This is a genomic window from Herpetosiphon llansteffanensis (assembly GCF_003205875.1).
In the GTDB taxonomy this organism is placed as follows: domain Bacteria; phylum Chloroflexota; class Chloroflexia; order Chloroflexales; family Herpetosiphonaceae; genus Herpetosiphon; species Herpetosiphon llansteffanensis.
This window is the reverse complement of sequence record NZ_PUBZ01000078.1, coordinates 57,672-115,342: the sequence shown is the minus strand read 5'-3', so window position 1 is coordinate 115,342 and position 57,671 is coordinate 57,672. Positions and strand designations below refer to the sequence as shown.

Below are 57,671 nucleotides of genomic sequence, written 5' to 3'. Positions count from 1 at the left end.
TAGGGAGGGGTTTGGAGGTGGTACCGACCTCGTTATCGATCCCGTTATCGATCCCGTTATCGATAACGGTCGCATTATAACAATCCAGATAGTTGCTGTCAAGCATACAGCTGAGGCAAAAGTACTAGCCTGATCTAGCTCTTCAGTGGGCGATCGAGTAAGCTTGAGCGACGAACGCAACCCATGCTGAGTTTCGACGTACATTATCAGTGGAGGACTACCCCGATGAAATGCCCAAATTGCTATAGTAGTGTTTCAAATAGTAGTGCTACCTGCCCACGCTGCGACTGGCCGTTACGCACGCCCCCAGCGTCGACCGCCTCTGCATCGTTTGGCCAATCGCCAACAGCCAACGCTTGGGGCCGCGATCAACAAAATGATGCTGATGTGTGGGAGCCAAGCATTCCAGCGTCAGCAGCCTGGGAGTCAAACGCGTCTGCTGATGCTGCTTGGAATCCAGAAAACCAAGTAAATACATGGGAGCAACCAGCTGCTGCGCCAGCAGCAAACTGGGATCAATCGCCAATGCAACGCGTAACCGCGCCACCAAACGCCACCATGCTGGGCAATGCCATGCCCACCACCGTGCCCTTGACTGGCGGCCAAAAAGCCAAATTGCTGTTTGGGGCGATCATTCCAATGATCATTATCACGGTGGGGATTTTCTATGTGGGCCGCGCACCGATGACTGGTGAATTAAGCTTTGTTTGGATTTTTATCGGGGTGCTAAGCTTGATTTTTGGTTGGCAAGCAATTACCAAATTAATCGATTTGTTTAGTGGGGTTGCTTTAGTTCAGGTTGATCGCTTAACCAAAACCCAAATTGTTAAAAATAAAAATAGTCGCACCTACTATGGCCATTTTGAACGGATTGGTCGCCTGAATATTGGCCGCCAACAGTACGATAACGCATTGCAGGGCGCAATTTATCAATTGACCTATAGCCCACGCAGTAAAAGCTTGTGGGCAATGCAACAAATTGGCTAACCAATAACAAACTATTGAAAGCAGCAGAGAGGAAGCGGTATGAAATGCCCGAAGTGTCAAACAACTGTTCCCGACCATAGTAGTTGTGTCGCATGTGGTTTTCCGTTTTATGCCCAGCTTGATGACGCTGCGGTTGCCCATGGAGCTGCCGATCCTGATGGCAAGAATATTCAATTGCCAAGCGGTCGCGTGCTCAGAATTCCCGAGGAGCACAATCTTGTGCCAACGATTACGCCATTGACCCGCGCCCAAAAGAACAAAAACCTTTTGATGGCATTTTTGTTTCTGGTGCTGATTGTAATCACGCTGATGGTGATTGGCTATTTAAGTTTGGCTGTTGATATTGGCTTTATCTGGATATTTGTGGTGATGTTTGTCCTAGCATTGAGCTGGAAGATGATTGCCCACGTGATCGATTTCTTTAACGGCGAGGCTGAAGTCTATACTGATCGCTTAATCGAAACCGAACGTTATCGTTCAAGGTCTAAACACCCAAGAATCTATTACTTTGGCTATTTCGAGCAGCTTGGCCAGATCTCGATTAGTGCCAATGATCACTATGCCGCAATTCCAGGTGCGCTCTATAAATTGAGTTATGCTAAAAAATCCCACCTTTTATTGAATATAGTGCAGGTTGCTAGTCAATAATGTTCTTTTTCCTATTGAAAGCAGCAGAGAGGAATTGGTATGAAATGCCCGAAGTGTCAGAAGCTTGTTCCCGACAGTAGTCGCTGTATTGAATGTGGCTTTCCGTTTTATGTTCAGCTTGATGACGCTGCGGTTGCCCATTTAGCAATCCATCCAGGTGGCGAAAGCGTTCGATTGCCCAGTGGTCGCTACATTAGTCTTCCCGATGGCCATAATCTTGTGCCAACGATTACGCCATTGACACAGGCCCAAAAGAAAAAACACCTGCTGATTGCCTTGGCTAGTTTGGTGGCGCTATTTGTGGCAATGCTGATTGTTGGCTATTTAATTCAGGTTGGCGATTTTGGCTTTATTTTAGCATTTGTTGGAATTGTTGGCCTAGCAGTAGGCTGGCTGATGATTGCTCATTTGATCGATTTCTATAATGGTGTGGCTGAAGTCTATGTTGATCGCTTAATTGAAACTCAACGTTATCGTGAAAAGTATGAACGCCAAAGAATCCATTACTTTGGTTATTTCGAGCAGCTTGGTCGAGTAGATATTAGCGCTAAGGATCATTATGCCGCGATTCCAGGTGCGCTCTATAAATTAAGTTATGGGAAAGCTTCCCAACGTTTATTAGATATGGTGCAGGTTGATGGATCATTGGATACAGCTCACGTTAATAGTGCAGCAGAATAGGAATCACGATGCAATGCCCAGAATGTAATGCGACCCTCACGAGCGCTGCTGGCAATTGTGATACGTGTGGCGCAGTCATCGACAAACAATTATTGCAGCTGGTGGTTGCGCCGCCTGGTTCGCGGCCATTAACTGCCAAACAAGCATGGCAATTCTTTTTGGTTGGGCTTGTGCCATGGTCGATCATGGTATTTTTCTGTTGGTGGTTTTTCAGTTCGTATGGCTGGTTATATTGGTTGGTGATGGGGATTTTTGGCATGTATCTCGTGGCCAAAATAGGTCGATTAATCTTTGATCTTTGGCGCAGCAACGCCCGCAAACAATGAAAGGAAACTATTTATGAACTGCCCAATTTGTAATACCCCGCTGGCAACTGCGAGTCAGCAATGCCCAAGCTGTGCTGGGCCAGCACGGCGCTCGATAGCAACCCCGCTGTTTGGCGAATTTCCCATGGCCAATGCCTACCAGCGAACTGAACCGATGGCCGAACCGCTCTGGGAGCCAGAGGCCGAGCCGGAGTTTGTCGTTAGTAAGGCTGATCAAGCATGGTTGGAAAGCTTCGTACCAACCACAATTAAGCTAACCAGCGATCAAAAAAGCATGTTCTTGGATACGATCGTATTTTATTTGACCATGCTGATCGCGGTTGCGTGGATCGTGCTGCGCATCGAGCTGGCTGAGACGATTCCTGGCTTTTTCAAACTTGTATTCTTTGGTTGGGTTGGCTGGTATTTGATGGGCTATTTGCTTGATTTGCTGAGTGGCGTTGCTCAAGTCACCGTTGATCGACTAGACTCGAAATGGTACAGTACCAGAAATAGCAGCTATAAGACTCGATTTGAGCGCGTTGGCGGGTTCGATATCGACTCGACAACCTATAGATTGCTAGTCAAGGGAGCGATATATCAGATCAGTTATAGCCGCTTCTCCAAACGTTTATTGACTATCCATCAAGCGATTCCTAAGCAGTCATTAGATGATCAACTTGCGTCCGAACGCGAAAATTGGCCTTCGATGCTCTCTCTTATTCTTTTTATAGCCTTTTGGTATCTCTTTAGTTCACCTACGCTGAATATTTTTAATCCCAGGTTGGAGGATATTGACCCCACTTTCTTTTGGGCGCTTGGCGAGACACTCGGCATTATTGTGCTTGGCCGATTGCTAAGTGCGCTTTTGGCAAGTTTGCTGCGTAAAACCGCAAAATAAACCAATTTCTTGAGAAAATGGATCAATGCTATGTATTGCCCAAAGTGTTATATCAAATTTCCGTCTGGTGAGCGCCGTTGCCCCAAATGTGGTGGGCCTGGTGTGCCAAGAAATACCCTATTAAAGCCTGCGACAGTTGCTTCAACGCAGGCTCCAAGCATGGCAATGACCAGCAAACAAAGCAGGTATCATCTAACCAAAGCGCTGTTTCCATTTTTAGTGATAACAGTATCAATTATTGGAATATGTACACTTGTTTCAGCTAGAAATTTTACCTTGATTGCATTGTTGATCATAACTGGCTTGATTGTTGCAGCTATAGCTTTAAATAAACACTTATATGATTTTGTTAACGATATTGTGCATGTTGAAACCGATCAGTTGCTTAAAATTGAATGGATGTATATCAGGAAAGACCATCGGATTTACGTGGCTTTTTTTAACCGCCTTGGTGATTTTCAAATTGATGATGAGCTGTATGAAAATGCTCAATTACAATCATTTTATCGAATAATGTATAGCCTAAATACGAAAAAGCTTTGGAAAATTAAGCTTGAGCCGAATCAGACAGTTATTGATCAACTATTAAATACACAAGAAGCAGAAGATTTGAAAAATAATGAACCTTTGGCAGCGCAATCTCGATTATCGTTGAATCAACGGAAAGAAATTATAAAAATGATGCTGCTGAATCTAGGATTTGGAGCGGTTATTGCAATATTTACAAGTGGCTCGATCAAGCAGCTAATCGCAGGTTCTTTTAGCTTTAGCAATATAGTTCAAGTCCTTTTTCTGTTTATGCTTTGGATGTTGATTATCCAAACTGCATTTCAGTTCATCGATTTAATCACCGGCAAGCTGGAATCTACTGTTGATCTATGTATTGGTTTTGATCGCAGAAGTAGCCCACTGGGGAGTCGCTATACAGCTAAGTTTCAACAACTTGGCAAAACATTTGTTACGCAACAGCACTATATGCACATGCGCAAAGGCGAACGCTATCGAATCGTTTACAGCCGTTGGAGTAAGCTGGTGTGGGATGTGCAGAAAATTACTTAACATCGTGCTAAAAAGTAAAACCGCCACTCAGTTGAGCGGCGGCTTAGCCAGATTAACGCCCGGGTAAGGGATCGTCCATTGGCACAAGGCGTTGGCGTAGGGCATAAATCGCCGCCTGCGTGCGATCTGCCAAGTGCAATTTCGACAAGATATTGCTGACGTGGGTTTTGACAGTTTTTTCGCTGATGATCAGCGAATCGGCAATTTCACGGTTGGAATGGCCACGGGCGATCAAGCGCAGCACATCCATTTCGCGCTCGGTCAGCGCTTCTGCATCGGGATCGTTGTTGCGAGGCGTTGAGAATTCTTGCATCAATTTGGCAGCAACCTCAGGGTGCAAGACCGCCTCGCCACGTTTGGCTGAACGCACGGCGCGGGCTAATTCCAGCGGGCTAACATCTTTCAACAAATACGAGATCGCCCCTGCTTTGATTGCAGGAAAGACTTTTTCATCGTCGGAGAACGAGGTTAAAACGATCACTTGGGTGCTTGGGCTAACGGCTTTGACCCGACGGGTCGCTTCCACGCCATCAATTTCGGGCATCACCAAGTCCATAATCACCACATCTGGTAACAGTTGCTTAATTTGGCCAACTGCTTCGACGGGCATGCCCGAATCGCCAACAACCTCAATATCGTCTTGGAGTTCGAGAAAATCACGCAAGCCTTGGCGGACAACCAGATGATCATCGACTAAAAAAACGCTAATACTTTCCATAAGAACCTCATTGTGAGTGAATCGCGCTCTATTGATTGTACACGGAATAGGCAAATCAGCCGCAACTGCTCACCACTTTTTCACTTCCAAGCGGCCAAAGCTGTGATATGCTCAGTACACGTTTGAGAGATCTCGGCCTAGTTTTGAAGGAATATCCATGAATCGAACACGTGTTACAATAATTGGGCTAGTGGCGTTGCTGTTGGTGGCACTCGGCGCTAGCGGTTGGCTGTGGGTTGAACGGGGCACGCTTATCTCGCGTGATGCCACCACCCAAGCCGAATTTGGCAAATTGAAAGATCAAGTTACTGCTGCTGACGAGGTGCAAGATAAAAACCGCCAGCTGCAAGACCAAGTTAACGATTTACAAGAGCGTTTGAATAACCCGCCAACCAGTGTGGCCGAGCCAACCAGCCCTGCGCTGGAGCCAACCGCCATTCCAGAGGCTGGCCCGACCCCAACCGTTGATCCTGCTGCGCCAACGCCAACCGGCCCAGGCGGCGTAGAGCCACCAGCCGAAATTGTCGCAGTGATGAAGCAAATTGAGCAAGAAGTGATTGCCTTACGCGGCTTGGCTGAAGAACGGCCTGTGACGCGGCGCATGCTGACCCGCGATGAATTGCGCGATTACATTGTCAAAGAAATGGAAACCGAAAATACCCCAGCGGATTTTCGCCATGAAACCAGCCAAATGTGGATGCTTGGTTTAGCTGAAAAAGATATTGATTTGCAGCAATTGTATATCGATTTGCAAACTGAACAAATTGGTGGCTTCTACGACCCAGAAACCGATACATTTTATATTATTGCTGAAAATAATAATTTCCCCGCAGCAGATCAAATTACCTACGCCCATGAATTTAATCACAACTTACAAGATCAATTGATCAATTTGCAAGATGGCTTGAAAGTTGGCGAATTTGATGCTGATCGTTCGTTGGCGTTTCGTTCGTTGGTTGAAGGCGATGCAACCAAATTAATGAGCGATTGGCTGCAAACCGATTTAGTGCCGCGCATGTCGCCTGATCAATTACAAGAATTGTTGCGCACCTTGCAAGAACAACAAGACAGCAGCGATATTTTGGAAAAAGTACCAGGCGTGTTGCGCGATGGCTTGGTATTTCCCTATGAAGACGGTTTGACCTTTGTTGAGGAAGTCTATGCAGCAGGCGGTTGGGAAGCAGTAACCAAAGCCTTGCAAGACCCACCAACCTCGACAGAACAGATTTTGCACCCTGAAAAATATTTGAGCGCGACCCGCGATAACCCAAGTTTGCCCAATCAATTCGATCTCTTGCCAGTGCTTGGTGCTGACTGGACGACGGCTATGACCAACACGGTTGGCGAGTTTGACCTGAAATCGTTGCTTGAATATACCGATGCTGCTGGCGATATGGACGCGGCGGCTGCTGGCATTGGCGGCGGTCGTATGAGCTTGTATGAGCACACCAGCGATTTCACGCCCGTGTTGCAATGGACGTTGCGCTGGGATACTGCCGCTGATGGCGATGAATTTCTCAACTTGTTCCGCGCCACCTTCAAATCCAACGGCGATTTGTTGTTGCGCGAAAACGATCTGAACCGCACTGACGACGATGTGCACGTTGGGATCAAAGGCAGCGGCCAAGAATTTGTGGTTATCTTTAGCTCGAATCAAGATAATGTGCGCAATGCCTTGAACGTTTTGCCATAAATTCCGCTTGATCCATTTGAACAAACCCCTGTGCAACTTCGGTTGGGCAGGGGTTTTAAGATCCGCTTTCCCCAACCCCTCTCCCGTGGCGCGGGCGAGAGGCTTTAACACCGTGGTTCTGTCGCAATTCTTGGTGCACAACGGTCGGCTCCCCCTCACCCGCGTCCAGTGGGAGAGGGGGTTGGGGGGTGAGGGAACGCTCCATGCCACCATCAATCGCTCAAAACCTACCCTTGGAAGGAGAGGGCTGGGGAGGAGGGAACGTAACAAGCATGAAAAGCTAGCGCTAAGCTGCGAGACAATGCTATAATCCTTGCGACTGCCCATCGTTTTTGCAGTGGAATTTCGGAGGAGCTATGTCACGGCTCAATCATGAGACAAACGAATGGCATTGCAAGGTCGTGCTATTTGGCCCACCTACCCGCAATGCAGTGAAGCTAGCCGCCCAACTGGTTACAGCCATTCCGCTCGCTGAACGCGAAGTAACCTGGGATAGCCCGCCAACGGACGAACCAACCCTCGTAGCTCGTTACCGGCCTGCAAATGCTACCCTTGGCGATATTAATCCCGTCTATATGCTGCATGCCTTGCGTTCTGCTGGCTCAACTGCCGCTGATCGCCAGCACGTTTTGCACAATACCGATGGTGTGATTTTGCTGCTTGACCTCGAAAGCGAAGAGCAATCGATTTTTGCCGAGCGCGAGCTTGAACGCTTTTTGAGCACCTATGGCAAAACCATCGCCTCGATGCCTGTGATTTTGTTGGGCGCTAGTCCGCTTGATGATGGTCAACAAGCGCGTTTGAATGCCAACAGCCTCGCGTATTTTGCTGCCGAAAACGCGACAACCTTGCAACGCGTGTTGAGTACTCTGGCCAGCGGCCTCGAAGAAGATTCGGGCTTGGCTGGTATTGGCTTTGACCTTGATGATTTCGATAACGACGGCAGTGCTGTCGATCTCGATGATATAGAGTTTGATGATTTACATGCCTACGATGACGACGAACTCAAATAGAGTTACCCTGCGCCCAGCCACCAGCGACGATCGCGAGCCGATTGTGGCGTGGTGCAATACCCTGTGGAACGGCCAAGCAGATTATATTGGCGATGTTTGGGATTATTGGTTGCCGCAAGGCCATTTGTATGTTGGCGAGATTGCTGGCTGGCAAGAACCTGTGGTTGTGCTGCGCCTGCGGGTGCTTTCGCCAACCCAAGCTTGGTTTGGTGGCTTGCGGATTCATCCTGCGTTGCAAGGCCAAGGCTTGGGCCGCGAATTGATCGAGTATTCGATCAATTGGGCCAAAAGCTGGAATGCACACACCATTGGTTATATGACCGAGCGCAGCAATCAGCGCATGCATTCGATGGCCGAAAAGCTCAATTTTGCCAATGTTGGCTTTATTGAATGGTATGGATTGAATGATCTTGCCGCTGCCCCAGCTAATGTTGTACACGATTCAGCCTTGATCGATTTGAGTCAAGCCCAGAATTTGCACGATCATGGCGGGCGCTATGTTTATCAGTGGACGGTGCGCAACCTTGATCAAGCTGAGCTTGAACGCCGTGCTGCCAGCCAAGAATTGTATGTGTTGCCTGATGGCAGTGGCTGGATGATTTGCCAACCAGATGGCTTTATTGCGCATATTGAAGGCGATGCTGCTGCTCAAACGACGCTTTTGGCTCATGCTCGCACCATGCCCGAATGCCAAGAGTTGCTGACTCCACAGTGGCGTGACAGTCGCCAAGCTCAATTAATTGGCCAACTCAACTGGCACGATACCAACGAAGCCTATAGTTTGTTTGAATTAGAGCTACGCTGAACGCAAATAGCCCATCAGCATCGTGTATAATCGTGAGAGCACAGAGCATAGAACATAGAACATTAATGGCTTGAGCACAATAATTGGCTTTGTTCTATGCTCTTTGTTCTATGTTCTTAATATCTTGAGGTTCCCAAATGAAAGGTTCAGAGCTACGGCAGCGTTTCTTAGACTACTTTGCGCGGCAAGGGCACGCCGTCGTGCCAAGTAGCTCGCTGATTCCTGCCGATAATCCCACCCTGTTGTTTACAGTGGCTGGGATGGTTCAGTTTAATGATGTCTTTTTAGGTCGCGAAAGCCGCCCCTACAGCCGTGCCGTTTCATCGCAAAAATGTTTGCGCATCTCTGGCAAGCAAAACGACCTTGAAAATGTTGGGCCATCGCCGCGTCACCATACCTTTTTTGAAATGCTGGGCAATTTTTCGTTTGGCGATTATTTCAAAAAAGATGCGATTCGCTTTGCATGGGAGTTTCTGACCCAAGAAATTGGGCTTGATCCCAAACGCATGTGGGTCAGTATTTACGAAGGCGACGAGCAAATTCCCGCCGACGAAGAAGCTCACGATTTATGGCTGGCCTATATGCCTGCCGAACGGATTCTGCGCTTCGATGCTGCGGATAATTTGTGGTCGGCTGGCGATGTTGGGCCACGCGGGCCATGCTCGGAAATTCATTATTACATCGGCGACGATCCAGATAACCAAGTGCCAGAAGGTGTCAACTCCGAAGACGACACCTATATGGAAATTTGGAACTTGGTGTTTATGCAATACAACCGTGATGAAAACGGCGTATTGACTCCGCTGCCTAAGCCATCAATCGATACCGGCATGAGCCTCGAACGCTTGGCGATTGTCAAACAAGGCGTGTTTCGTTCGTATGAAACCGACTTGTTTACGCCAATTATTCACACGGTGATGGAATTGCTCGGCTCTGGCAGCGAACATTATCAAGCCAATAGCTCGGCCTATCACGTTGTGGCCGACCATAGCCGCTCGATCGCCTTTATGATTGCCGATGGCTTGCGGCCTGGCAACGAAGGCCGTTCGTATGTGCTGCGCCGTTTGGTGCGCCGCGCCGCCTATTTTGGCCAAACTATTGGCTTCAAAGCGCCATTCTTGGCCGAAACAATCGCCACCGTGATTGATATGATGGGCGATGCCTACCCAGAGTTGCGCAGCAAACAAAGCTATATTGCCGAGGTAGTGACTGGCGAAGAAGAACGCTTCAACAAAACCTTGGCTGGCGGTTTGCGCCAACTTGAAGCAATGTTGCCAAATCAAGCAGATAAAGCGGTTTTCAGCGGCACTGATGCCTTCAAGCTCTACGATACCTATGGCTTTCCGCTCGATCTGACCGAACGGATTGTGGCCGAACGTGGTTTGACAGTTGACTTGGACGGTTATGATACAGAGCTTGAAGCGCAACGTGCTCGCGGTCGTGGTGCTGCCCAATTCAAAAAAGGCGCAATTACCGAACGCTGGGCCGAGCGCAATTTGGCCCCAACCAGCTTCACTGGCTATCACGAGCTGGAAAGCTGGGGCCATGTGCTGGCGCTAGAGTTCGATGGTGAAGAACTTGGCACGGTGCAACGCGGCCAAGAAGTCGCTTTTGTGCTCGATCGCACCTCGTGTTACGCCGAAAGCGGCGGCCAAATGGGCGATAGTGGCGTATTGGTCGGGCCGCACGGCAAAATTGTGATCGACGATGTGCAAAAGCCTGTACCTGGCGTGTTTGTCCATCGTGGGCGCGTCAGCGAAGGTAGCGTGAGCCTTGGCGAGCAAGTAACCGTCACGGTTGATGCAGCTCGTCGCCGCGATATTGTGCGCAATCATACCGCCACCCACTTGTTGCACCGTGCGTTGCGCGATAGCTTGGGCGATCATGCTGAGCAAAAAGGCTCGTTGGTTGCGCCAGAGCGTTTACGCTTCGACTTCAACAACCAAAAAGGCTTGAGCAGCGACCAACTGCAACAGATCGAAGACCAAGTGAATGCTTGGATTCGCGCTGATAGCAAGGTTGAAGCAGCAGAAATGGCCTTGCCGCAAGCTCGCGAGTTGGGCGCAATGGCCTTGTTTGGCGAAAAATATGGCGATGTTGTGCGCGTGGTGACCGTTGGTTGTGGCGATAGCAGCGATCATGTGCATGCCAACAGCGAAGCTCCAGTTTGCTCACGCGAGTTGTGTGGTGGCGTTCACGTTGCCCGCACCGGCGAAATTGGCTTCTTTAAGATTGTCAGTGAAGGCTCGGTAGCCTCAGGCGTGCGCCGGATCGAGGCCGTTACTGGTCGCGCTGCCGCCGAATGGGTCAGTCAACAAGCCCAATTGATTCGTACCTTGGGCGAGAAACTTGGTGCACAGCCAGGCAAAGTCGAAGAAAAACTCGATGCCTTGTTGCTCGACCAAAAATCGCGCCGCGATGAAATCAAACGCTTGCGTGGCGAATTAGCTGCTGGCCAAGTTGATAGCTTGCTAGCCCAAAAAACTGAGCACGCAGGCACGCCATTGGTTGTGGCTCGGGTTGAAGCCAGCGACGCTGATAGCTTCCGCCGACTTGGCGAGCAACTGCGCGATAAAATAGGCAGCGGTGTCGTCATCCTTGGCACAGTCATCGATGGCAAGCCATTGTTGCTTGCAGCAGCAACCGCCGATCACGTTAAAGCTGGCCGCCATGCTGGCAACTTGGTTAAAGCCTTGGCTGCCAAAGTTGGTGGTGGTGGCGGTGGCCGCGCCGATTTTGCTCAAGCAGGCGGTCGCGATGCAGCTGCGCTTGATCAAGCTTTGGCTGAAGCCAGCAGTTTGCTCTAAAGTATCCCTCACCCCCTAGACCCCTCTCCCGCTCAGCGAGGAGAGGGGGAATCATGAGGATTAATCGCCCAATGAGGTAACAAACTGTGGTGTTGTCCTCATCGCTAGCAGATCGTTGTACAATAAAGCCGAGATTCTGCCAACACCACAACATTCGACGTGTGTTCATTCTGAAAGCTTTGGGGGCAACCCAATGACAACTGGCAAAACTGAACTGATCACCATTGCCCTTGCTGATTCAATCGATAGCATTCTTCAGCAGGTGCGTAATGCCAAAGCAGAGCATGTTGATATCTTCATGCCCGAAGGTTCGATTTCGTTACAAAGCCGTAAAACCTGCGATCGATTGCGCGAAACTGCCAACCGCGAAGGTATCGAACTGACGCTCTATACCAGCGATCCCAAGGTTGTCAAAGCTGCTTTGACCTGCCAGATGATGGTGGTAGAAATTGAGCCAAGCGTAGTCGGCGGCAAGCCTGCGCCGGCTGCCGCAGCTCCAGCCCAGCCAGTTGCTCCTGTTAGCCCCGAAGAAGATTTCTTGGCTTCGCTGGAAGGTTTGCCCACAGCTTCGACGACCGATCGTTTGCAAACGAGTTCTAGCGTTAGTAAGCCGATTGCCAGCCAGCCAATTCCCAAGCCTGCGCCGCAGCAGCCACGCAGCGAAATCGACGATTGGGCTGATGCCTTGGATAGCCTTTCGGTCGCTTCTACTGCTGGCGAAACTGGCTTGCGCCAACACGAGCAAGCGCGTGGCAACGACAACTGGGATTTTGATGGCTTCAACGATTTCTCGGATACGCTGAGCGGTGATAGCGCGACTGTTACTGCACCACCAGCGCGCCCACGCATTCGCCCAGAAGATATTGAATTAACCAGCGATGACATGCATCGCCAAGATGCCAAAGCCCGCCGAGCGCGATCTGAGCAAAAGCGCGCCGACGAGAAGGCCGAACTCAAGCAACAAAACGCGCCCAAACGCAATTACCCATTGTGGGGCATGCTGATTCTGGTGGCGATTGCAATTGCTGCATTGCTCTGGTTTTTGTTTGGCAATAAGCTTAACAATGGCGTTACGATCATGGTGCGGCCAGCTCCCAGTTTGGGCGGTCAAACCTACGAAGATGTGCGGCTCAACTATCAAGCAGACCCAATTAGCGAGCCAAGTTCGGCAGCAATTCAAGGTCGTTTGATTACTGTGCCAATTTCGGTGCCAGTCCGTGGCACGGTCATTACGGCTACTGAGCAGCCAGATCAAGCTGCTGCTGGCCGCCTCGAAGTCTATAACCGCAATACCCAAGCCTATCCTATTCCAGCCAATACGCGGGTCAAGGTGCTCAACGCTGCTGGCGAAGAAATTATTTTCTTGACCCAAGGCGAGGCGACAATTCCCGAAGCAAGTAGTAGCATTACTGGGGTGACCAATGGCGTTGGCGCGATCCAAATTGTCGCTAGTGCAGGCGGTACTCGCTACAACATGCCTGCTGGCGGCGACATCATTTGGACGATTGAAGGCTATGAAGGCGCACTGTTCGCGATTAATGCTGAACCAGTGCAAGGCGGCACAACTGCCCTATTGAAGTTGCCAACCGAAGCCGATTGGCTGCCGTTGTTGCCCCAAGCAGTAGCCCAATTTCGCAGTGCGATTCCGGCTCAAATGCAAACCGTGCTGCAAGAAGGCGAAGTGCTGGCTGATGTCAATTTCTTGCCTAATATTGATGATTTGGCGCAAAATCCCAGCCTGTATGATGTGCAGACCCGCCCCGTTGCTGGCACTGATGGCGATTTTGAGCTGATTGTAACGGCAAATTTTCAAGGCTTGGCGGTGCGCGGCAATTTTGCCGAACAATTGAATCGGGCCTTGCCAAATGCCTTGCGGATCAAAGATCCATCGTTCAGCACTGATACTAGCAGCATCGTCAAAAGCGAAGTTCGCCTCGATGATTCAGGCGCGAGTTTGTTGTTGGCAAGGGTTGAAGTTGCGCCAAAAACCAACATTGGCTTGCCCGATAGCACCAAACTGAAGATTGCCGAAAGTATCAAAGGCCTAACCCCAGCTGAGGCAATGCTGCAATTGCAAACCTTGCGCGATAGTGGCTTGATTGGCGATATTGTTTCTGTGCCCGAGGTTGAGCGCTTGCCACTCGACCCTGCCGAAATCAATGTTCAGGTGCAAGAATGAGCGAGCGTCCCAGCCGTGGCCGCATTATCGCCTTGGATGTTGGCAACAAACGGATTGGCGTGGCAATGTGCGATCCCGACCGGATTATCGCCAGTGGCCAGCCGACGTTGCCAGCGCAGCCAAGCGATAAAGCCTATGCCCAGCTTTTACAAATGATTGCCGATAACGAGGTGGTTGAGCTGGTGATTGGCCTGCCGTTGACTTTGCGCGGTGAGGTTGGTGCTCAGGCCAAGGCGGTGCAGGCGTTTATGCGCGGCCTGCAAAAACGCACCAGCATTCCAATTACCTTGTATGATGAGCGTTTTACCAGCGTTGAGGCTGAGCGCTCGCTCGAAGCTATGGGCATTAAAAAAAGCAAACATCGTGATCACGTCGATGAGCTGGCGGCTATTTTAATCTTGCAAGATTATATGAGTTCGATTGCTCCGCCGCGCCCGCTTTACCACGACCCTGATCACGACGATTGGGATTAACGAAGAAGCCCCGTTGATGGTACTCAACAGGGCTTGTTTGTTTTAGCGTTGTTGCAGCCAACGAACGCCTAAGCTGGCGATTTCGCAGCTGTTGCTGAATTCCTCGCCGCTCAATTTATCGTGCCACGTGCCTTGCAGATTGATGCTTTGAGCTTGCTCGCCATGGTTGAACCACAGTACACCATCAGTCAGTGCAATTCGCTCAATATCCTCGGGAAGGCGTTGCGCATCAGGCCACAAGCGGGGCAAGAGATCGCCCAAAATTTCCTCGGTTGGATAGCAGCCCATCAAAACTGCCAAGCCCTTGCCATAGGTTGCGGCGGTAATCGCAGCCTGCCCAGCAGCATAGCACTGATCCCACGTCGCTAAGCTATTGGCGTGGCTCACGTTGAGCACTTCCATCCAAAGCGGCGCAGTATAGCTGGTATCGCCAAGTTTTACCGCCCAAGGCTTGGCTGGGTCAAGCGCGCTCCATTCGGCCACATCAGCACCAAATAGGTCGGTCAATCCGCTGGGGAAGCCATCGGGCGCTGTGCGATTGTCGCTGCGTTTGGTCAAACTGCGTGGCGTACAAATCAACGTGCCACCTGCTTGCACCCACTCGCGCCAGCTAGCAGTTTCAGCAGGGTTATCGAGCATTGGGGCTACAGCAATCGCCAATTGATATTCATCGAGTGGCGTGCCACGCTGCACAATATCTACCCCAACGCCATAGCTGGTGAGGGTGCGATGAATCGTTCGCAGCAGCTGCCAATAGCTCCAGCCTTGGGCGTGCGGGTCAAGCTGTTGCGCCCAATGGTCGTCGTAGGAAACGAGCAAGGCAACTTTGCGCGCTGCTGCTTCTGGTTGACCATGCTGTTGCCATTCGTTGGCAACAGTTTGAGCTTCGACGCTGCCACGGGCTGGCCGATTGGCGTGATCGCGCAGGCCGCTATGATATTGCTCTTGGCCAAGCCAGCAGGCGCGCCAGCGGAAATAGAGCACGTTGGCCGCGCCATGGGCTGCATCTTGGTAGCTCCACAAACGCACTTGGTTGGGCGGCACTGGCGGATTGGTCGGAGTCCAGTTGATTTGGCCTGGTTGCTGCTCCATCACCCAAAATGGCTGGCGTTTGAGGCCGCGAATGTGATCGTGATACATCGAGACTGCTTGCCAATTGGGGAAGCCATGCGGATAGTTATCCCAGGCAATCACATCAACTTGCTTGGCCATGTCAAACCAATTGATCTCATCATCGCCAGGCGCAATGTTGGTCAAAATTGTGCGATTTGGCGAGTGCTGGCGCAAAATTTCTGCCTGCATGCCACAGTAAGCCACCTGCTGATCCGAGGCAAAGCGCCGATAATCGAGCACCAGCGAAGGATTATGGCCGCCGCCGACTGGCACATTTGGCAAAGGAATTTGTTGCCAATCGCTGTAGGTTTGGCTCCAAAATGCCGTGCCCCAAGCCTCGTTCAAGCCTGCCAAATCGCCATAGCGTTGCTCGAGCCATTGGCGGAAGGCCGTGGCGCAATGCTCGCAATAGCAGCGTGCCGAGCCATGGTTGCCAATTTCGTTATCGATTTGCCAAGCGGCGATTGCAGGATTGTTGCCGTAGCGCTCAGCCATAGCGCTGACGATTTGGCGACTATATTCGATGTAATCAGGGTTGACCAAACAGGCTTGGCGACGACCACCATGGCCTAAACGCCGACCTTGGGCATCGATGCGCATCAGGTCTGGTTGGCGATGGGTCAGCCATGCTGGCGGTGTGGCGGTGGGAGTGCCCAGCACAATTTTCAAGCCTTGGCTGGCCAACGTTTCAATTGCTTGATCAAGCCATGCCCAATCGTATTGGCCTGCTGCTGGCTCCATCAAGGCCCAGGCAAATTCGCCAATCCGCACATATTCTAAGCCCAAGGCCCGCATTTGCTGGGCATCATCGGCCCACCACGTTTGTGGCCAATGCTCAGGATAATAACAAACACCTAATGGCATAAAAAAACCTCTTTTTGAAAGGATGAAGGATGAGGGATGAAGGATGAAACCAAACGCGAGAAGATTAAGTTTTTAACCACGAAGAGCACGAAGATCACGAAGTTTTGTTTATTCAAGTACCAACAGTTCGCGGCATTGAAGCATTTATTTTGATATTCGCGTCCATACTATGCTTCGCGGTTAACATTCATCCCTCATCCTTCATCCTTCATAATTCAGTTGTTATCCTTTGACAGCGCCTGCGAGTGCGCCGGAAATGAATTGACGTTGGAAAGCGATAAAAATCATCATAATTGGCAAAGTTGTGAGCGCTGTGCCCATCATCAATTGGCCATAATCGATAATCGACAAGCCAACTAAGGCATTGATCCGCACGGGCAGCGTTTCCATGGCTTTATCGCGCATCACAATCAATGGCCAGAAGAAACTGTTCCATTGAAACATAAACGAATAAATCGCCAAAGCTGCCAAGGTTGGCCGCATGGTTGGCAATGCTACGTTGGTGAATACCCGCCACTCGCCTGCGCCGTCCATGCGCGCTGCATCAAGCAAATCGTCGGGCAAGGCTTGCATGCTTTGGCGCATCAAGAAAATGCCAAACGGATTGGCCAGCGCTGGCAAAATTACCGCTTGATAGCTGCTGATCCAGGTTGGGTTGCCCAAAAAGGTAATTTTGGACATCAGCTGAAACAGTGGCACAGCCGTGACGTGATAGGGAATCATCAACACCAACAAAAACATGCCAAACAACACCGAGCGCCCGCGAAAACGGAATTTGGCAAAGGCATAGCCAGCAAGTGAGGCAATAAACACGCTCAGGCTGGCATAGACCACCGCAATAAAGGCCGAATTAAACAGTGAGCGCCCAAAGCCATTCGCAAATAGCCCTTTGATATTGGTCCAAGCTGAATCGCCAAACCATAAGTGAGGCGGAAAGCGCAGCACTTCGCTCGAAGGTTGCGAGGCTTGGACAAACATATAATAGAAGGGAAACAGCGAGAAGAAAGCCCCAACCACCAAAATCAGATAGATCATGATGCGTTGGAACCGGCTGACCAAAGACTTCGGCATAAGATCGTCTGAAAGCTTGGTTTTTGCCATCGCTTAGTCCTCCCCGCGCTGAGCAATACGAAATTGGAGCAGCGAAAAGGCTGCAATGATCAACACCATCACATACGCAATTGCCGAAGCATAATTAATTTCGGCGCTTTGGAATGCAGTGCGATAGAGCAAGGTTGCCATACTCAGCGTTTCGTTGGATGGCCCGCTGCGGGTCAGCAGATATGGCTCATCGAAAATTTGCAGCGTACCGATAGTTGAAAGCACCGTTGTCAACAGAATTGTTGGGCGCATCATTGGCACGGTAATGGCCCAAAACTTGGCCCATGCCCCAGCGCCATCAAGCTCGGCAGCCTCGTACAATTCATCGGGAATGCTCTGCAAACTGGCGAGATAAATCACCATGTTATAGCCTGTCCAGCGCCATGTAATTGCTGTAATTAGCGAGAATTTGGCGGGCCATGCATTGCTGAGCCAAGGCACCGATTGAATGCCCAATCCATTCAGCACATAGTTAACCAAGCCTTTTTCATCGTTCAGCAGCAGCCGAAAGATCAAGGCCACTGCAAAGAGCGCGGTAATGGCAGGCAGAAAATAAATTAAGCGAAAGACAGTGCGAAACTTCAAAACGGCATTATTGAGAATGACCGCCAAAACCATTGCCAAGCCAAGTTGCAATGGCACTTGAAACAGCAACAAAAACACCGTATTGGTCAGCGCTTTGCGAAAAACCTTATCGCCCAATAAGCGGCGATAATTATCAAAGCTAAAGCCACTGTTGGGGTTGAGTTGGCTCTGGAAGCTCAATTGCAACGAAGAAACAATTGGATAGAGCATAAAGATGCCAAACACCAACAAGGCTGGAACCAAAAACATGTACGGGGTAAGTCGCCGTCGCCATTGGTGGCGGCGCTCTGCTGGCGTGAGCATCTGCGACCCCATAGAACCCTCCTAGGCATGACCATTAACTGGCGAGAGTAACCAGCATTCCCGTAGCATTAAGCCAAACTCCCCTCTCCCGCAGGCGAGAGAGGGGCTGGGAATGCGAGCATGAACCTACTGGGCGATTTCGCGGCCAGTTTGGTTGGCTAATTCGTCTGCTGCCTCTTGCAGGGCTTGTTTGGGGTCCATGCCTTGGCTCAAGACTTTGGATTGGGCTGAGGCCAAAACCGCTTGACCTTTGGCATAATCTTTGGTGTAGGTTGCTGGTGGAATGTTTTTGATTTCATCAGCAAACATCTTCCAAATTGGTTGATTGTTGAAGAAGGCAACTGGTTTGCTATACAGATCGGCGCTATAAGCTGGCTGATAGCTTGGCCAAATGCCAAATTTTTCCATCATGAGATTTTGGCCTTCGTTGGTGGCCAGTGCATGCTCAACGAATGCCCATGCAGCATCGACATTTTTGGTTGCTGCAGGAATTGCCAAGGTTGAGCCACCAAGGTTGGCAGCGCGATTGCCGCCTTTTTCGAAGGCTGGCAACAACATAACATCCCATTTGCCCGAGAGATCAGGTGCTTGGTCGATGATCGTGCCGCTATACCATACGCCAAACGGAACCGTTGCAACATCGCCATTTTTGGTAGCGGCAACTGTGCCATCCCAACCATTGATATTGGCAACTAAGCCTTTATCGTTGATTTCTTTGAGCAAGGTCAGGGCTTGAACTGATTTTTCGTTGGTGAGGTTGATTTTGCCATCACTGTTGAAATAGCAGCACACACCCAATTGATTGGTCATCATGCGGAAGCCAGCGTCATCGGCCACAATATCAACCGGAATGAGCTTGGTTTTGCCATTGGTGGCGGCTAAAATCTTTTCGCCAGCAGCGATCAAATCGGCCCATGTTTCAATCGATTTGGGGTCTACGCCAGCTTGCTCGAAAATATCGACGCGATACCACAAGCCAGTTGGGCCTGAATCCCAGGGAATCGAGCGAATTTTATCGTTGATTTTTGATTGCGCCCATTTTGAAGGGTCGAAATCTTTTTCATATTTGCTAGCGCGGCTGGTTAAGTCGGCCAAGCCTTCGGGGAAGGTTGCAGTGTAAACATCCATGCGGTCGGATTCGATTGCGACGACATCGGGTAAGCCAGCGCCGCCAGCTTGCATGCCGGTCGTCAGCCGATCATAGACATCTGTGCGCCCAAGGTCTTGGATCGTAACTTTGACGTTGGGATATTTTTGGTTGAACGAAGGTACGGTAGCTTCGAGGCTTTTGGCAGCCACGTTCCAAGCCCAAACCGTAATTTCGCCTTTGACATCTGCAGGGTTGGTCGAGCCAGTGTTGCCACTGGTGGTTGTTGCGGTGCTATCGCTGCCACAGGCAGCCAAAATCAGGGTCAAGACCAATAAACTAATCAGCGAAAGATGCATATTTCGGCGAACCATCAGCGGATCTCCTTGCGCTACATTGCACATATCACCATACCATCCGACTATCGATAGGAGCGTTCTCCAGCATGGATATTACGTCTGCTCGGCCTCCTTTGGATGATTAACCAAGAGTGGAAAATTCAACGGATAAGCATATCACGCTACCTCTATCATAGCATATTATGCCTAATCCGTGGGAGCGTTTCCATTGGCCTAATTGGCCTAGCTTTGGGGATGATTCTGCTGAGGAAGCAGTATTTGGTACGCTAGTAATATACGTAAAGAAGTGCTAGGTAAATAGCGTTTCGTATAAGCGGTTTTATCGCTATTTGATCATCAATATTCACCCATGAAGGTGAAGCATTTTAATGGTATTTTGACTATACTTTTAGCCTGAAGGATGAGTAATCGTAGTTGCTCACACTGCTGCCTGAGAGAGCCATCCACAATCTAAACCCATCAATTGATTGGAGAAGGTATGAATGCTCCTTTTGTTCAAGTTGAGTATGATCAGCTTTTAGCGATTGCCCAGCGCTTTAAGCACAATGCTTCAACGCTTGCAACGCTGCGGCAGCAACTTCAACGCATGGTCGGCCAATTACAACCCAATTGGAATGGTGATGCTGCAAACAGGTTTTTTCATGAATTTGAAACATCAGTTAACCCTGCAATTAACCGTTGCCATAACGTTTTAATGGTTGCCGAGCAAGTTACGCTTCAGATTCGCACGCTCATGCGCACTGCCGAAGAAGAAGCGGCAGCCCTGTTTAATGATAGTTTTGGCGATCTTCAAGCGCAAAATCCAGCTGGAGCAGTAACAGTAGCTGCATGGCCATGGCCACCGAAAAAAGGGCCTACAAAGCTGCCTGGTGGCCCAGTCTTTGATGCTAGCGGTAAGTTGATTCGCTTTGATTTAAGCCTTGCTGAATTTGAGATGCTGACTGCTGAGGAGCGGATTCGCTGGGTCGAGGCGCTAGAGGCCCATGCTCGCACACCAAATTGGTTTCATAATATTCAAGATATTATTGCCTTTTTTGATGAATCACATGATATGCGCAATATGCAGCCTGGTTCTTGGTCATCAGTTGCCGATGCTGGGGTGCTCGAAGCAATTCAAAATGGCTATCGGCTGCATGAATTAAGCATGAAAAAATTACCAATACCTGCTGGCTTTAATGATTGTGATGGGGCGGCTGTGGCTTGGCAACAATTTTTCGCTGGCAAGGCTGCTCGTAAGAGTGATCCTGAACTATTGCCGCTTTGGGCAATGGCCGAGCAACGCGGGGTTAATTATGGCTCGCGGGTTGCCAATGGTTGGGCTGGGGTTCCGCCTGCTGGCACCGATGAAGGCGATCTGATTCCGCAATTTGTGGCCTATGGTAATTGGTATCGCTTTATTGCTCGTATGGAGAATGGTGGCAACGATTTTGTTAATCGTTATACCGAGGTAGTTGGGGCTACGGTTGGCTCTAAAGCCACAGCTAATCCAGCTACTGGCTATTTTACCCAACAGATTGATTCTTTTGTGAACATCTTTGCTCCTGGTTATTTTCCGATCAAAGAAAGTCTCGATTTAGGGTTAATGAAATTTGGTGGTGTGGCTGGCGCAGTTGTTGCCGATTATGTTGTGCCTGATGACGCAGGTAGCTGGTTTTTCGACCCGCGTACGACTGTTGGAACTGACATCTATACGAACCCTCGCTTTACTCCCTTTCGTACGCCAGAATTGGCCCTAACCCAGCCCGTGATCATTCATAACACGATTCAAATGACTCATGGTCCAACCTACTACATGGGTAAAGTTCTCGATATGGGGATGATTCCTTCGCTGCCGGGAGTTAACGTTGATCCTTCAGGAGTATTAACCATGGATAATGGGACGATTATTCAGCCTAATGGTGACGCGCAGCTCATAGATGGCACGATTATTGGCACTGATGGCTTTGTGACCAAGGCTGATGGTTCGCGGATTCGGCTCGATGGGACGAAATTTAATCCTGATGGCTCGTATACCCTCAGTGATGGAAGTATTGCCAAATGAAACAGCGCTTTGCGATGCTCTTGATAGTATTAGGACTGATAAAGGGATGTGCTACCGTGAAACCAAGTACCAAAATTCTGCCCGCCACACCACAGCCATTAACCATTCCTGCGGTGCAATCTGGCAAATATAACAACTTAGTTTGGCTTGACCAAGGGTTAATCGTTCAGGCTGATGTTGCGACAGCAAGTTCGGCCCATCGTTTTTTTTGGCTGACCGATAACCTGGAAATAGGCGATCCTGTTGCGATTCCCGATGCAACTGATGCTGATGTTACATTTCACTATTATCCCCAGCGCTTGCCTAACGGAAAACTTGGCTTGCGGTATAGTACCGATATGTTCGAGCTAAATGGACCTCCCAAAGATACCAATCAATATGTCCAATTTGACCCGACGACCGAACAATTAACCACGCTGCTGCCAGCCTCATTGCCGCGTGAAGTCATGAAAAATAGTGACGTGGTGTGGTCGCCCACACTCGATCGGGCGTTGATCACCGATGGGGAATATCTCGAATCGCATTTTTATTGGTGGACTGCCGCTACTGGCTTGCAGCCGCTCGATCTGGGGGTGGCGGTGGCCCAATATTTTGCATGGTCGCCCGATGGGACAACGATTGCCTTTTTTGGCAAGCCAAGCGTTGGCAGTGGCTCGGTGCCTGGAGCGTTGACCAAACCAGCCAACTTGTACCTGATGGATGCCGATGGCGGCAATCGACGCATGATCCTTGCCGATGCCTATGGAGTTGCTGGCCTCCAATGGTCGCCGAATGGGCGCTGGTTGGTGATTGTGGCGCGCTTCAATGGCAGTCGCGATATTGTGTGGTTGGTCGATTCGCAGACTGGCGATCGCTTGCAATTGACCCCAGAGGGACGCTATCAATGGCCCGTCTGGTCGCCGGATGGTAGCGAGCTTGCGGTGATTTGGTATGACCCTGCGGATACGGGCGTTGAAGGCAACGATTATGTGATTCTCTTGGCGGTGCCGCCGCTTGCCCGCTAAGAGCATCGACTGCTGAAGAATAAACAATAAGGAGTGGAGTAGCGCAAGGGTAAATCATCGGATTGAAGCGGGTTCAGGCTGCGGTAGATTCCAGGATGAGGTTGAAGGATTGCCAAATGAAACAGCGCTTTGTAATGCTCTTGATAGTATTAGGACTGATAAAGGGATGTGCTACCGTGAAACCAAGTACCAAAATTCTGCCCGCCACACCACAGCCATTAACCATTCCCACGGTGCAATCTGGCAAATATAACAACTTAGCTTGGCTTGACCAAGGGTTAATCGTTCAGGCTGATGTTGCGACAGCAAGTTCAGGCCATCGTTTTTTTTGGCTGACCGATAACCTGGAAATAGGCGATCCTGTTGCGATTCCCGATGCAACCGATGCTGATGTTACGTTTCACTATTATCCCCAGCGCTTGCCTAACGGAAAACTTGGCTTGCGGTATAGTACCGATATGTTCGAGCTGAATGGCCCGCTCAAAGATACCAATCAATATGTCCAATTTGATCCGATGACCGAGCAATTAACCACGCTGCTGCCCGCCTCATTACCGCGTGATGTGATGATGCATAGTGCGGTGGTGTGGTCGCCCACGCTCGATCGGGCGTTGATCACCGATAGGCAATATCTCGGCTCACAGTATTATTGGTGGACTGCCGCTGCTGGCTTGCAGCCGCTCGATCTGGGGGTGGCGGTGGCGCAATATTTTGCATGGTCGCCTGATGGCGCAACGATTGCCTTTTTTGGCAAGCCAAGCGTTGGCAGTGGCTCGGTGCCTGGAGCGTTGACCAAACCAGCCAACTTGTACCTGATGGATGCCGATGGCGGCAATCGACGCATGATCCTTGCCGATGCCTATGGAGTTGCTGGCCTCCAATGGTCGCCGAATGGGCGCTGGTTGGTGATTGTGGCGCGTTTCAATGGCAGTCGCGATATTGTGTGGTTGGTCGATTCGCAGACCGGCGATCGCTTGCAATTGACCCCAGAGGGACGCTATCAATGGCCCGTCTGGTCGCCGGATGGTAGCGAGCTTGCGGTGATTTGGTATGACCCTGCGGATACGGGCGTTGACGGCAACGATTATGTGATTCGCTTGGCCGTACCGCCGCTTGCCCGCTAAGAGCATCGATTGCTGAAGAGTTGCAGGCAAGCCCTTGTTCTGTTGTGCGTAAGAGCTTGCCCGCAATTCATTTCATGTTCACGTTTGATCCGTAGCTTGGATTATTTAGGGATCAGCCATAATAAGTATTTCTCGTGGTTCATAACCTGGCGCAGTTATGAGGATAAAGTTGGTCCCCATTTTGATTGTAGACGCAACGAAGCCTTTATTATCGCTACTTGAGAAGAATGGCTGGCGATAGACCCGTGCATGGGAAACTGACTCTCCTTTGTTTACCATGACGTGAATGTCATCGATATCTGTTTCCAATGGGTCAATATAAAGCTTTGCATTGGTAATTGGTGCTTGTGTATCAGCATCGACGACTAAAAATCCTGATCCCATAGAAGTTACCGCTAATTGTGGTTTGGCTGGCTCGCCACAAGCGCTAATGCTGATCAGCACTACGAGGGCAATCAGCCAACGCATGAAGATGTTGGAATGAAACAGCATTGAATCCCCCTAGATTGAATAATCAAACGATAGGGAGAGTATAGCTGGAGCCTCTTGGCTGGAGTTGCAACATCATTGCAGGAATGCAGCAATAGCGCTGCAACGAAGCATATTTGCTGACTACCTTAATTTTGCGGATGCTTGGGCTGTGGAGAAATCCCCTCGCGCACATCCATGAACGAGGGGATCGGTGGTGAGGAAATCAACTCTACGGGGTGGCAACTTTTTGCTTCAAGCTCGCTTGCAGTTCAGCGCTCACATTGGTAAAAAAGGTATAGCCAGTTTTTTCCTCGATGGTGGCGACCGAAACGATATACTCGCGCCAATCTTTATCGCGAATGCCATCGCGGTTGGGCATGCGTAGTGCAATAACCTCGGTGTTGGCGTTGATATCGCTCACTTGGGCGTTGGCATCAAGCACTAGCGCAATCTTCCAAACATACTTGGGCACGCGAATTTTGGGATCGCCAATGCTGCCATCGGAGCCTTCGGGGCCAGCGATTAAATACAATTGCTTGCCATCGCGCACCAAATCACGGCAATAATCTTCGAATTCTTTCCATGGGCCTTGGTTGTTGTCTGGCGCTTGGGGCACGATGTTGGTCATATAAAAGACCGAACGATTGATGCTTTCCGAGGCGGTGCGATCGGCTGATGGCAACATATGCCCACGATCATAGCCGCTATTAGTGTAGTCGCTGGGTTTGACGCGATACCAGCCTTCGGGTAAATCGGGGTCGGTGGTGAATTGGCTGCGGTCGGTGTTGCCCAAATCAGCAATATCCAAATGCCAACTGACCCAATTGAGAATGTTGAGCTTGCGATTGTAGGCCAAACTATATTCCGCTCGCTGCATCAGATAGTTGTTGCTGCTGCTGGTTTCGGGCAACGCTCCACTGGGATTGCCCAACGCCATGTGATTAACATCAGCTTGCGGTTGATTTGAGCTATTGGGCTTGGTTGGCTTTGGCGTAGCCAAAAATTGCTGAGCCTCGCAGCCACTCAGCAGCAGCATTAATGTGATGATCGCAATCCAAAAACGGCGCATACAGTTCCTCATAGCAAACAGAATGGTTCCTGCTAGGCAGTGTAGCACAATTGGGCGAGTTGGCGATTATTTGAATTCTAAAGGCTCTGGCTCAATCGTGGAAATTGGCTTGCTACAGCCGCTTGATTGCTAAAAAAACACACGCCCCTGATGGAGCGTGTGCTTGGAAACGAGATTGGATTAGCGCTTATTGAACGCCACAGGCCGTCCATGCTTGGGCGGTTGCGTTGTATTCAGCGCTGCTTGCACCATAGAGGTCGCGGGCAGCGTTGAGGGTCGCGGTGCGCACGGCCTTGAAGTTTGAGCTTGGGGTCAAGTAGACCGTCAAGGCGCGATAGAAGATCGCAGCTGCTTTTGGTCGGCCAATGCCGGTGACTGCTTGGCCTGAGGTGCGGTTGGTGCCACCTTGGGCCAAGAGATAGAAGACTTGGTTTTGAATCCCGCTATTGATGTGCACGCCGCCATTATCGCCAGTGCCAGTGTAGCGCTTGCTGTAGTGGTCGGGGTCGCCCTCGGCTGCTGGGTTCGACATATTGCGCAAGGCATCGCCAGCGGTAGCTGGGGTATAGATGTCTTCGCCGATCAGATAATCGCCAGTGCCGCTGCTATATTCCACCATCGTGCCGAAAATATCCGAGAACGATTCGTTGGAAGCACCCGACTCATTGCTATAAATCAGACCAGCGGTTTTTTCGGTCAAACCGTGGGTAATTTCGTGGCCTGCAACGTCGAGCGAAACCAATGGGCGGAAGGTGCTACCATCGCCATCGCCATAGGTCATGCTTGAGCCATTCCAGAAGGCGTTGTTGTAGCGATTGCCATAGTGGACGCGGCTCAATACGCGGAAGCCATTGCCATCGATGCCGCGCCGGCCAAAGCTATTCAGATAATAGTCCCAGGTCAGTTGTGCGCCATAGTGAGCATCAACGCCTGCGCTTTGGACGCTAGCAGTGGTGTTTGTGCCCCAAATGTTATCAGCATCAGTGAAGACGCTGCCGCCAGTGGTGCGATTGTTCATGTTGGTGGTGTACATGCCGCCGCGTGAGTTATCGCGCAGATTGTAGACTCCACTCACCAAATCGGTGGTAATTGAGACATTGCCGCTGTACAAGCTCTTGCCTGTGCCAGTAGCGTTAACGCCATCCATATCGTTGTAATACAACTCGGTTTCGCCGGTTTGGGCATTGATGAAGAACTCGTGGTGGGCGGTTGCGGCGCTACCATCTTCAATGTGTAAGCTCACTTGGAAGACGATCACTGAATCTTTGCCTTCGCGAGGCAGAATTTTGAGTTCGCTGCTGGTTTCTACGCCACCAGATCGGGTAGCGCCGAAATCATATTTAACTTGGCTTTGAGCAATTTTGATTGCTTCTGCTGAGCTTAATTTAGCAGTTGGATCAATCCCTTCAACCGCGAAGAGTTCGCCACTTTCTTGCGTTACATTGCCCTTGGTATCGAGGTGTGCAATCACTTGGCCACCAAAAACTGGCAAGCCAGCGTAGGTTTGATCGAGGCGTACGTTCGTGCCCAAATCATCTTGATCAACGCCACGCAGTTGCAAGTTACTGCTGTTGGCACCTTTGGCTGAGAAGTGATTCAAACTCGTATCAACTACGGCGGTTACCCAATCTGGGCGTACGCCTTTGGCTTCGGCTTCACGATAGCTACGGATCAATTGACCGCGAACGTTGCCATAATCTTGAGCGCCAGTACTGGCAACCGAACCAAAAACAGCCCCAACTAAACCGAACAAGGCAGCAAGAGTGATTAAACGTTTGCGAACCATAAAGAATTATAACCTCCGCAATTGTAGGGATTTCGAGAATAACCAGTTCATCAGCCAACGTTGTAACATAACAACACTCAAAACTGACGAAAATAGTCATACAGTTGGCATACCGCTAACGAGCGTTATTGGCTGCCAAGCACGAAATTGCAGAGCCGCGACAGGTCTGGCACAGATTTCTCTGATGCAATCGGGCGATTACATGCTAGAAATCTCAGTTGGCCAAAGCTGGAGCATTATCAATGCTCATGGCGCTTATCGAAGGGTCTGAATCTTGGGTTGCTTGAATAGTACTATTTGCGCAGGAGAACAATACCACGCCCTATTTCAATATGCAAGATTGTTGATACGTTGTTTCAACTAATTTTTAACTATTTTTAGGCCACTCCAAAGGGATAAAAACAATTTTACTATTTTTCACCACCATCCAGTGACAATAGTGACATGGGGGATTTTTAGTAGTTTGCGGCTCTAAAAAAACAGCATTATTTGGAGGTTTGCATATGCGATTTTGCTGTTTTACGCTCGGATGGGCTATAGGGCTGTGGTTAACTGATAGGATTCAACTAGCGTGGTATCTATATTTTATTGCGTCACTATCAATTATTTTAATTATTTTCTATATCCGCAAATCATGGCGAATTATGCTGATAGCAATATATGCCGGTACTATGCTAGGGGTAGGCCGAATGTTGCTCAGTCAAAATTTGGTCAATTCTGACGATATTCGTCAACAGATTGGTTTGACGACTCGTTTAGAAGGGGTGATTGTTGGCGAGCCGCAATGGACTCCGCAGCAACAACGAATTGTGCTTGAAGTTCAGGCCTACGAAGCCAAGCAGCAACGGGTCGCAACCTCAGGCCAGATTATGCTAATCCTGCCAGCAGAGCCGCCACGCAGCAACGGCGAACGCTTGCTGGTGAGCGGCACAATCATCACGCCAAGCTCAAGCCCAAACTTCGATTACGCCGCCTATCTGCGTCGCCGCTCGATCTATGCCATGCTTGAGCCTGCGCTGCTTGAACAAGCTTTGCCTGCCGCTAAATCACCGTATCAACGCTTGCTGACGCTGAAAAATCGCACGCAAACAATCATCAACCAAACTCTGCCTCAACCCCAAGCAGCGGTTTTGGTTGGCATGTTGCTTGGGGTCAAAAGCAGCGTGCCCAAACCAGTTTGGGAAACCTTCAATCGCACAGGGCTTTCGCATATTCTGGTGATCTCAGGCTGGAATATTACGATTGTGGTGGCCTCACTTTTGGGCTTGGGCAGGGCACTCAAGCTCAATCAACGCCATGCTACTGGCTTGGCGCTTGGCGCAATTGTGGTCTATGTGGCCTTTGTTGGGGCGAGTGGCGCGGTGGTGCGGGCTGCCTTGATGGGCGCGATTGTGGCGCTGGCTCAGCCGCTTGGCCGCAAAGCCGATGCTTGGGCCGCCTTGGCCGCCGCAATCTGGCTGATGACCTTGATTGATCCGCAGGCCTTGTGGGATTTGGGGTTTCAACTTTCGGCCTTGGCGACAGCTAGTTTGTTTGCGTGGGGCAAGCCAATTGAGGCCAAATTGCGCTTGTGGTTGCGTTGGCGCTGGCTCGAATGGATGATCGAGCCGTTGACCGCGACGTTAGCAGCTCAAGTTTGGGCCTTGCCGATTATTTTGTATCACTTTGGCAATCTCTCGTTGATTGCACCAGTGGCGAATGTGTTGATTGTGCCTGTTGTGCCTTTAATTATGGCTAGCGGCGCGGTATTGGCCTGTTTGGGTCTGTTTGGGCGCTGGTTAGCCTTCTTGGCCTTACCAATTACTTGGGCTGCCTTAACCTGGGTGGTGCGGGTTGCCGAATGGCTCGGCGATTTGCCTTGGGCCGCCGTCGAAATCCCCCAATTTAGCAGTATCTGGCTGTTGCTGGCCTATGGCCTGAGTTTTGGCCTATGGCTGTATGTAGAACAGAGAGCAAAGAATATAGAACATAGGAGTTAAAATCAAAAATCAAAAGTCAAAAAAGGATCAGCCTCTCGGCTGTGGGCTTTTGGCTATAGGCTATCGGAAGAATCGGTGCCAATCTGTGGCTAAAAATTGTTCTTTGCGCTCTTCGCGTTCTTCGCGGTTTCCAGGCTTCGTGGATCAGATGTTTAACGCAGAGGCGCAGAGATGATTTAGGGGTCAGGGGCTAGCGATCAGGAATCGGGATTGCTGATTGGGCGCGCTAACTTAAAACTGACCCCTCGTCCCTGAATCCTGACTCCTCGCTCCTTCGCGCTCTTCGCGTCCTTCGCGGTTTCCATGCTTTATGTACCTTCGTGCTCTTCGTGGATCAATCTAAAAAACGCAGGGGCGCAGAGATTTAGACTAGATTCTAGAAATGTATAAAATGATTCAATTATAAGGATTTTGTTTTCTTAGTTTTTGTATTAGAATGGGCATAATTTGTGTTAGCTATAAAGAAATTTGAGGTATCTTGTACGTTGTCCCTTATAAAATTGATCAATCCGATTAATTAGCTTTTTGAGGTGAAAAGATGAATGACACTATTCTTGACTTAAATATAGAACATATAGGTAGACTCATTGCAAAAAGAACTTTTATATGGCAAATGGGATTTTTGAAACCTTCAGATATTGCAAAATTCTCAAAAGACAGATCAGTCTCTTTTTGGGATGATCATATAACCAAATTATGGCAACTTGGTTTAATAAGGGCGGATTTAATAAGATCAAATCAAGATTTAAGTTTATATAATCTGAAATTAGTAAATAATGAGAATGATGAATTTATATATATTGATAGTAGAGTACTAGAAAAATCTGATATAGATTGGACTAGTGCTATTAGAAATTTGCCAAAAATATCCTCAAACATTGAAATTCTATTTCATCCATTTAGATATTATGTTTTATATCATCTAGAACAGAGTATGAAGCTAAATATAGCACCAATACAGATGCTAGGATCTAAATCATATCCTAAATTATTAGATTATTTTATATCAAGATTTATTGATTGGACTAATAAGGATGATTTCTTTTATACCATTAATCGTTGGAATAATATTGCCTCTCTAGCAATAGTTGCAGAACCTTTTGCATTTCATAAAATTTTTAGAACAAGTTCTTATTCAGTAAGATACAGTTATAATCAATTTCATAGAGAAGTTCAAAATCATTGGGATGAGGCTAAGGTAACTTATGAAAGAATCAACCTAGAAGAACTACAACAGCTTCATCAACAAATATGTGTAAAGGTAGAAAGTATTGATTCTAATGTAAAAATTCATAATATTATTCGCTTGTCGGGTAACGATGCATTAAGATTGAAAACTTTAGACAAATTAGGTGGAGCCTTATGTATTAGGAATATGGCAGAAATTATTCGAAGGGGAGGAGAAGATATATATAATATAGAATTATTAGAAGAAGATGATGCAAGATATGGACCATATTCTAAAGAAGTAAAGATTACAAGATATGGATCAGGCCGTTTATTTGATAATAATAGAAAAGTTATAAGTGAATATTTAAAGCAAGCAAGGCTTGATTACGGAGTTAGACTTCGTTGGTATGTTGAGGGTAAAACAGAGTACGCAGCTCTTAAAAAACTTGTTAATATTTATGATATCTCAGATATAGAAATTCGAAATCTCGGAGGTAGGTTTATTGAAAAAAACTCACTAGCATTCAGAGAGTCACTAGAGCAAGATATGGATTCAAGAATCTTTAGTTTTATTTCTCTTGATGGTGATAGAAGTGATAACTTGCGAGTTGTGAGTAATGCTGCTAAAGATGAGCTATTTTTAGGTTTTTTCTTTGTTTCTAAACCCGACTTTGAGGTTGCAAATTTTAATATTATCGAACTTGCTGAAGTGCTATGGAGTATGGTTCCTGAACTGCATAATGACCTTGATATGAAAAATTCATTGATAGAAATAGTATCTGATTCAACAAATGCGAAGGAGTTTTTCGATAAGGCATTAAGTATTTCTAATCAATTCAGGGTAGGCAAAGGCGAAGCTTGGGGTGAAAAACTTATGGAATATGCGATAGAGCATCCAACACTAAATGGTAAAAAAAGACAGATCTTGGAATCATTTGATATATCATTTACTGCTGAACATGATAGATTTATGCATACAAAAGAATCATGTGTTATTGACCATATATCAGGAAAAATAGTCAAAAGAAAAGAATCCGAATAGCTTTCATATATCTGATTATTTAAAGAGATTTATGAATCAAGCCTAATTCATATCAATCTTGTTCCAATCTATGGCGAAAAAAACTTAACCTTCGCACTCTTCGCATCCTTCGTGGTTCTCATGCTTCGTGGCGAAAAATTTAACGCAGAGGCGCAGAAAAAGCATGGCTATGGGGCTATCGGAAGAATCGGTGGCAATCTGTGGAGAAAAAACTTAACCTTTGCGCTCTTCGCGTTCTTCGCGGTTCCCAGGCTTCGTGTCCTTCGTGCTCTTCATGGATCAATCTAAAAAACGCAGGGGCCGAGGATAATCCGATCCCCGACCCCCAACAACCGATCCCCATTTTAGATTCGGCGTTGCTTGCGATTGCGCGCTGCTTGAATGATCACGATGACTGAAATAATCACCATCAACACCAACAGCCCAGCGATGGCATATAAAATCCATTGGGGTTTTTCAGGTGGTGTAACTTCGCGATAAATCGGATCATCTTGGTTTTCGCCGAGCGCATCGTTGGCGATGCCTGCTGTATCGCCTGTGACCGTAGGATCTTCGACGCTAATTTGCTGATCGTTGACGATTGCCAAGCTGCCATTGAGCCGCGTACGCAAGCGCGAGGTTGTCAAGGCATTGCCCGACCATTGCACGCCTTGGTCAGTGCTGCCAAGCACCGCCAAAATGCTGCGCTGCTCGTTCCATGGCGACCGCATAAACTCCAAATAGCCAAGGCTCAATTCGGGCGGAATCCGATAGACCACCCGACTATTGCCAAGGGTTGGGTGCTTGCTGCCTTGGGCAAATGGCGCAGGAATAATTGGCTGCAAGGCTGGATCTTGCAAAATGGCATGCGCTGGTGCTTGACCAACCAAGACCAAATCGTGATTAGCCTGCACGCTAGCAACCTGTTCGGGGTTGACTGCGCGCAATTCGACAAACGCTGGGTCGATACTATCGCCCAAAGCTGTAGCTAGTTGGCCGGCAACTGTCCAACTAGTTGGATCGTCGCTTGGCACAACAAAGGCGACATTCTTCAAAGTATTGCTGATCGTGAGTGGCTCCAAGAAGGTGGCCAAATTGCGCAATACGATCGAGCGCCCACGAGTAGCGCGCACTGGAATTCCAATCATTGAATCAGCGCGCAGCGTGTACCAAATGCCTGCCAAATTGGGATCAACACATGGCGTATTGGGAATTAAGTTGGCGCTAATGGTGATTCGGTTGCGGCCAACATTCAAGTTGCCACGCGGAATTGGCACGCGGCCAACGCCATTTTGCGAGGTCGTATCATCGAAGCGAATCGAGCCTGCTGGCCGATCGTTGACTCGCACCATCATCGCCGAGACTGAATAATCGAGCAAGGCCGAGTGGGCAAAATGCACTTCGATATAGCCATCGTTGCTCATTTCGTAGCCGCTTGGCATATCAACATTCAGTTCAAAGGTATGCCCGCCGATTCCAAACTCCGAGGCGGTTTCAAAGCCAAGACTGCGGAAGGTGCGTTCGACGGTCAAGCCAGTGCTTGGCACATCGGTAATTTGTAAGTTCAGGGTTTTGGTCAAAACCTCTGGCGAGTTGACATTGGCAACCACGGCGATCGATGGATCGTTGCTGGCGCGAACGTTGCCAGTGCTAAATGCCTTGGCAGCTTTGATCACGCCCTCGTCGTCGTTGCCGCTGAGCGCCAACACAACCCGTTGTTGATTCCATGGCGAGGTGGCCATTTGAATAATGCCATCGGCGGTTTGGGCTTCGCTGAGATTAAAGGCTTCGGCTCCGCTGCCTTCGGCAAAATCAACAGCATCCAAGTTTTCGAAGTTGGCTGCTTGGCCAACGAAAATGAGGTGTGATTCGCTGCGCAGCGTTGGCGAAAGTACGCTCTCGGCAATCAACGGCACTTGAATTCTGCTTGACGTAATGCTGCCAACTTTGGCGGCAACAATCAAGCCTGCTTCAAGCTCGGCGGCGCTGGCATTGCTGGGCACAACGATCGTGGCTACATCTGGCTCAAGCGGCGAATCTTGGAAGATTGGTCGCGGCAATTGCTTGACATCGGTCGAAAGTGTGCCCAAGCTGTGGGGCAACTTGAGCGATGATGTGGCGCGAATGATCACGCTGGTTTGGCTATCGTTGCCACAATTGAGGCCAGCATCGAGCAAAATGCCCAAGGTGTGCGCGCCATCGACGCGGGTTGAGGTATAGGCAGTTTGCGAAATTGGGATGGTAACTGAGCGCGGGCCTGAACGATCTAAGAAAATCCGTTCGAGCTGCACGTTGTTGAATTGCACATCCATTGAGCCAGCAAAAAACTGCACATTTTCGTCGCTGCTGACTGAGCTGCCAGAAACGAAGGTTTCGAAATCAAGCGTGATTGCTGCGCCTGGCTCTAATTGCCATGTGCTGGGCAAGCGCACGTTGATATAGCGGGCATTGAACGGCCCTTCCATCGAATCTTCGCGCGCGCCAAGCTGCGCAAACGTCACAGTATCGCCATCGGTAACCACCGGCGTAACCGTTGCTTGGTTAAGCGGGGCTGCCGTCGTTTTGGCAGAAATGGGATTAAGGCTGGTGCGAGCAGCCTGTGAAACCATTGGCAAGCTGGCAAAAAGACCCAGCGCCACGGAAAAAAGCAGAAAAACGCGCACTAAACGAACCATGCGAACTCCTTGCGAGACAATAGGCCAGCGTCACACCAAGTTACGCTGGCAATGTTGGTGGCACGTGATTATTTGCCGTAGCGTTCGTACCACATGCTGAACATAAGTAGGTTCCAGATTTGGCGACTGTAATCGTGCCGCCCAGCCCAGTGATCACTGAGCATTGTTGCAATATATTGCGGGTTGAAAAAACCTTGTTCGGTCAAGGCTTCAACCGACAGTTTTTGGTTGACCAATGGCCGCAGGTCGGTTTTGAGCCATTGGGGAATTGGCACGCTAAACCCAGCTTTGCGGCGTTGCAAAATTTCTGCTGGCAGCACTTTGGCGGCCACGCGTTTGAGCAAATATTTGAGCTTCATGCCATTGATTTTGGTGTGGCTTGGCAATTTTGCCATCCATTCGACCAACCGCGTATCGAGCAACGGCACGCGCACTTCCAGCGAATGGGCCATGCTCATGCGATCGACCTTTACCAACATATCGTCGGCCAACTGCACTTTGGAATCGACATATAGTAGGCGATTGAGCACATCGTTGGGTGCGTAGGCATCGTAATAGCTTTGCAACAAATCGACGGTTGGGCGTTGCTTGGTCAAAATCGATGAGCCTGCATACAGCTGCTCTTTCATCGATTCGCTCATAAAGGCTTTCCACGCCGCGTGGGCTGGCAACGGAGCGAGCATCCCGCCCTGCACAAAGCGCTTGGCTTTGAAATCGAAGCTCACTTTGCCATCGGATGTCGGCAGCCGATTGACGACGTTTGGCACTAAACCGCTGCCAATTGCTTGCGGCAAACGCCGATACAGCGCGGCGATTTTGTCTGCTTGATAGGTGGCATACCCGCCAAATACCTCGTCGCCACCATCGCCACTGAGCGCCACTTTGACATGCTGGCTGGCCAATTCGCTGACCGCATACACCGCCACCGCCGAGGAATCGGCGAATGGCTCGTCAAAATATTTGACCATGGCATCGACTGTGGCCTGCGCATCAGGATTCATGACGATTTCGTGGTGATCGGTGTTGAAGCGTTCGGCCACAATCCGCGCATAGGGCGATTCGTCATAGGATTTTTCGGCAAAGCCCACCGAGAAGGTTTTAACTGGCTGGCTGGTGACTTCGCTCATCAAGGCCACCACCAAACTTGAATCGACCCCGCCGCTGAGAAACGCGCCCAACGGCACATCGCTAACCAGTTGATCTTGCACGACCGTGCGCAACAGATTCAGCAAGTCGGTTTCAACATCGTTGGTAATCTTGAAGTGGGGCGAAACGACGCGTGGAATATCCCAATATTGCTTGATTTCCACGGCGTTGGTTGCGGCTTCGTAGGTCAACATATGGCCTGGCTGAAGCTTTTTGATCGCTTTGAAAATGGTATTTGGGCCGGGCACATAATTCAACGAAAGATAATCGTGCAAGCCAATTGGGTCGATTTCGCGGCTGATGCCCGTATCGAGCATGGCCTTGATTTCCGAGCCAAAGACCAAGCGATCGCCTAAATTGGCGTAATACACTGGTTTGATGCCAACGTGATCACGGGCAATGACCAAGCGCTGGCGACGTTCATCCCAAATTGCGCAGGCAAACATGCCGTTGAGATGTTTGGGAAATTCATCGCCAATTTCTTCGTACAAATGCACGATCGTTTCTGTGTCGGAGTGGGTTTCGAATTTATGGCCAGCTTTTTCTAGGCGTGGGCGCAACTCAGGAAAGTTGTACACCTCGCCGTTATAGACGATCCAAATTGAACCATCTTCGTTAGCGATTGGCATTTTGCCGCCAGCAACGTCGATAATCGACAGCCGCACTGAGCCAAGCCCAACTGGGCCATTGAGATAAAAGCCATTTTGATCTGGCCCGCGATGATGGATGTTTTCGCACAGCGCTTCGAGCAAAGGCCGCTCTGCTGTACGACTGCGATCAAAATAGACAATGCCACAAATACCACACATAGGATCACCTCAGTTTATGCGCAAACACCAGTCGAAGTTAGTTCGTGCGCCGCCCCACTCGCTGCCATAGCGTGGTTTGTCGTCGTCGGACAAAGCGATACAGGCCAATCAAGCCAGCCCAATTGCTATTGACTAGGAAGGTTGGCACGTAAACCACCTTGCCTAGTTTACTATTTGAGTCAACTCGGCCACCGAGCCAAGCCATGGTGTAGAACAAAATTTGAAACGCCAGCAACAGCCAATTGAATGGCGCTGCCAGACGTAGTAGTTTATGCGATTTTGCCTTACTTGGCCATAGCACCGCCACAATGTTCATCACCAAAGCCCCGACCATATTCACCGCCACCAAGGTGCGCAGGGTTTGGTGTGAGAGCAATTGCCACAAGGCCAGCGGGCGGCGGAAGGGCCACAAGCTGCGGGCATAGGTAATTGCTTGATAGCGCCCAGCAAAAATCCGCGCGCGGCGCGCAATTTCATCTTGGGCCGATTGCGAAACTCGTTCGTGCGAGCGGGCCTGTGGCGCATAGTGAATCCGAAAGCCACGGGCGATGATCCGCATGCCCATATGGGTATCGTCGTTGATAATTTCGTCTGGCGGCGATTCGAACAAATCGCTGCGTACGGCCAGCACTTCGCCAGCAACCGCAGTACAGCCAGCCAATTTGCTCTCTTGCTTTTTAACAAACGATTCGTAGCGCCAATACAGCCCTTCGGATTCGCCCAACGCGCCGTCGCCTTTTTCAATCACTTTTGCGCCGGAAACAGCGCCAACATCTGCATCGGCAAATGGCGCAACCAATTCGCGAATCACATTGGCATCATAGCGATTATTGGCATCGGAAAAGACAATAATTTCGCCGCGCACAAACGGAATTGCCCGATTGATCGCCGCCATTTTGCCGCGTCGAGGCGCTTCGTAGAGCAATTCCACGCCTTGGTCGGCGTATTGCTGTACAATTTCGGGCGTGCGGTCGCTCGATCCATCAGCGATAATCAAAATTTGCAATTGCTCACGCGGATAATCCAGCGCCAGCGAGTTTTCAATTTTGCGGGCAATTTCGGCCTCTTCGTTGTAGGCCGCAATCAGCAAGGTAACTGCTGGCTCGGCATGCGGATACGGCCCGCGTTCACGTCGAAAGCGCGCCAACAACGTCAAGAGCGCCGGATACCCTGCATATGTGTAGATGACGCTGCCTGCAAACAGCCAAAATAACGCCGCAATCATTGAATATTCCTTAATCGCTATTGATCCGCGAAGTGCACGAAGGTTGGAACCACGAAGAACGCGAAATTCTTGTTTTTAGCCACAGATGAGCACAGATTATTGGGATTATTGTTCTGCTGGCCCAATACCGAGCGCATTTCATCCTTCATACCTCATCCTTCGGTCGCTCTGTGCCGCTGCGTTAAAGAAACGTTGCTCCCTGCCCACCGACCCCTAGATCCTGAATCCTGATCCCTTTTGACTTCTGACTTTTGCCTTTTGATTTGCTCTATGCTCTCTGTTCTATGTTCTTATATTTCATCCTTCTACCCTCATCCTTTATCCTTTCGCTACGCCTTCATACAAACTGCGCAAGCGCTTGGCGATAACGCTCAAGGCAAATTCTTGCTGCACTCGTTGACGGGCTGTTTGACCCATACGTTGACGCGCCGCTGCATTGCCCAAAACTGCCAACAAGGCTTGTTCGAGCGCTGGCTGGTCGTCTGGTGGAATGATCAAGCCGTTCTGGCCATCGTTGATTGCATCGCGTGCGCCGCCGACATCGGTGATGATAACTGCCAATTCGCTGGCCATAGCTTCGAGCATCGCCACCGAAAAGCCCTCGGCAATTGATGGTAGCACAAACACATCGGCTGCTTGCAAATAGGGTGGCACATTATGCACCGCGCCGCCAAAAATCACGCCAGCGCTGCTTTTGGCTTTGAGCGCTGCTTCCTCTGGCCCTTGCCCCAAAATCAACAAGCTTGCATCGGGATGCTTGGCGCGAACTGCTGGCCAAGCCTCGACCAAATAGCGCACCCGTTTTTCCTCGGAGAGCCGCCCAGCATAGAGCGTGATTGGGCCTTCGCTGGGCAAATTTAGTTCGCGGCGCAGCGCAATTTTGGCTTCGGTGCTGATTGGATGATATTTCTCAGGATCAACGCCGTTGGGCACATAATGTCGCCGTTCTGCTTCGATGCCCAAAATCTGATCAAATTCGTGATCGATTTCGCGGCTGATGGTAAAGAAGGCATCGGCGGTTTTGGTGATCCGCTCCAGCCGACCTTTGCCAAACGGGCGTTGTTGCATCCGCAGCACATCGCCAAGCGGCCCCGAACGATGCGCGGTCACGGCGTAGGGCAAACCCAAGGCTTGTTTGGCCGCAATCGCCGTCGTTGCTGGCGAAAACATCTCGTGTGCATGGACCAAATTGGGTTTCAAGCGCCAGAGCAAGGGAATTGCCGCCGCCGTGAAAACTAAGGCCGCAGTTGGCACTGGCCCTGGAATCGGCAAGCGATGCACTGGCACATTGTCAATCATCTCAAAAGGCTTGAAGCCAGCATAACGCCGCGTCAGCACGCTGATTGCCACGCCTTCGGCAGCCAAAAAAGGAGCCAAGGCCGCAAGTTGGCGTTCAGCGCCGCCAATCCGCGGAAAATAACCTTGGATGATCATCGCTACGTGTAACGTGTCGTTCATGCTGAAACTGCCTCGCGCTGGTCGCCGCCCTCGTGGGCGGCGGTATACAACGTTAATAATTGATCGACCCATGCGCTTGGGCTGTGATACTGCTCGATAATCATTTGTGCGGCCTGTTGCATTTGCTGCATGTGGCTTGGCTCGCTCAACAGTTGATTGATGGCCGCTGCTAGTGCTTGATGATCGTGTGGCGCAACCGTCACCCCTGCTTGTTCGCGCACCACCTGCGGAATATCGCCAACCTTGGTCGCGACAATCGGCAAGCCAGCGGCCATTGCTTCGAGCACCGCTATCGGCAAGCCTTCGTTGGCCGATGAACTGACAAAGACATCGGCACTGCGCAACAAGACGGGAATATCATCGCGTGCGCCGAGCAAATTGACGACTGCATGCAATTGGTGTTCGTCAATCTTGGCCTCGATTTTGGGCCGCTGATCGCCTTCGCCAGCCAAAACCAAGCGCGCTTGGGGATGTTCAGGATGCACTAAGGCAAAAGCATCGATGAGAGTTGGCAAATCTTTGATCGCAGCAAAGCGCCCAACGTTGATCAACATGGTCAAAGCTGGATCGCCCAAAATTGCCTCGCGCGTGGCGTGGCGTTGCTCAGCGCTAATTTCTGGCACTGCAACCACCGCATTATGCACTACATGCAAGGTGCGATTTGGCATAATTGGCTGGTAGGCTTCGTTGGTCGTATAGCCAACCGCAATAATTTGTTGGGCCAAAAAGCGCACAATTTGGGCCTCAAATTGCTGCTGGCGGTTGGCAATCGAAGGGTCGAAGCCTGCCAAGTGCATGGTTGCTACCACCGGAATATTGGCCAAGCGCGCGGCCAAAATGCCTACCACATTGCCGTAGGTCAAGTGGGTGTGGACGACGCTCACGCGATTGCGCCGTAACCAGCGCGTGAGTTGCCAGATGCGCTTGGGAGCCAGCATTTTGGGCGCGGCAAAGCGCACGACTTCAACGCCCAAACTATTCAGCCGTTCAACCAAGTTGCTGCCGCGATCTTCATCCTTGAGGCACACAACGCTGGTTTTGATCCCACGGCGCTGAGCTTCGATGGCGAAGGTAACCAGCAATTGTTGCGCTCCACCACGATAGAGCGAATCGATGACCTGAACAACGTGCATATTATCTCCGTGCCACCGCACCACGCAAGGTTTGGCCTGCTTGGGTCAAGACTTCGCGCTGGCCAAACCATAAAGTTCCAGCATACGAGCCGATGCCAACCACGACCGCTACCAAAAGTTGCAACCACGACGGCGTGTTTTGCAAAGCCAGCAGGGTCAAAATCAAACAAATACTCATCACCGCGCCAGCAAGAAAGGCTGGTTGGAAGGCGCTCAAAATGCGCCGAATTGGCATGTTGAGCACTTTAGCCGCGACCACTAAGTTGAGCGTGCTGCCCAAAAATGCCACCAACGCATGGGTGATGCCGACCGCTTGCAACGATTTGAATTGGGCGGCGGCAAACCACAAGGCTGGTACTAACACTACCAAACGCACAATCGAAAGCTTGGTCAAAATGCTGGTGCGATTTTGCGCTTTGTACACATCGCCAACATTGTAGCCCAGCGAAAGAAACAGCGTATAAATGGCAATCGTGCGCATAATCGGCACGGTTTCAACCCACTTCACGCTCAGCAAGGTCAGCACAAACGGCTCAGCCGCGATCGCGATGCCCAACGAAAGTGGCACAGTCACCAAGGCCACATAGCGCGAAGCAATAAAAAAGCCCTGTTGCAAGCCCGCCGGATCATCGCGCAAGCGGCTATACAAGGGATACAACACATTCGCCAAGGCAATACAAATTTGCATCACCATCAAATCGGGAAAGCGAAACCCGTTGGTATACACGCCTAACTTTTCATCGCCAAGGTAGCGCCCAACCAGCAAATAATCGGTTTGGGCGAGCATCACTGCCAAGCCATTCACCGCCACAATATTGCTGCCAAAGCCCAAAAGCGGCTTGATAACCGCGCGATCAAGCTTCAAGCTAGGCCGCCATGGGTTGACCATCCAATAGGCGATGACACCACAGGCCGAGCCGCCCAACTGGCCCCAAACCAAACTCCACGCGCCCATGCCTGCCAATGCGCAGCCAATCGAAATCGCGCCTTTGGTGCTGACTTGAATCAGATCGGGGATAAAGCGCTTTTTGAATTGCATGCGTTTGCGCAACAAGGCATCGTGGATATTGCGCAAGGCAAACAGCGGGAAGCTCAAGCCCAACGCGCGAATAATCGGAATCACATCAGGGTTGTTTTGTAAAAAATAGGTTGCAACAATCGGCGCGGCCAGCCATGTGACGCTAAAAAGGGTTAGTGCAATGCCACAACCAAGCCAAAACGCCGTATTAGCTGCATCCTCGTCAGCTTGATAAATTACCGCCGAGCCAATCCCAAGATCTTGCATCACCTCTAAAAAGGCGATGACCGTCAGGCCCATACCAACCAAGCCATATTCAGCTTTGGTAACAAAATAGGCCAGAATTACCGTGGTAATAAAGATCAGGATTTTGCCGCCATAGGTGGCGGCATACGACCATAACGTATTGCGAGCAGCGCTCTGTACAATCGTCTCAGGCTGTTTCGCCATTTGGTAGCGCCTCGCGATAGTCATCATAAGCTTTGTTGGCGACGTTGGGAATTGCATAGGCGATGGCAATCAGAATCCAAAAGAAGCGTGGATAGGAGAGTTGCAGGAAAATCCCCGCAATCATATAGCCTACCAAGCCCGCCTGAAAACCAAAGATCAAGCCATCAAAATCGCCCATATTAATTTCGCGGAACTTCTTGCGCGCCTTGTTCATATCGCGGAACAGCACCCACATCATGGCCGCAAAGACCGAAAGCCCAAACAAGCCTTTTTCGGTCAAAATTTCGAGGTACATATTGTGCGGCGCTTGGTCCCAGCGACTGTTATCGAGGCCTAAATCGCGGGCATATTCTTGGTAGTGATTGCCAAAATTGCCCACGCCCAAGCCAAAAACCGGATTGGCCAAGAACATGCGAATGCCTGCTTGCTGAGCGCTCGAACGCCCGCGGAACGAAGCTTCGTTGCGCACATCTTCTTGGGCTAAGCCAGGAATTGCCTCGGGAATTGTTTCGAGCCGCGCAATATACGAAGCTGGCAAGGTTGGGATAATTACAATGGCCAAGGCCACAATAATAATCACCGACATCAGCTTTGGTGGCCGCCGAATAAACATCAGCAAGCTAGCAAACGCCAACGAGAGAAATGCGCCACGGCTGAAAGAGAAGAAAATTGAGGCCATACAGACGCTCAACTGCCAAATTGCAAACCAGCGTAATTTCTTATTCTTCTCATTCCACAAGCGATCCATACCCAGCGGAATCAGTGTGAGCAACACTTGCGAATAGAAATTGGGGTCGCCGATTGGCCCAGCAATCCGGTAATCATCCTCAACGCCAGAGACGATTTGCATTTTGCCAGCCTTGGCAAAGCCCAAATAATCGTTATCAAAGGTGCCAGTTAATTGCTGCCAAGTGGTGATTGAAGCCATGAAAATGCCCGCAAACAAGAGCGCCCACATCGAACGATGCAGCATCTTGGGCGAACGCATCATCATCACCACCACAACCACGATGATTGCATCTTTGAAGTAGCTCACGACACCGTTTTTGACCCGCACCACATCATCTGCATACAAAAATGTGGCCACCCCGACCATGCCGTAGATAAAAATCCAGACGGCGGGCTTGAGCCATGGTTCGGGCTTTTGGTTGTAGAGCATCCAGCGCATGAAAATAATTAAAAAGAGCAGCGCCAAAAACGGTTGGGCCGTCGATGGCGCACCGTTGCGCACCATCACATCGGAAAAACGGGTGTAGCTCATAAAAACGAGCGCCAACAAGCCCCATTCGCTGTTGCGCATCGTGACCATTGCGGCGGCGGCCCCGCCAAACAGCAGCACCAATTTCAATGGGTTATCGAAGACTGCCAAGGCGGCAGCAACCCCAGCTCCACCAGCGACCGCCAAACATGCAAAGATGACATTCATCCATTTGCTGGTAAAAAAATCTGGTTGGCTGCTTGGCTCTTCTTGTGGTGTGTTGACCAGCATAAAGACCTCGTTGCTGCACGGCATGCATGTCACGCCGTGCAGGTTGGTTTAAGTTAGGCCGGTTGTTCGACGGCAGAGAAGAGCACATTCTTTTCGCCACTGCGATATGAGCGGGTCAAAGCTGCTTCAGCTTCTTCGACTAATTGACCATAGGCCATGTTGTTACGGCGGGTCGCGCCCCCAGCGTAGGGCGTTAGTTTGACCACCACATCGTCAATGCCCGTCTCGACCGGCTGATCAAGCGCATTCAAAATGCGGTCAAGCGTGCGGGTGGCGGCAATTTCCGGCGTTTCAGGCAGCAAAATCGAGAAGGTCGTGTTATCCCAGCGCCCAACAATATCGTTGCCGCGCAATTCATTGCGCAACACATTTTTGGCGTGACGCAGGACACGCTGCACAACTGGCGCAGGCATGCTATCAATCACATCTTGCATGCCATCGAGATAAACCAAGCCCAATGAGGCGATCGAACTGCGACCCAATGCTTCTTTGGCTTGTTGATCGAAGTGGCGACGAGTGAAGGCTGTCGAAACCGCATCGATTGTGCTGCGGCGACGCAAGGCTTCCAACGGCGTTTTCAATTGGGCCTGGACAATTGCGATAATTGCACCAACCACTGCGCCCAAAATCAAGGCCAAGGTTGTATCGCGCACTGGCTTGGGGCTTTGGGGCACAGATGAAGGCAAGGCTGGGTCAAGCACAGTCAGGCTATAGCTGGGGTATTTTTGGTCTACGAAATCGATGGTGCGTTGCGCCAAGCTATTGGCCAACAAGGCAGTGGTATTCGCATCAGGCCCATCGACATACACTTCCAACACATTGGCTTCGGGAACCGTCACTGCATTGTTTTTATAGCGTACGACCTCGCCTGGTGGCAAATTCAGGCCGCCGCCGGTTTCCTTGAACGGGCTGCCGCTATTCAGAATTTCGGCAATCGTGTTGACGATTGTGCGGTTTTGCAAGGTGGTAACGCTATATAATTCTTGGCCGCTATCAACACGGGCCAAGTTTGGGCTGAGCAACAGCCGCGTGCGCGTGCGATACTCAGGCTCGGTTACATAAGAGCGGGCAAGCGCCAAGGTTGCCCCAGTTAGTGCTGCCAGAGCGATCAGCCACCAGCCGCGCCCTAACATTCGGAGATAATGACGAAATTCCATAGCAACAGTTCCTTTGTTGCAGCGCCGACTGCTGGCTAGGCCATGCGCTGCGTTGGTTGAATAGTTGAAAGAATAGCAGCCCGAATGCGATCGCCAACGCGATCCCAAGTAAATTCACGATGCGCAAGTTGGTAGCCAGCTTCACCAAACTCGCGACAGCGTTCGGGGTGATCCAATAAATCACTTAAATAGCTGGTCAGGCTATCAACATCGCCAGGTTCAATTAGATAGCCAGTTTGGCCGTGCAGCACGCGGTCGGGCAGGCCGCCACTGCTGGCCGAAATAATCGGTAATTTATACATTGCCGCTTCAGTGAAGGCAATTCCCGCTGGCTCAATTCTGCTGGGCATGCAAAAAATCGTGGCCTCACGGAAATGTTTCACCACCTCTTCACGCGGCACGCGCCCAATAATCCGGCAATTGGGCAAATCAAGCTCTGGCGTGCATCCTACGATGGTTAATGTTGCGTCGGGATGCTGCGCTTGGATGCGCTTGAAGGCTGCGGCAACTTCTGGCCCGCCTTTGCGCTCCCATTCTACTCCAACAAATAAGATTCGTTTGGCGGCGTAATCTTTATCGGTTGGTGGGTCTATTTTAACATTAATACCTGTATAGACACACTCGGCCTTTTCAGCGGGATAATTGTAATCTTCAATGGCTGAATTGCGGGCAAAATTGCTCGCAAAAAAGATTTTGCTTGCATTGCGATAAATCTCCGGCTCAATCGCGGCGCGCCATTCTGCCGAGTATTGAATTTTGCTCGGGTCAAAGAGTTTGTAGCGCCAGTTGGCTCGCAAGGTGTGGTCGGTGTAGATAAAATGCGGCAAGCCAGCCACACTGGCATCAAAAAAGGTTTGGGTTTGAAAGGCAAAAGCATAATCGCGTGGATTGAAACGCTGCTGCACCAGCTTTTTAATCCGCTTGCCAATCCAGCGCGTGACAAATAAATGTGGATTTGGCTGCTTCTTGCCGGCCAAAATCTCGCGGCCATATTCTTTGTAGACTGCGGCCATAGCCAACAGATACATATGTGGATTATGTTTAAGCCAATCTTTAAAATCGAAAACCTCGAGCGTATATTCAGGGAACACCCGCTGAAATTGAGCGATCAGATTGGGATTAATAAACGAAAAATCGCGAATTTTGAGAAAAGCAATTTTCTGGGGCATTCCTGCTGCTCCTAGGCTTAGGCATTGCGTTGAATTGGCCGTTGCAAAGCGGGATTTACGGCGAGTAAGGTTTCGGAAAGTTGCTCGACACAGGTTACCAAATTGAAATCGCTTTGCACCAGTTCGCGGCCACGCGCTGCATAGCGTGCTGCTTCCGCTGGGTTATCGCGCACGTAGAGCAGTTGGTCGGCCAAAGCAGCGGCGTTGGCTGGTGGCACGAGGTAGCCAGTTTCATCGGGTCGCACCAGTTCGGGAATGCCCGACATGCGCGAGGCCACAACTGGTAATTCGCAGGCCAAGGCTTCCATCAACGACACAGGAACGCCTTCCATCTTGCCCGCTGGGGTGATGATACTTGCTTGTACATAGCAATCAGCAGTGGCTAACAGCTCGCGAACAGCGGTTTCTGGCTGTGGGCCAAGCAATTCGACCATGCCGGTTAATTGTTTTTCTGCAATCAATTTCTCAAGCATTGGCTTATCTTCGCCACCGCCAATAATGCGGCAGCGGAAGTTTACGCCACGGTCGCGCAAGAAGCTGCACGCCTGAATCAAGAAGGGATGGCCTTTGTAATCTTGTAGGCTGCCAGTTGTCAAAATTTCGAAGCGTTCGCCAGCAGGCTTGGGTTGTGGTTGATAACGCTCTGGGCGAATGCCACAATGCACAATATGAATCCGATTGCGTACCCATTCGCCTAATTTTTCAACCAAAAACTCGCGATGAAACTCAGCGATTGCAATAATTGCGCTGGCCCCGCGAGCTTTGGTTGGCAGCATCGCCCGATTCACAAAAATATCGTGGCCATGCACCGTAAACGAATAGGGAATGCCAGTGAGGCGATTGATAATCCACGCCGCAAAGGCCGGATAGGTTGCATAATGGCAATGAATATGCGCAATCTTTTGCTCTTGCATATGCTTGGCAAGCGTGATGGCTTTGGGAATGATTGCCAATTTGCGCACTAATTCGCCCGGGCTGCTCGCACTTTCGGCCACCGTTTTGGCCACGATGCCGCCAGTTTTGAGCGGTTGTTTAGCTAAACGTTGGGTCAAGCTCAGGCCAACATGGGGCGAGATAAACGGCTGCGCTTGAGCCATCGGAATCCAGCGCTTCGCTTCATCGTGCACAACTGCCTGTTCTTGCAGCATCAACGGAAACAGCTTAACATCCCAGCCCAAGCGCTCCATTTCGAGCATTTCACGCAGAATAAACGTTTCCGACAAATGTGGGAAACGTGACATCATGTAGGCAATTGGTTGTGGCACTAATGCGCACCCCGCTGTTTCAACACGGCTGGGATAGTGCGGAACAGAATCTGAATATCGATCCACAAGCAGCGGCGCTCGATATAGGCAATATCCAAGAGCAAGCGATCATGGAATTCGGTGCTGGCGCGACCAAACAATTGCCAAAGCCCAGTCAGGCCTGGTTGCACGTCGAGGCGTTCGGTTTGCCACAAGTCGTAGGTGTGTGCTCCAAACGAGGTTGGGCGTGGGCCGACGAGGCTCATCTCGCCTTTGATGACATTCAGCAACTGTGGCAGTTCATCGAGGCTGGTTTTGCGCAAAAACTTGCCAACCTTAGTGATGCGTGGATCGTTGCTAATTTTGAAATCGGGCCATTGCAGCTCGTTGAGGTGCATCAACTGCTTTTTCATTTCCTCGGCATTGGGCACCATCGTGCGGAATTTATACATGCGGAACGTGCGCCCACCTTTGCCAGTGCGTTTCTGGGTAAACATGATTGGCCCGTTGGGCGAATCAATTTTAATCAAGATGGCACATAAGAGGAAGAATGGCAGCAAAAATGGCATGGCCAGCAATAAAATCAACAAATCCATCGCTCGTTTGTTAATCAAATAGATCTTGCGAGCCATTGGTGAGCGATTGGGTTGAACTTGAAACAGCCAGGCATAGGCTGGATTTTCACGATAATTGAGTGAAGAAGCCATGACGGTTCCTTTCTGCACGATGCATTGGTGGCGCTTTAAACTTCAGTCTGAACGGTCGAGCGTGTGTCTTGTGGTTTAACCGCTTTGAGCTGCCGCAATGCCCGTGTATCGGCCTCGCGAATCAACTCATCGAATGTTAGGGCATCGTCGGGAAATGATGCAATTCCACACAACACATCTACACCCAGCCTCTCGGACGCAGCAGCCTTGATGCGTTCCGCGAAAGAAACAGAATTGGCGGCATTGGTTTCGGGACTCATCACGATAAATTGGTTTGAGCTTGGTTGCTCAAAAATCATGTCGGTACGGCGCATCACATCGGCAACAACCCGCGTCAAACTGGTGACAACATAGCGGGTCATCATTGATTTCTGCACTTCTTCGACGCTGCGATGAATCGCCAAGTTGACTGATTGGGGATCGGGCTTGATCACCAAGACACTCATTGGGCGGCGGTGACGGCGACTGCGCACCATCTCGGTTTGAATTTCGTCGTTCGAGTCGTTGAGTGGCCGAATTTGGCGATTGACTTGGGGCAAGGTGATGTTGATCACTGCCTGTTCGAAATCGTAGAGATCAATCGCAACTTGGTGGGCAAAGCGCACCCCGACCAACAAAAAGACCAGTTCGGTGAGTGATAAATAAATATCGACCCCAACAAACGAAACACTATTAAAAAATGCCAAGCGAATAATGGCGTAGATCGCACCCCAATAGGTCATGGCTACCAAAAGCCGCCGTTGGCGAAAATAGGGCAGCATCAGCGTGATAATGATCGCTGCTAGCCCGAGAACATACACAAATGAACGTAGGTCAATAACATTCTCGCCCTGGAAGTCCAGCCGCTCGATGTTAAAAAACGCAGCAAGATAGAGAACGAGCGCAATAATTGATCGACGCAGGTACTTCATGGTGGCTTACTTTCTGGCTATATGTGCCACACTACACCAAAATTGAACACGCTGCCAAGCTTCCGCCGCATTGGATTGCAACCGAGAACAGCTCCCAGATTGTCTGCTTAGCGCTACTTACAATAGTACGGTGTCTTTGGCTGTGTGCCAACAGAATATTCTAAAGCGTGGGTACTAAATTTTTAATAGTACCTTAGCTTAACCATATCAAGAGAAAGGACTACCTACCAATGGTCGTCTTCTACTTTGGCCTCTGTCACTAAAAGTGTCAAGGGTGACTTTTGTCCTAAAAAAATTTTAAGTATCCAATAAAAAAGCGATGCACTTGTTCTGGCATCGCTGCATTCTGACACATCGCTATCTTCTAGGACACCACGGTCTGTAGTTGTTCTGGCAATCGCCAGTATACCATGCCAGGTCAAAAGATCAACAATTTTTGACTTTAAGTGGCTTGTCGACTATAATGGCGAATGGGTCGGGTCCTGTGCGGCATATGTTTGCCAACTCCGCCAGGATTGAAAGATAGCAACGGTACGCTTGCCTCTATGGGTGTCACAGCAAGCCTGGCCCACTGCTCTTTTTGCAGCAGTCGTCATACAAATTGTATGGCGGCTGTTGTTTTTTAGGCCACATAGACGTTAGTTGGCACGGCCAATTGCACCACCAAGCCGCCATCAAGCCCATCGTAGACATCCAAACACCCATTAATCTCTTGCGCCCGATAGCGGAGCCAGCGCAATCCATGGCTGCCAGCGTGGATTGGGCCATTGATCAAGCCAATTCCATTATCGCGCACAATTAAGCAGATCTGTTGTTCGTCGCCACGGAGGCTAATTTCGACGAGGCTGGCGTTGGCATGGCGAGCCACGTTGCTGAGGGTTTCTTCCAAAGCGCGCACGAATAAGGCTTCGAGGGCTGGGCTAACCTGCTGGGGAATGGTGGTGGTTTGCAGTTGTACTTCAATTAACGTGGTGGCTTGCCAGCGTTCAATAATTGGTTTAAAGCGCTCGATCAAGCTTGGTTGGCTTGCTTGCGGTTTAATATCATCAATTAATAAGCCCAAATCGCGGACACCATGGTGTGCCTGATGATAGACGGCCTCAACCATCGCCGAGCGCTGAGCATGATCAATAATTGTTCTGATGAGTTCAAAGCGGCGTTGGGCAGTTTGCAGGCTGCTAAGCATGCGCGCAGCAGGTTGAGTGCTGGTTTCGAGTGGTCGCGGCTTAATGCTGATCAATAAAATGCTTGGTACGCCAAGCACCAGCATACTAAACAGCATCGGATTGGCTTGACCAAGTTTATTGCTGCTAAACAGCGCCACACTATAGCCCAACCATACTATACCCAAGGTAGTACTGCTGCGGCGCGAGAGTTGGCTCGCCGTTGCCGCCAAAATAAGCCACGTATCAAATAACCATGGGCTATACCAACTCGTGGCAATTAAGGGCATAACCAGGGCCAGCCCAAATTCTAGCCATTGATCAAGCCATGGCCAGCGTGGCACTGGCCAACGCGTAGCAGAACGTAAATATTGGGCCAGATAGCCAAAGCTAGCGATGGCGAGGGCTAAACCCAAAAACTGAGTTTGTCGCCAAGCTGTCCAAAGCAGTAAGCATGGCAAAAGCCCAGTACGCAGCGCATACAGGTTGCCGCTGGCCATAAAAAAATGGCGCACGTTGCGAATGAAACTGTTCATAAGGCTTGCCATAGTTGGCATCGTTGAGGTTGAGAAGCAGGCATGATCGACACCTTTCGTTCAAACTAGTGTAGCAGAAAGCCATGCTTGCGACAAGATTTGAACAAACTATCGACAAAGTATGAACAAAAGGTTTTAGCGCCTTGCAATCGACTAAATGATGAGGCTGGGTAGCAGGTTTTGGCTGGGGTTTGGCTAAATTTGCAATTTTCGCAAAGCCGTGTATAATAGCGTCATAACGCGATGCGGGAATAGCTCAGTTGGTAGAGCATCTCCTTGCCAAGGAGAAGGTCGCGAGTTCGAGTCTCGTTTCCCGCTCCACGAATGACTGCTGGTGAAAACCAGCAGTTTTTTCTTGTAAATTAATCACTGAAAGGGCAAGAATGCTCAGCTTAAATAGCAATCAACGCCAATATTTGCGCCGCTTGGCCCACGATTTCAAGCCAATTGTGCAAGTTGGCAAGCAAGGGCTTTCAAGCACGGTGGTAGCTGCTGTCGCCGCCGCACTTGATGCACATGAATTGATCAAAGTAAAATTTGTTGAGTTTAAAGAAGAACGCCGCGAATTAACCGATCAATTGGTGGCTGATACCGAGGCTGCATTGGTGGCGTTGGTTGGCAATGTGGCAATTTTGTATCGACCCAGCCGCATTCAAGATAAACAAGTGATTGTGCTGCCCCGCTAAATGTTTGGGTACTCCCCTCTCCCGCCGCCGTGGGAGAGGGGCTGGGGGTGAGGGGTCAATCGACTATGGAATACATATCCATAGCAGGCTAGCAGAATTAAGGCTTTCTGCTATAATACATAATGTTGGGCCACGGCCCTTGATAATTTGACGCGATAGAATGCGGATGAGGCGCACAATGCAAGGTGCGCCTTTTGTGCGATTAGCCGCCGCAATTAACGCAGTAAATAGTGATGTGCTATGGAATATCAACCAAATCTTAGTAATATTCGACCAGGCAATGGCGGGGTTATTCAAGCAGTCGCAGCAGGCAGCACTGGTGCGCAACTTGGGCTACAAGCTGGCGACGCGATTCTGCAAGTCAATGGTCGGGTGATGCGCGATGTAATTGATTTTCGCTTTGCCATGACTGAAGACCACGTTGAATTGCTGGTGCGCCAAGCTGGCGAAGAACGCAGCATCCAATTAACTAAAAACCCCGATGATATGCTTGGCCTCGATTTTGTCGAGCCACTCTTCGATCGCCTCCGAACCTGCAACAATAAATGCCCGTTCTGCTTTTTGACCCAAATGCCTAAAGGATTCCGCAAAACACTCTACCTTAAGGACGATGACTATCGCTTGTCGTTTTTGTATGGTAACTTTGTAACATTGACGAATCTCAAGGAGGATGACTGGGATCGGATTGCAGAACAGCGCCTAGGCCCGATGTATATTTCAGTCCACGCGACTGATCGCACCTTGCGGGCAATTCTTCTGGGCAAGCCCGATGTGCCCGATGTGTTGGCGCAAATTCGGCGCTTGGGCGATTTGGGCATCGAGGTGCATACCCAAGTGGTGGCATGCCCACAGTTAAACGATGGCCCAGCCTTGGCCCAAACCATTCATGAATTGGGCCAGTTGTACCCAATTGTGCAAAGTATTGCCATTGTGCCCGTTGGCCTAACCCGCTATCGCTTTGAAGGCAAAAAACCTCAAAGCATCAAAGCCGCCATCCGCGTGCATGAAAGCGCCGAATGGATTGATAGCAACTGGGAAGCTCAGCCAATTTGGCAAGAAGAAGCACCAGTTGCCAACGAGCTGTTTCAAGCTGCCAAAGAAGGCAATCTTGGCTTTTGCGCCCGCTTAGGTGCTGCCACCGAAGTTGAATTGCGGCCATATCGCGGCGATGAAGCCGCTGCGGTGATCGACATTTGCGAACCGTTTCAAGAATATTACATGGCCGAACATGGCTCGGTCTTGGTCTATCCGTCCGATGAGTTTTATTTGTTGGCTGGCCGCGAACAGCCAGACGGCTCGTTGTACGAAGGCTACGACCAATTAGAAAACGGCGTTGGTTTGGTGCGCCAGTTCCAAGACGAATGGGCAGAAATTGTGCCATCGCTGCCAAAAGCTGTCGATAAACCAACCCGCATGCTGATGGCGTGTGCCACCTTGGCCGCTCCCGTCTTGCAACAAGTCGCCGAGCAACTTAGTCGAATCGAAAACCTGACTGTTGAATTATGCCCTGTCGTCAATCAATTCTTTGGCGATATGGTGACCGTTTCGGGCTTGCTAACCGGCGGCGATGTGGTCGCTGAATTACAAAAGCATGGCCCTGCTGATATTGTGATGCTGCCGAAAGTGATGTTTGATCACTCCGGAACTCGCACAATTGACGAATGGACTGTTGAACAAATTGCAACCGCACTTGGTGCGCAGGTGACCATGGCCCGTATGCCGCATGAAATTCGGCGGGTCGTGCGCCAGCTGAGCCGCCAAGCAAAACCGCGCTCGCAGCGCCGTTTCATGGCTCAGGCTTCAATGCGCTAGCCCACCAACCACCTGCGAGTGCTACTCAACACAGTGGAGCATGAGTATGACATCGCAGACGGTTGTGCAGGATAGTGCCTTTGAGTTGGAACACGTATTGGCGGTGATTGAACGGGCCGATGCAATTGCCAGTAGCATGACGCTTGACCCATTACTGAATCGCATGTTGGATTTATTAATCGAGATCGCTGGCGGCGAAGCTGGCACGCTCTATCTGGTTGAAGCAGACGAGATTGTTTTTCAGGTCGTCCACGGCGATCCCGCCAGCCAACATTTGATTGGCGTGCGCTTGCCGATTGATGTTGGCTTGGTTGGCGCAACGATTGCCGCCACCCAACCACTCTGGATCGAAGATATTAACAACGATCCGCGCTGGGATCGGCGTTTGGGTGAGGCCAACAGCCTGCAATTGCGCTCGCTCTTGTCGTTGCCGCTCTTGCTCGAAGAACAAGTCGTTGGCGTGATTCAGATTTTCAATCCGCAACGTTCGGAGCCACGCTTGCTTAAATTGTTGGGCAATCGCATGGCCGCCGAGGTCGAAAAAGCACGCTTGTTGAAAAAAAGCCAGCAACGTGAATCGCGCTTGAGCGCGTTGGTTGAGATTGTTGGCCATATTGGCTCGACGCTCGACCGCACAACCTTGCTGAATCTGATCATCGATTATGCACGGATTTTGCTTGATGCCGAGGCTAGCTCGCTGTTTTTGACCGAGCCTGAAAGCGGCGATTTGATTTTGCAGCATTCGACTGGCTATATGCACGAACGGGTGCAGGCGGTACGTTTGGCCAAAGGTCGCGGCATCGCTGGCTATGTTGCTGCTACTGGCGAGACGATCTGCGTTGGCGATGTGAAACGTGATCAGCGTCACGATGGCAGCGTCGATGAGATGACTGGCTTTGCTACGCGCTCGATTTTGGCAGTGCCATTGCAGACCCGTTGTATTACCTTTGGCCGCGAACGCGCGCAATCTGAGGAGCATCTGATTGGCTGCATCGAGGTTTTGAACAAACGCGATGGCCGGTTTGATGACGATGATACATTGTTGTTGCAAACCTTGGCACGCCAAGCAGCGACAGTGCTAGAAATTGCTGATTTGTACGCCGATGTTAACGAGCTGTTTTTAGATGTTATTCAGGCGCTGACGGCGGCGATCGATGCCAAAGACCCCTATACCGAAGGCCATTCCATGCGGGTTTCGGAATTTGCGGTGGCGATTGCTGAAGAGTTGGATCTAGACCCAAGCTTTATTCACCATCTGCGGATTGGCGCAATTTTGCATGATGTTGGCAAAATTGGCATTAGCGATGGGGTGCTGAAAAAGCCTGGGCGCTTGACCGACGCTGAATTTGGCGAGATGAAATCGCATCCAGAAATTGGCGAACGGATTCTTGGCCATATTCGCATGTTGCAAAGCGAGCTGCCAGTGATCATTCAGCATCACGAGCGGCTTGATGGCAGCGGCTATCCCTATGGCTTAGCACGGGGCCAAATTTCGCTCGGTGGGCGCATTGTGGCCGTCGCCGATGCCTTTGATGCCATGACCTCTGACCGACCGTATCGCAGAGGCTTACCAATTGAAGAAGCGTTTCGGCGTTTGCGCGCAGGAGCCGACACAGAGTTTGATGCAGTCTGTGTTGAAGCGCTCTGGCAAGCAATCCAGCGTGGGCGAGTGCGCTCGCAACGCCTACGTGATGATAACGGCGAGCATCGGATTATCAACGATGTCGCGCCATTTCGTACTCCCCTCACACCATCGGCTTGAGCAGGCTGGGTCATTCGGGCATTTGCGCGGGCTAATGGTGGGGTTGGTTGTCAGCAGATTGCTGCTTGACATAGATTTAGTCTGATGAAAGGAAAACTCGCATTTTGCGCGAGTTGTAATAGATATGCCATTCCAACGCCCAAAACGCCGTAGCCCAGAGCGCGGCCCGCAATCAAACTCACGCCCTGCGCGGCCTAGCCGACCTGGCTCACGCTCAACTGGCGCGCCAAGTCGTGGCCCACGCCATGATTCCGCTGGCCGCCCAACTGGCGCGCCAAGCCGTGGCCCACGCCATGATCCTGCTGGCCGCCCAACTGGCGCGCCAACACCCGCCGGAGCACCGCGTCGCCGCGCCTTTGTGCATCAGCCAACCGTTGATATGAGCCGCCCATTGTTTGCGGTGCAAACGCAACCTGGAGTTGGCCAATTGTTGTTGGCTGAAATTAATGCCACCTTGCAAAAACCAATGTTGGTTGCTCAGCGCCATGTCACCCAAAAAGATGATATGTTGCTGTTTCATACCGATACCAATTCCAAAGAATTGTTTAATTTGCGCACTGCCGAAGATTTATTCGTGGTTGCGGCGCGGGCCTTCAACATTGCTCCCGATCAAGGCGGTTTGAAGCAAATTCACGCTTCGGTTAAAAATAGTATGCTGGTACTAACCGCACTGCGGGTTTTCACTCTCAACGGCGGACGCACGCCCAAAATCACCAGTTTTCGGGTGGTCACGCGGGTAACTGGCAAACAAGATTTTGCCCGTAAAGCCGTGGGTATTGCTGTGGCCGATGCGGTGCGCGATTCGTGGCCAGGCCGCTGGAAGTTGGTCGAAGAAGAAGCTGATGTTGAAATTTGGGTCACGCTGTTTGGCAGCGAAATTATTGTCGCGATTCGGCTTTCGACTGGCGGCATGCGCCATCGAATCAACCGGATTGTCGATCGGCCTGCTGCGTTGCGTCCAGCAATTGCGGCGGCGATGGTTCGGCTTTCCAATCCACAACCAAACGATGTATTTTTGGATGCCATGGCTGGCACGGGTACGATCATTGCTGAACGTGCAGCAGTTGGGCCGTTTGAGCGGCTGATTGCTGGCGATAAAAGCCGTGAAGCCGTCAAAGCCTTGAGCAGAAATCTGGCAAGCGTCGGCGGCGATTTAGCAATTCGTCGTTTAGATGCAACTGACTTACCATTCCAACCAGGCGAAATCAACAAACTCGTCACCAATTTGCCCTTTGGTAAACAAGTCAACAATATCGATGAATTGCATCAATTGTATTCAGGGGTGTGTGCTGAATGGGCGCGGATTGTTGCGCCTGGTGGCATCATCGTCGCGCTAGCCGCCGAAATCGATGTGCTGCGCGAAAAGATCAATGCCACACCTGAATTACGAGTTCGTGGTACCTTCCCAATCGCTGTATTGGGCCAAACTGCCACGATTGTGCAACTTGAACGTCGTAGAATGTAGCGATGGTTGCCCTTGGGCAGCGATGGCGAAAGAGGTATAGCTATGGAAAAACCAATTGTGGCGATTGTTGGCCGACCGAATGTTGGCAAATCGACCTTGTTTAATAAGCTGATTGGCGAGCGACGGGCAATTATTGCCGACGAAGCTGGCACAACCCGCGACCGCCAATATGGCGAAACGATTTGGAATGGCCGCGTCTTTACGATTGTCGATACTGCTGGTTTGTTGGTTGGCGATGACGACCCAAACTTGCCATTGGCCGAAATTGTGCGCCGCACGCACCAACAAGCACAGCTGGCTATTGATGAAGCTGATGTAATTGTATTTATGGTCGATGTGCGCGAAGGTTTGATCGCTGCTGATGAAGAAGTGGCTGCCTTGTTGCGCCGCAGCAGCAAGCCCGTAGTTTTGGGCGTAAACAAAGCCGATACCGAAGATCGCCGCCAAAATGCGGTTGAGTTCTACAACCTTGGCTTAGGTGATCCGATTGCGTTGAGCGCCTATCACGGCACTGGCTCAGGCGATTTGCTCGATGAGATCGTGAACAATTTGCCTGCTGGCCAAGAAGAAGAGGAAGACGACAATTCGCTGAAAATTGCAATTGTCGGGCGGCCAAACGTCGGTAAATCGAGCTTGCTGAATAAATTGGTCGGCGAAGAACGGGTAGTTGTCAGTGATATTCCTGGCACAACCCGCGATTCAATCGATACCAAATTGACCTATAAAGGCACGCCGATTACCTTGATTGACACCGCTGGGATTCGGCGGCGCGGTTCGATTGAGCAAGGAATTGAACGCTACAGCGTGTTGCGCACCATGAAGGCCATCGAGCGTTGCCAAATTGCCTTGCTATTGATCGATGCTAAAGAAGGCCCAACCGCCCAAGATACCCACGTTGCTGGCATGGTTTTGGAAGCCAACAAAGGCTTGGCGATTATTGTCAATAAATGGGATTTGATTGATAAAGCCAAATTTAGCTACGAATCTGCCAAAATTACCATGTCGGAAGTATTCCACTTTGCTCCATACGCACCAATTGAGTTTATCTCGGCCCAAACCGGCCAGCGTGCAACCAAAGTGCTCGATATTGCCCAAACTATCCAGAGCGAACGCGCCAAACGCATTAGCACCTCGGATATTAACAACCTGTTGCGGGCAGCGGTGCGTGAACACCCACCAACAGCCATGCACAAAGGCGCACACTTGCGCTTGTTCTACGCAACTCAAGCGCAGGCCGAGCCACCAGTGTTTTTGTTCTTCTCGAATGCACCGGAGCAAGTGCACTTTGGCTACAAGCGCTACCTCGAAAACCGTATTCGTGAACAATATGGCTTTATTGGCACGCCAATTATTTTGGTGTTCAAAGGCCGCGAAGAAGAACAAACTGTTTCGGTTTCTGGCAAACGCTAAGTTTCGTAACCCTGAATTAATCCAAAAAGCACTTCAATCGATAGTGATTGGAGTGCTTTTATATTGTGGCTTGATAGAAGCGCTTTTGCTGCTGGCAACGATAGAGCGTAAACACTGCAATGATTGGTGGCAGAATAAAGGTAATTGCATTGGTAAACGATAAGATCGTGGCTGACTTTAGAATATTTTCAATTGTTTGTTGATTAACCGAGATAATTTGTTCGATTAACGGCGTACGAAATGAGCTTGAAAATAGATTATCAAATACTATGACTGTGATAAGATGAATTTCAATTGAAAAGAATAGAATATAGAGATAATGATATATTTTTATCGATGATAATTTACGCGTTAGAAATACGAGTATTGCTGTATAAATCAACGAAGGTATGCTCAGAAACATAGCTATAACAATAACTATTTGAATAAGAATTGAAGTGTGATTGTTAAATGAAACGAGAAATAATATGCTTAAGTAGAATAGAAAGACAATCAACGCATATAACAAAGCTTTTTTAATCCCAAACCAAAGTATTTTGGCTAATGGAATAGTTGCTGAAGGAATTGTATACATCAGCTGCTCCTGCTTATTCGGTTCGCGGCAAAATTAGCGCTTCTTCGCGGCCATACAACCACCAAGCCCACAAGGCAGTAATCAGCCCCAAACTGCCAAGCATAAGCACATTCCAATGGCGCTCAGCCAGCAATACCTGAAAGGCTGCATGGCTATCTAACGGAAAAAACAGATATTGCTTAACTTGCTCAAGCTGCGTGCGCTGCTTCATAATCATCGGCAGCCACCAAAATGGCGCAACCCATTGGCTCAAGAGAATGAAGGAAATTAACATCGCACCAATCAGGCTGTAGCGGGTGATGCGAGTCATCCAATGGCCGAGGCTG

General features: G+C 50.1%; 44 protein-coding genes, 1 tRNA gene and 1 other RNA gene (1 of these 46 only partly in view). 24 read left to right on the top strand and 22 right to left on the bottom strand.

The window, feature by feature from the left end; all coding sequences use genetic code 11:
• The first annotated feature begins 225 nt into the window (after nucleotides 1-225).
• The 6 genes from C5S61_RS05620 (at nucleotide 226) to C5S61_RS05595 (ending at nucleotide 4,581) form a co-directional block, all read left to right on the top strand.
• Nucleotides 226-987 (top strand): hypothetical protein, encoded by a 762-nt coding sequence (locus tag C5S61_RS05620; protein WP_110514102.1) that lies wholly within the window; start codon nucleotides 226-228, stop codon nucleotides 985-987.
• Nucleotides 988-1,026: 39 nt separating this feature from the next.
• Nucleotides 1,027-1,635: a hypothetical protein gene (locus C5S61_RS05615; protein ID WP_110514101.1), complete on the top strand. Its 609-nt coding sequence runs from the start codon at nucleotides 1,027-1,029 to the stop codon at nucleotides 1,633-1,635.
• 39 nt (nucleotides 1,636-1,674) lie between these two features.
• A complete protein-coding gene (locus C5S61_RS05610) occupies nucleotides 1,675-2,316 on the top strand; it encodes a zinc ribbon domain-containing protein (RefSeq protein WP_110514100.1) in 642 nt (213 codons plus the stop codon).
• Between the two features lie 8 nt (nucleotides 2,317-2,324).
• On the top strand, nucleotides 2,325-2,642 hold the full coding sequence (locus tag C5S61_RS05605; RefSeq protein WP_110514099.1) for a hypothetical protein: 318 nt from the start codon (nucleotides 2,325-2,327) through the stop codon (nucleotides 2,640-2,642).
• Between the two features lie 124 nt (nucleotides 2,643-2,766).
• Complete coding sequence (locus C5S61_RS05600; protein WP_124033389.1) at nucleotides 2,767-3,522, top strand: hypothetical protein; 756 nt, start codon at nucleotides 2,767-2,769, stop codon at nucleotides 3,520-3,522.
• 30 nt (nucleotides 3,523-3,552) lie between these two features.
• Complete coding sequence (locus tag C5S61_RS05595) at nucleotides 3,553-4,581, top strand: zinc ribbon domain-containing protein (RefSeq protein ID WP_124033388.1); 1,029 nt, start codon at nucleotides 3,553-3,555, stop codon at nucleotides 4,579-4,581.
• A gap of 52 nt (nucleotides 4,582-4,633) precedes the next feature.
• Here C5S61_RS05595 and C5S61_RS05590 read toward each other — a convergent pair whose 3' ends face one another.
• Nucleotides 4,634-5,299, bottom strand: a complete 666-nt coding sequence (locus tag C5S61_RS05590) for a response regulator (protein ID WP_054536288.1) — start codon at nucleotides 5,297-5,299, stop codon at nucleotides 4,634-4,636.
• Between the two features lie 157 nt (nucleotides 5,300-5,456).
• Here C5S61_RS05590 and C5S61_RS05585 point away from each other — a divergent pair, with 157 nt between their 5' ends.
• The 6 genes from C5S61_RS05585 (at nucleotide 5,457) to ruvX (ending at nucleotide 14,269) form a co-directional block, all read left to right on the top strand.
• Nucleotides 5,457-6,992 carry a hypothetical protein gene (locus C5S61_RS05585; protein WP_110514096.1) on the top strand — a complete coding sequence of 512 codons (1,536 nt, stop codon included), beginning with the start codon at nucleotides 5,457-5,459 and terminating at the stop codon, nucleotides 6,990-6,992.
• A 356-nt stretch (nucleotides 6,993-7,348) separates the two neighbouring features.
• Nucleotides 7,349-8,005 carry a hypothetical protein gene (locus C5S61_RS05580; protein ID WP_110514095.1) on the top strand — a complete coding sequence of 219 codons (657 nt, stop codon included), beginning with the start codon at nucleotides 7,349-7,351 and terminating at the stop codon, nucleotides 8,003-8,005.
• Nucleotides 7,986-8,810 (top strand): GNAT family N-acetyltransferase, encoded by an 825-nt coding sequence (locus C5S61_RS05575; protein WP_164689249.1) that lies wholly within the window; start codon nucleotides 7,986-7,988, stop codon nucleotides 8,808-8,810. Before C5S61_RS05580 ends, C5S61_RS05575 begins: the two co-directional genes overlap by 20 nt.
• Before the next feature lie 137 nt (nucleotides 8,811-8,947).
• Nucleotides 8,948-11,617, top strand: coding sequence for an alanine--tRNA ligase (gene alaS / locus C5S61_RS05570; RefSeq protein ID WP_110514093.1), 2,670 nt, complete (start codon nucleotides 8,948-8,950; stop codon nucleotides 11,615-11,617).
• A 193-nt stretch (nucleotides 11,618-11,810) separates the two neighbouring features.
• A complete protein-coding gene (locus C5S61_RS05565; protein WP_110514092.1) occupies nucleotides 11,811-13,796 on the top strand; it encodes a hypothetical protein in 1,986 nt (661 codons plus the stop codon).
• Nucleotides 13,793-14,269: a Holliday junction resolvase RuvX gene (gene ruvX, locus C5S61_RS05560; RefSeq protein ID WP_110514091.1), complete on the top strand. Its 477-nt coding sequence runs from the start codon at nucleotides 13,793-13,795 to the stop codon at nucleotides 14,267-14,269. The genes C5S61_RS05565 and ruvX overlap by 4 nt, the downstream gene beginning before the upstream one ends.
• Nucleotides 14,270-14,311: 42 nt before the next feature.
• On the opposite strand, the gene C5S61_RS05555 is transcribed toward ruvX, so the two are convergent.
• From C5S61_RS05555 to C5S61_RS05540, 4 genes are all read right to left on the bottom strand, one after another.
• A complete protein-coding gene (locus tag C5S61_RS05555; RefSeq protein WP_110514090.1) occupies nucleotides 14,312-16,246 on the bottom strand; it encodes a beta-galactosidase in 1,935 nt (644 codons plus the stop codon).
• A 222-nt stretch (nucleotides 16,247-16,468) separates the two neighbouring features.
• Nucleotides 16,469-17,347: a carbohydrate ABC transporter permease gene (locus C5S61_RS05550; protein ID WP_110514089.1), complete on the bottom strand. Its 879-nt coding sequence runs from the start codon at nucleotides 17,345-17,347 to the stop codon at nucleotides 16,469-16,471.
• A gap of 3 nt (nucleotides 17,348-17,350) precedes the next feature.
• On the bottom strand, nucleotides 17,351-18,247 hold the full coding sequence (locus tag C5S61_RS05545; protein WP_110514088.1) for a carbohydrate ABC transporter permease: 897 nt from the start codon (nucleotides 18,245-18,247) through the stop codon (nucleotides 17,351-17,353).
• A gap of 114 nt (nucleotides 18,248-18,361) precedes the next feature.
• Nucleotides 18,362-19,696 carry an ABC transporter substrate-binding protein gene (locus C5S61_RS05540; protein WP_164689248.1) on the bottom strand — a complete coding sequence of 445 codons (1,335 nt, stop codon included), beginning with the start codon at nucleotides 19,694-19,696 and terminating at the stop codon, nucleotides 18,362-18,364.
• Between the two features lie 463 nt (nucleotides 19,697-20,159).
• On the opposite strand from C5S61_RS05540, the gene C5S61_RS05535 reads away from it, so the two are divergent.
• From C5S61_RS05535 to C5S61_RS05525, 3 genes are all read left to right on the top strand, one after another.
• Nucleotides 20,160-21,722, top strand: coding sequence for a WXG100 family type VII secretion target (locus C5S61_RS05535; protein ID WP_110514086.1), 1,563 nt, complete (start codon nucleotides 20,160-20,162; stop codon nucleotides 21,720-21,722).
• 56 nt (nucleotides 21,723-21,778) lie between these two features.
• A complete protein-coding gene (locus C5S61_RS05530) occupies nucleotides 21,779-22,726 on the top strand; it encodes a TolB family protein (protein ID WP_164689247.1) in 948 nt (315 codons plus the stop codon).
• A gap of 176 nt (nucleotides 22,727-22,902) precedes the next feature.
• Complete coding sequence (locus tag C5S61_RS05525; protein WP_110514084.1) at nucleotides 22,903-23,850, top strand: TolB family protein; 948 nt, start codon at nucleotides 22,903-22,905, stop codon at nucleotides 23,848-23,850.
• Between the two features lie 105 nt (nucleotides 23,851-23,955).
• Here the strand turns inward: C5S61_RS05525 and C5S61_RS05520 are convergent, their stop codons facing one another.
• The 3 genes from C5S61_RS05520 to C5S61_RS05510 form a co-directional block, all read right to left on the bottom strand.
• Nucleotides 23,956-24,342, bottom strand: a complete 387-nt coding sequence (locus tag C5S61_RS05520) for a hypothetical protein (RefSeq protein WP_110514083.1) — start codon at nucleotides 24,340-24,342, stop codon at nucleotides 23,956-23,958.
• 208 nt (nucleotides 24,343-24,550) lie between these two features.
• Nucleotides 24,551-25,390 (bottom strand): DNA/RNA non-specific endonuclease, encoded by an 840-nt coding sequence (locus C5S61_RS05515; RefSeq protein WP_205701366.1) that lies wholly within the window; start codon nucleotides 25,388-25,390, stop codon nucleotides 24,551-24,553.
• 187 nt (nucleotides 25,391-25,577) lie between these two features.
• On the bottom strand, nucleotides 25,578-27,176 hold the full coding sequence (locus C5S61_RS05510) for a M4 family metallopeptidase (protein ID WP_110514081.1): 1,599 nt from the start codon (nucleotides 27,174-27,176) through the stop codon (nucleotides 25,578-25,580).
• Nucleotides 27,177-27,679: 503 nt separating this feature from the next.
• Here C5S61_RS05510 and C5S61_RS05505 point away from each other — a divergent pair.
• Nucleotides 27,680-29,155: a ComEC/Rec2 family competence protein gene (locus tag C5S61_RS05505; RefSeq protein WP_110514080.1), complete on the top strand. Its 1,476-nt coding sequence runs from the start codon at nucleotides 27,680-27,682 to the stop codon at nucleotides 29,153-29,155.
• 538 nt (nucleotides 29,156-29,693) lie between these two features.
• The gene (locus C5S61_RS05500; RefSeq protein ID WP_110514079.1) at nucleotides 29,694-31,367 is read left to right on the top strand and encodes a hypothetical protein; all 1,674 of its coding nucleotides are present in this window, start codon (nucleotides 29,694-29,696) and stop codon (nucleotides 31,365-31,367) included.
• Nucleotides 31,368-31,711: 344 nt separating this feature from the next.
• On the opposite strand, the gene C5S61_RS05495 is transcribed toward C5S61_RS05500, so the two are convergent.
• From C5S61_RS05495 to C5S61_RS05440, 12 genes are all read right to left on the bottom strand, one after another.
• Nucleotides 31,712-34,021 carry a cellulose biosynthesis cyclic di-GMP-binding regulatory protein BcsB gene (locus tag C5S61_RS05495; protein ID WP_110514078.1) on the bottom strand — a complete coding sequence of 770 codons (2,310 nt, stop codon included), beginning with the start codon at nucleotides 34,019-34,021 and terminating at the stop codon, nucleotides 31,712-31,714.
• Between the two features lie 68 nt (nucleotides 34,022-34,089).
• Entirely contained in the window at nucleotides 34,090-35,976 is a 1,887-nt protein-coding gene (gene asnB / locus C5S61_RS05490) for an asparagine synthase (glutamine-hydrolyzing) (protein ID WP_110514077.1), read from the bottom strand.
• 37 nt (nucleotides 35,977-36,013) lie between these two features.
• Nucleotides 36,014-37,201 carry a glycosyltransferase family 2 protein gene (locus tag C5S61_RS05485; protein WP_110514076.1) on the bottom strand — a complete coding sequence of 396 codons (1,188 nt, stop codon included), beginning with the start codon at nucleotides 37,199-37,201 and terminating at the stop codon, nucleotides 36,014-36,016.
• A gap of 318 nt (nucleotides 37,202-37,519) precedes the next feature.
• Nucleotides 37,520-38,659 (bottom strand): glycosyltransferase family 4 protein, encoded by a 1,140-nt coding sequence (locus C5S61_RS05480; protein WP_164689246.1) that lies wholly within the window; start codon nucleotides 38,657-38,659, stop codon nucleotides 37,520-37,522.
• Entirely contained in the window at nucleotides 38,656-39,792 is a 1,137-nt protein-coding gene (locus C5S61_RS05475) for a glycosyltransferase (RefSeq protein WP_110514074.1), read from the bottom strand. The genes C5S61_RS05480 and C5S61_RS05475 overlap by 4 nt, the downstream gene beginning before the upstream one ends.
• A gap of 1 nt (nucleotide 39,793) precedes the next feature.
• The gene (locus C5S61_RS05470; RefSeq protein WP_164689245.1) at nucleotides 39,794-41,260 is read right to left on the bottom strand and encodes a lipopolysaccharide biosynthesis protein; all 1,467 of its coding nucleotides are present in this window, start codon (nucleotides 41,258-41,260) and stop codon (nucleotides 39,794-39,796) included.
• Nucleotides 41,244-42,749 carry an O-antigen ligase family protein gene (locus C5S61_RS05465; RefSeq protein ID WP_164689244.1) on the bottom strand — a complete coding sequence of 502 codons (1,506 nt, stop codon included), beginning with the start codon at nucleotides 42,747-42,749 and terminating at the stop codon, nucleotides 41,244-41,246. The genes C5S61_RS05470 and C5S61_RS05465 overlap by 17 nt, the downstream gene beginning before the upstream one ends.
• Before the next feature lie 53 nt (nucleotides 42,750-42,802).
• On the bottom strand, nucleotides 42,803-43,906 hold the full coding sequence (locus tag C5S61_RS05460; RefSeq protein WP_110514071.1) for a diguanylate cyclase domain-containing protein: 1,104 nt from the start codon (nucleotides 43,904-43,906) through the stop codon (nucleotides 42,803-42,805).
• A 35-nt stretch (nucleotides 43,907-43,941) separates the two neighbouring features.
• Nucleotides 43,942-45,075 (bottom strand): glycosyltransferase family 4 protein, encoded by a 1,134-nt coding sequence (locus C5S61_RS05455; RefSeq protein ID WP_110514070.1) that lies wholly within the window; start codon nucleotides 45,073-45,075, stop codon nucleotides 43,942-43,944.
• Nucleotides 45,076-45,092: 17 nt separating this feature from the next.
• Complete coding sequence (locus tag C5S61_RS05450) at nucleotides 45,093-46,340, bottom strand: glycosyltransferase (protein WP_110514069.1); 1,248 nt, start codon at nucleotides 46,338-46,340, stop codon at nucleotides 45,093-45,095.
• A complete protein-coding gene (locus C5S61_RS05445) occupies nucleotides 46,340-47,026 on the bottom strand; it encodes a sugar transferase (protein ID WP_054536317.1) in 687 nt (228 codons plus the stop codon). Before C5S61_RS05445 ends, C5S61_RS05450 begins: the two co-directional genes overlap by 1 nt.
• A 35-nt stretch (nucleotides 47,027-47,061) precedes the next feature.
• On the bottom strand, nucleotides 47,062-47,937 hold the full coding sequence (locus C5S61_RS05440) for a nucleotidyl cyclase domain-containing protein (RefSeq protein WP_110514068.1): 876 nt from the start codon (nucleotides 47,935-47,937) through the stop codon (nucleotides 47,062-47,064).
• A gap of 473 nt (nucleotides 47,938-48,410) precedes the next feature.
• Between C5S61_RS05440 and ffs the strand changes: the two genes are divergently transcribed.
• Nucleotides 48,411-48,509: signal recognition particle sRNA small type (gene ffs / locus C5S61_RS05435), an RNA gene on the top strand.
• Between the two features lie 50 nt (nucleotides 48,510-48,559).
• On the opposite strand, the gene C5S61_RS05430 is transcribed toward ffs, so the two are convergent.
• On the bottom strand, nucleotides 48,560-49,636 hold the full coding sequence (locus C5S61_RS05430) for a sensor histidine kinase (RefSeq protein WP_124033387.1): 1,077 nt from the start codon (nucleotides 49,634-49,636) through the stop codon (nucleotides 48,560-48,562).
• Between the two features lie 245 nt (nucleotides 49,637-49,881).
• Here C5S61_RS05430 and C5S61_RS05425 point away from each other — a divergent pair.
• The 6 genes from C5S61_RS05425 to der all read left to right on the top strand — a co-directional run bounded on the left by C5S61_RS05425 (nucleotide 49,882) and on the right by der (nucleotide 56,771).
• A tRNA-Gly gene (locus C5S61_RS05425) sits at nucleotides 49,882-49,957 on the top strand.
• A 62-nt stretch (nucleotides 49,958-50,019) separates the two neighbouring features.
• Entirely contained in the window at nucleotides 50,020-50,322 is a 303-nt protein-coding gene (gene yhbY / locus C5S61_RS05420) for a ribosome assembly RNA-binding protein YhbY (protein WP_110514066.1), read from the top strand.
• A gap of 240 nt (nucleotides 50,323-50,562) precedes the next feature.
• Nucleotides 50,563-52,134, top strand: coding sequence for a DUF512 domain-containing protein (locus tag C5S61_RS05415; protein ID WP_110514065.1), 1,572 nt, complete (start codon nucleotides 50,563-50,565; stop codon nucleotides 52,132-52,134).
• A gap of 46 nt (nucleotides 52,135-52,180) precedes the next feature.
• Nucleotides 52,181-53,896 (top strand): HD domain-containing phosphohydrolase, encoded by a 1,716-nt coding sequence (locus C5S61_RS05410; protein WP_110514064.1) that lies wholly within the window; start codon nucleotides 52,181-52,183, stop codon nucleotides 53,894-53,896.
• 124 nt (nucleotides 53,897-54,020) lie between these two features.
• Nucleotides 54,021-55,361: a THUMP domain-containing class I SAM-dependent methyltransferase gene (locus tag C5S61_RS05405; RefSeq protein WP_110514063.1), complete on the top strand. Its 1,341-nt coding sequence runs from the start codon at nucleotides 54,021-54,023 to the stop codon at nucleotides 55,359-55,361.
• 42 nt (nucleotides 55,362-55,403) lie between these two features.
• Complete coding sequence (gene der / locus C5S61_RS05400; RefSeq protein WP_110514062.1) at nucleotides 55,404-56,771, top strand: ribosome biogenesis GTPase Der; 1,368 nt, start codon at nucleotides 55,404-55,406, stop codon at nucleotides 56,769-56,771.
• A gap of 587 nt (nucleotides 56,772-57,358) precedes the next feature.
• Here der and C5S61_RS05390 read toward each other — a convergent pair.
• On the bottom strand, nucleotides 57,359-57,671 hold the 3' end of the coding sequence (locus C5S61_RS05390) for a hypothetical protein (RefSeq protein ID WP_110514060.1). It continues 404 nt past the right edge of the window; only the last 313 of its 717 coding nucleotides appear in the window; its start codon lies beyond the right edge, outside the window; it ends in the stop codon at nucleotides 57,359-57,361.

Coding starts and splice junctions, on each gene's coding strand:
- C5S61_RS05415 (WP_110514065.1), top strand. CDS start 50,563: ATGGAATATCAACCAAATCTTAGTAATATTCGACCAGGCAATGGCGGG.
- C5S61_RS05465 (WP_164689244.1), bottom strand. CDS start 42,749: ATGCTGGTCAACACACCACAAGAAGAGCCAAGCAGCCAACCAGATTTT.
- C5S61_RS05555 (WP_110514090.1), bottom strand. CDS start 16,246: ATGCCATTAGGTGTTTGTTATTATCCTGAGCATTGGCCACAAACGTGG.
- C5S61_RS05500 (WP_110514079.1), top strand. CDS start 29,694: ATGAATGACACTATTCTTGACTTAAATATAGAACATATAGGTAGACTC.
- C5S61_RS05535 (WP_110514086.1), top strand. CDS start 20,160: ATGAATGCTCCTTTTGTTCAAGTTGAGTATGATCAGCTTTTAGCGATT.
- C5S61_RS05585 (WP_110514096.1), top strand. CDS start 5,457: ATGAATCGAACACGTGTTACAATAATTGGGCTAGTGGCGTTGCTGTTG.
- C5S61_RS05515 (WP_205701366.1), bottom strand. CDS start 25,390: ATGCGCCGTTTTTGGATTGCGATCATCACATTAATGCTGCTGCTGAGT.
- C5S61_RS05440 (WP_110514068.1), bottom strand. CDS start 47,937: ATGAAGTACCTGCGTCGATCAATTATTGCGCTCGTTCTCTATCTTGCT.
- alaS (WP_110514093.1), top strand. CDS start 8,948: ATGAAAGGTTCAGAGCTACGGCAGCGTTTCTTAGACTACTTTGCGCGG.
- C5S61_RS05495 (WP_110514078.1), bottom strand. CDS start 34,021: ATGGTTCGTTTAGTGCGCGTTTTTCTGCTTTTTTCCGTGGCGCTGGGT.
- C5S61_RS05575 (WP_164689249.1), top strand. CDS start 7,986: ATGACGACGAACTCAAATAGAGTTACCCTGCGCCCAGCCACCAGCGAC.
- C5S61_RS05470 (WP_164689245.1), bottom strand. CDS start 41,260: ATGGCGAAACAGCCTGAGACGATTGTACAGAGCGCTGCTCGCAATACG.
- C5S61_RS05480 (WP_164689246.1), bottom strand. CDS start 38,659: ATGAACGACACGTTACACGTAGCGATGATCATCCAAGGTTATTTTCCG.
- C5S61_RS05545 (WP_110514088.1), bottom strand. CDS start 18,247: ATGGGGTCGCAGATGCTCACGCCAGCAGAGCGCCGCCACCAATGGCGA.
- C5S61_RS05605 (WP_110514099.1), top strand. CDS start 2,325: ATGCAATGCCCAGAATGTAATGCGACCCTCACGAGCGCTGCTGGCAAT.
- C5S61_RS05510 (WP_110514081.1), bottom strand. CDS start 27,176: ATGGTTCGCAAACGTTTAATCACTCTTGCTGCCTTGTTCGGTTTAGTT.
- C5S61_RS05540 (WP_164689248.1), bottom strand. CDS start 19,696: ATGGTTCGCCGAAATATGCATCTTTCGCTGATTAGTTTATTGGTCTTG.
- C5S61_RS05460 (WP_110514071.1), bottom strand. CDS start 43,906: ATGGAATTTCGTCATTATCTCCGAATGTTAGGGCGCGGCTGGTGGCTG.
- ruvX (WP_110514091.1), top strand. CDS start 13,793: ATGAGCGAGCGTCCCAGCCGTGGCCGCATTATCGCCTTGGATGTTGGC.
- C5S61_RS05620 (WP_110514102.1), top strand. CDS start 226: ATGAAATGCCCAAATTGCTATAGTAGTGTTTCAAATAGTAGTGCTACC.
- C5S61_RS05590 (WP_054536288.1), bottom strand. CDS start 5,299: ATGGAAAGTATTAGCGTTTTTTTAGTCGATGATCATCTGGTTGTCCGC.
- der (WP_110514062.1), top strand. CDS start 55,404: ATGGAAAAACCAATTGTGGCGATTGTTGGCCGACCGAATGTTGGCAAA.
- C5S61_RS05580 (WP_110514095.1), top strand. CDS start 7,349: ATGTCACGGCTCAATCATGAGACAAACGAATGGCATTGCAAGGTCGTG.
- C5S61_RS05600 (WP_124033389.1), top strand. CDS start 2,767: ATGGCCAATGCCTACCAGCGAACTGAACCGATGGCCGAACCGCTCTGG.
- C5S61_RS05610 (WP_110514100.1), top strand. CDS start 1,675: ATGAAATGCCCGAAGTGTCAGAAGCTTGTTCCCGACAGTAGTCGCTGT.
- C5S61_RS05485 (WP_110514076.1), bottom strand. CDS start 37,201: ATGATTGCGGCGTTATTTTGGCTGTTTGCAGGCAGCGTCATCTACACA.
- asnB (WP_110514077.1), bottom strand. CDS start 35,976: ATGTGTGGTATTTGTGGCATTGTCTATTTTGATCGCAGTCGTACAGCA.
- C5S61_RS05410 (WP_110514064.1), top strand. CDS start 52,181: ATGACATCGCAGACGGTTGTGCAGGATAGTGCCTTTGAGTTGGAACAC.
- C5S61_RS05565 (WP_110514092.1), top strand. CDS start 11,811: ATGACAACTGGCAAAACTGAACTGATCACCATTGCCCTTGCTGATTCA.
- C5S61_RS05445 (WP_054536317.1), bottom strand. CDS start 47,026: ATGGCTTCTTCACTCAATTATCGTGAAAATCCAGCCTATGCCTGGCTG.
- C5S61_RS05550 (WP_110514089.1), bottom strand. CDS start 17,347: ATGGCAAAAACCAAGCTTTCAGACGATCTTATGCCGAAGTCTTTGGTC.
- yhbY (WP_110514066.1), top strand. CDS start 50,020: ATGCTCAGCTTAAATAGCAATCAACGCCAATATTTGCGCCGCTTGGCC.
- C5S61_RS05430 (WP_124033387.1), bottom strand. CDS start 49,636: ATGAACAGTTTCATTCGCAACGTGCGCCATTTTTTTATGGCCAGCGGC.
- C5S61_RS05405 (WP_110514063.1), top strand. CDS start 54,021: ATGCCATTCCAACGCCCAAAACGCCGTAGCCCAGAGCGCGGCCCGCAA.
- C5S61_RS05615 (WP_110514101.1), top strand. CDS start 1,027: ATGAAATGCCCGAAGTGTCAAACAACTGTTCCCGACCATAGTAGTTGT.
- C5S61_RS05455 (WP_110514070.1), bottom strand. CDS start 45,075: ATGCCCCAGAAAATTGCTTTTCTCAAAATTCGCGATTTTTCGTTTATT.
- C5S61_RS05505 (WP_110514080.1), top strand. CDS start 27,680: ATGCGATTTTGCTGTTTTACGCTCGGATGGGCTATAGGGCTGTGGTTA.
- C5S61_RS05520 (WP_110514083.1), bottom strand. CDS start 24,342: ATGCTGTTTCATTCCAACATCTTCATGCGTTGGCTGATTGCCCTCGTA.
- C5S61_RS05475 (WP_110514074.1), bottom strand. CDS start 39,792: ATGCACGTTGTTCAGGTCATCGATTCGCTCTATCGTGGTGGAGCGCAA.
- C5S61_RS05595 (WP_124033388.1), top strand. CDS start 3,553: ATGTATTGCCCAAAGTGTTATATCAAATTTCCGTCTGGTGAGCGCCGT.